This is a genomic window from Rhizobacter sp. Root1238, assembly GCF_001425825.1.
GTDB lineage: Bacteria > Pseudomonadota > Gammaproteobacteria > Burkholderiales > Burkholderiaceae_C > Rhizobacter.
On the sequence record NZ_LMDM01000015.1, the window covers coordinates 115,344 to 170,829 of the forward strand.

At 69.4% G+C, this 55,486-nt stretch carries 53 protein-coding genes and 2 tRNA genes (2 of these 55 only partly in view); 20 read left to right on the plus strand and 35 right to left on the minus strand.

Annotated features, from left to right (window positions below; all coding sequences use genetic code 11):
• On the plus strand, positions 1-284 hold the 3' end of the coding sequence (locus ASC98_RS13830) for a type I secretion system permease/ATPase (protein ID WP_056811860.1). The gene continues 1,891 nt to the left of window position 1, outside the view; only the last 284 of its 2,175 coding nucleotides appear in the window; its start codon lies beyond the left edge, outside the window; the stop codon is at positions 282-284.
• A gap of 22 nt (positions 285-306) precedes the next feature.
• A complete protein-coding gene (locus tag ASC98_RS13835) occupies positions 307-1,734 on the plus strand; it encodes an HlyD family type I secretion periplasmic adaptor subunit (protein WP_056820032.1) in 1,428 nt (475 codons plus the stop codon).
• Positions 1,735-2,512: 778 nt separating this feature from the next.
• On the opposite strand, the gene ASC98_RS13840 is transcribed toward ASC98_RS13835, so the two are convergent.
• The 3 genes from ASC98_RS13840 to ASC98_RS13850 are packed head-to-tail and all read right to left on the minus strand — an operon-like array spanning position 2,513 to position 7,882.
• On the minus strand, positions 2,513-3,739 hold the full coding sequence (locus tag ASC98_RS13840; protein ID WP_056811867.1) for an HlyD family type I secretion periplasmic adaptor subunit: 1,227 nt from the start codon (positions 3,737-3,739) through the stop codon (positions 2,513-2,515).
• Between the two features lie 2 nt (positions 3,740-3,741).
• Complete coding sequence (locus tag ASC98_RS13845; RefSeq protein ID WP_056811870.1) at positions 3,742-6,003, minus strand: type I secretion system permease/ATPase; 2,262 nt, start codon at positions 6,001-6,003, stop codon at positions 3,742-3,744.
• Between the two features lie 31 nt (positions 6,004-6,034).
• Entirely contained in the window at positions 6,035-7,882 is a 1,848-nt protein-coding gene (locus ASC98_RS13850; RefSeq protein ID WP_056811872.1) for an acetylglucosamine transferase, read from the minus strand.
• A gap of 252 nt (positions 7,883-8,134) precedes the next feature.
• Here ASC98_RS13850 and acnA point away from each other — a divergent pair, with 252 nt between their 5' ends.
• Positions 8,135-10,891, plus strand: coding sequence for an aconitate hydratase AcnA (gene acnA / locus ASC98_RS13855; protein WP_082541615.1), 2,757 nt, complete (start codon positions 8,135-8,137; stop codon positions 10,889-10,891).
• 88 nt (positions 10,892-10,979) lie between these two features.
• Here acnA and ASC98_RS13860 read toward each other — a convergent pair whose 3' ends face one another.
• The 6 genes from ASC98_RS13860 to ASC98_RS13885 all read right to left on the minus strand — a co-directional run bounded on the left by ASC98_RS13860 (position 10,980) and on the right by ASC98_RS13885 (position 14,540).
• A complete protein-coding gene (locus ASC98_RS13860) occupies positions 10,980-11,357 on the minus strand; it encodes an ArsC family reductase (RefSeq protein WP_056811875.1) in 378 nt (125 codons plus the stop codon).
• Positions 11,354-11,845 (minus strand): hypothetical protein, encoded by a 492-nt coding sequence (locus ASC98_RS13865; RefSeq protein ID WP_235581263.1) that lies wholly within the window; start codon positions 11,843-11,845, stop codon positions 11,354-11,356. Before ASC98_RS13865 ends, ASC98_RS13860 begins: the two co-directional genes overlap by 4 nt.
• Positions 11,846-11,858: 13 nt before the next feature.
• Positions 11,859-12,500, minus strand: a complete 642-nt coding sequence (locus tag ASC98_RS13870) for a hypothetical protein (RefSeq protein WP_056811883.1) — start codon at positions 12,498-12,500, stop codon at positions 11,859-11,861.
• Positions 12,501-12,714: 214 nt separating this feature from the next.
• Positions 12,715-13,086, minus strand: coding sequence for a hypothetical protein (locus ASC98_RS13875; RefSeq protein WP_056811887.1), 372 nt, complete (start codon positions 13,084-13,086; stop codon positions 12,715-12,717).
• A gap of 86 nt (positions 13,087-13,172) precedes the next feature.
• Positions 13,173-13,382, minus strand: coding sequence for a hypothetical protein (locus tag ASC98_RS13880; protein ID WP_056811890.1), 210 nt, complete (start codon positions 13,380-13,382; stop codon positions 13,173-13,175).
• A gap of 111 nt (positions 13,383-13,493) precedes the next feature.
• Positions 13,494-14,540 (minus strand): M14 family zinc carboxypeptidase, encoded by a 1,047-nt coding sequence (locus ASC98_RS13885; RefSeq protein ID WP_056811895.1) that lies wholly within the window; start codon positions 14,538-14,540, stop codon positions 13,494-13,496.
• Between the two features lie 115 nt (positions 14,541-14,655).
• Here ASC98_RS13885 and ASC98_RS30370 point away from each other — a divergent pair, with 115 nt between their 5' ends.
• Entirely contained in the window at positions 14,656-14,793 is a 138-nt protein-coding gene (locus ASC98_RS30370) for a hypothetical protein (protein WP_157597697.1), read from the plus strand.
• 12 nt (positions 14,794-14,805) lie between these two features.
• On the opposite strand, the gene ASC98_RS13890 is transcribed toward ASC98_RS30370, so the two are convergent.
• Positions 14,806-17,421, minus strand: coding sequence for an excinuclease ABC subunit UvrA (locus tag ASC98_RS13890; protein WP_056811898.1), 2,616 nt, complete (start codon positions 17,419-17,421; stop codon positions 14,806-14,808).
• A 205-nt stretch (positions 17,422-17,626) separates the two neighbouring features.
• Between ASC98_RS13890 and ASC98_RS13895 the strand changes: the two genes are divergently transcribed.
• Positions 17,627-17,920 (plus strand): hypothetical protein, encoded by a 294-nt coding sequence (locus tag ASC98_RS13895; RefSeq protein ID WP_056820037.1) that lies wholly within the window; start codon positions 17,627-17,629, stop codon positions 17,918-17,920.
• A gap of 82 nt (positions 17,921-18,002) precedes the next feature.
• Here the strand turns inward: ASC98_RS13895 and ASC98_RS13900 are convergent.
• The 7 genes from ASC98_RS13900 to ASC98_RS13930 form a co-directional block, all read right to left on the minus strand.
• A tRNA-Lys gene (locus tag ASC98_RS13900) sits at positions 18,003-18,078 on the minus strand.
• Between the two features lie 31 nt (positions 18,079-18,109).
• Positions 18,110-18,185, minus strand: a tRNA-Lys gene (locus ASC98_RS13905).
• 90 nt (positions 18,186-18,275) lie between these two features.
• Positions 18,276-19,103, minus strand: coding sequence for a ThiF family adenylyltransferase (locus ASC98_RS13910; RefSeq protein WP_235581264.1), 828 nt, complete (start codon positions 19,101-19,103; stop codon positions 18,276-18,278).
• A gap of 16 nt (positions 19,104-19,119) precedes the next feature.
• Complete coding sequence (gene ybgF, locus ASC98_RS13915; RefSeq protein WP_056811903.1) at positions 19,120-19,923, minus strand: tol-pal system protein YbgF; 804 nt, start codon at positions 19,921-19,923, stop codon at positions 19,120-19,122.
• A gap of 15 nt (positions 19,924-19,938) precedes the next feature.
• Positions 19,939-20,472, minus strand: coding sequence for a peptidoglycan-associated lipoprotein Pal (gene pal, locus ASC98_RS13920; protein ID WP_056811906.1), 534 nt, complete (start codon positions 20,470-20,472; stop codon positions 19,939-19,941).
• Positions 20,473-20,540: 68 nt separating this feature from the next.
• Positions 20,541-21,824 (minus strand): Tol-Pal system beta propeller repeat protein TolB, encoded by a 1,284-nt coding sequence (gene tolB / locus ASC98_RS13925; RefSeq protein WP_056811909.1) that lies wholly within the window; start codon positions 21,822-21,824, stop codon positions 20,541-20,543.
• A 14-nt stretch (positions 21,825-21,838) separates the two neighbouring features.
• Positions 21,839-22,624, minus strand: a complete 786-nt coding sequence (locus ASC98_RS13930; protein WP_056811912.1) for a glycosyltransferase family 2 protein — start codon at positions 22,622-22,624, stop codon at positions 21,839-21,841.
• A gap of 72 nt (positions 22,625-22,696) precedes the next feature.
• Here ASC98_RS13930 and msbA point away from each other — a divergent pair, with 72 nt between their 5' ends.
• From msbA to ASC98_RS13950, 4 genes are read left to right on the plus strand one after another with little or no spacing between them, the layout of a single operon-like run.
• The gene (gene msbA / locus ASC98_RS13935) at positions 22,697-24,496 is read left to right on the plus strand and encodes a lipid A export permease/ATP-binding protein MsbA (protein ID WP_056811915.1); all 1,800 of its coding nucleotides are present in this window, start codon (positions 22,697-22,699) and stop codon (positions 24,494-24,496) included.
• Entirely contained in the window at positions 24,493-25,314 is an 822-nt protein-coding gene (locus ASC98_RS13940; protein ID WP_056811918.1) for a glycosyltransferase family 2 protein, read from the plus strand. The genes msbA and ASC98_RS13940 overlap by 4 nt, the downstream gene beginning before the upstream one ends.
• Positions 25,311-26,192 carry a glycosyl transferase gene (locus ASC98_RS13945; RefSeq protein ID WP_056811921.1) on the plus strand — a complete coding sequence of 294 codons (882 nt, stop codon included), beginning with the start codon at positions 25,311-25,313 and terminating at the stop codon, positions 26,190-26,192. The genes ASC98_RS13940 and ASC98_RS13945 overlap by 4 nt, the downstream gene beginning before the upstream one ends.
• On the plus strand, positions 26,189-27,286 hold the full coding sequence (locus tag ASC98_RS13950) for a glycosyltransferase family 1 protein (protein ID WP_157597696.1): 1,098 nt from the start codon (positions 26,189-26,191) through the stop codon (positions 27,284-27,286). Before ASC98_RS13945 ends, ASC98_RS13950 begins: the two co-directional genes overlap by 4 nt.
• On the opposite strand, the gene ASC98_RS31080 is transcribed toward ASC98_RS13950, so the two are convergent.
• A complete protein-coding gene (locus ASC98_RS31080) occupies positions 27,267-28,370 on the minus strand; it encodes a glycosyltransferase family 9 protein (protein ID WP_056811927.1) in 1,104 nt (367 codons plus the stop codon). The two genes, ASC98_RS13950 and ASC98_RS31080, sit on opposite strands and share 20 nt — an antisense overlap.
• On the minus strand, positions 28,367-29,341 hold the full coding sequence (locus ASC98_RS31085; protein ID WP_162249225.1) for a DUF5672 family protein: 975 nt from the start codon (positions 29,339-29,341) through the stop codon (positions 28,367-28,369). The genes ASC98_RS31080 and ASC98_RS31085 overlap by 4 nt, the downstream gene beginning before the upstream one ends.
• A 181-nt stretch (positions 29,342-29,522) precedes the next feature.
• Here ASC98_RS31085 and ASC98_RS13965 point away from each other — a divergent pair, with 181 nt between their 5' ends.
• Positions 29,523-30,632, plus strand: a complete 1,110-nt coding sequence (locus tag ASC98_RS13965; RefSeq protein WP_056811933.1) for a glycoside hydrolase family 99-like domain-containing protein — start codon at positions 29,523-29,525, stop codon at positions 30,630-30,632.
• Positions 30,629-31,339, plus strand: coding sequence for a hypothetical protein (locus ASC98_RS13970; protein WP_056811936.1), 711 nt, complete (start codon positions 30,629-30,631; stop codon positions 31,337-31,339). Before ASC98_RS13965 ends, ASC98_RS13970 begins: the two co-directional genes overlap by 4 nt.
• 3 nt (positions 31,340-31,342) lie before the next feature.
• Here ASC98_RS13970 and rng read toward each other — a convergent pair whose 3' ends face one another.
• Genes rng through ASC98_RS14010 form a run of 8 tightly spaced genes read right to left on the minus strand, consistent with a single transcriptional unit; the run spans position 31,343 to position 38,283 of the window.
• Positions 31,343-32,848 (minus strand): ribonuclease G, encoded by a 1,506-nt coding sequence (rng, locus tag ASC98_RS13975; protein WP_056811939.1) that lies wholly within the window; start codon positions 32,846-32,848, stop codon positions 31,343-31,345.
• Positions 32,849-32,873: 25 nt separating this feature from the next.
• The gene (locus tag ASC98_RS13980; protein ID WP_056811941.1) at positions 32,874-33,476 is read right to left on the minus strand and encodes a nucleoside triphosphate pyrophosphatase; all 603 of its coding nucleotides are present in this window, start codon (positions 33,474-33,476) and stop codon (positions 32,874-32,876) included.
• Positions 33,477-33,488: 12 nt separating this feature from the next.
• Entirely contained in the window at positions 33,489-33,956 is a 468-nt protein-coding gene (gene rlmH / locus ASC98_RS13985) for a 23S rRNA (pseudouridine(1915)-N(3))-methyltransferase RlmH (protein WP_056811944.1), read from the minus strand.
• Positions 33,953-34,729, minus strand: coding sequence for a ribosome silencing factor (gene rsfS / locus ASC98_RS13990; RefSeq protein ID WP_056811950.1), 777 nt, complete (start codon positions 34,727-34,729; stop codon positions 33,953-33,955). The genes rlmH and rsfS overlap by 4 nt, the downstream gene beginning before the upstream one ends.
• Positions 34,730-35,323: a nicotinate-nucleotide adenylyltransferase gene (gene nadD / locus ASC98_RS13995; protein WP_235581265.1), complete on the minus strand. Its 594-nt coding sequence runs from the start codon at positions 35,321-35,323 to the stop codon at positions 34,730-34,732.
• On the minus strand, positions 35,320-36,246 hold the full coding sequence (gene hemF / locus ASC98_RS14000; protein ID WP_056811954.1) for an oxygen-dependent coproporphyrinogen oxidase: 927 nt from the start codon (positions 36,244-36,246) through the stop codon (positions 35,320-35,322). Before hemF ends, nadD begins: the two co-directional genes overlap by 4 nt.
• Complete coding sequence (gene purD / locus ASC98_RS14005) at positions 36,243-37,547, minus strand: phosphoribosylamine--glycine ligase (RefSeq protein WP_056811956.1); 1,305 nt, start codon at positions 37,545-37,547, stop codon at positions 36,243-36,245. The genes hemF and purD overlap by 4 nt, the downstream gene beginning before the upstream one ends.
• A 10-nt stretch (positions 37,548-37,557) precedes the next feature.
• A complete protein-coding gene (locus ASC98_RS14010; RefSeq protein WP_056811959.1) occupies positions 37,558-38,283 on the minus strand; it encodes a YebC/PmpR family DNA-binding transcriptional regulator in 726 nt (241 codons plus the stop codon).
• 91 nt (positions 38,284-38,374) lie between these two features.
• Here ASC98_RS14010 and ASC98_RS14015 point away from each other — a divergent pair, with 91 nt between their 5' ends.
• On the plus strand, positions 38,375-39,931 hold the full coding sequence (locus tag ASC98_RS14015) for a helicase HerA-like domain-containing protein (protein WP_056811962.1): 1,557 nt from the start codon (positions 38,375-38,377) through the stop codon (positions 39,929-39,931).
• 50 nt (positions 39,932-39,981) lie between these two features.
• Here the strand turns inward: ASC98_RS14015 and ASC98_RS14020 are convergent, their stop codons facing one another.
• Positions 39,982-41,703, minus strand: a complete 1,722-nt coding sequence (locus tag ASC98_RS14020) for a M14 family metallopeptidase (RefSeq protein WP_056811964.1) — start codon at positions 41,701-41,703, stop codon at positions 39,982-39,984.
• A 204-nt stretch (positions 41,704-41,907) separates the two neighbouring features.
• Between ASC98_RS14020 and ASC98_RS14025 the strand changes: the two genes are divergently transcribed.
• From ASC98_RS14025 to ASC98_RS14035, 3 genes are read left to right on the plus strand one after another with little or no spacing between them, the layout of a single operon-like run.
• On the plus strand, positions 41,908-42,417 hold the full coding sequence (locus ASC98_RS14025) for a DUF6622 family protein (protein ID WP_056811966.1): 510 nt from the start codon (positions 41,908-41,910) through the stop codon (positions 42,415-42,417).
• Positions 42,418-42,452: 35 nt separating this feature from the next.
• Complete coding sequence (locus ASC98_RS14030; RefSeq protein WP_056811969.1) at positions 42,453-43,517, plus strand: sensor histidine kinase; 1,065 nt, start codon at positions 42,453-42,455, stop codon at positions 43,515-43,517.
• Positions 43,517-44,341 carry a LytTR family DNA-binding domain-containing protein gene (locus tag ASC98_RS14035; RefSeq protein ID WP_056811972.1) on the plus strand — a complete coding sequence of 275 codons (825 nt, stop codon included), beginning with the start codon at positions 43,517-43,519 and terminating at the stop codon, positions 44,339-44,341. Before ASC98_RS14030 ends, ASC98_RS14035 begins: the two co-directional genes overlap by 1 nt.
• Here ASC98_RS14035 and ASC98_RS14040 read toward each other — a convergent pair whose 3' ends face one another.
• Together ASC98_RS14040 and ASC98_RS14045 are read right to left on the minus strand one after the other, a co-directional pair.
• Entirely contained in the window at positions 44,342-44,779 is a 438-nt protein-coding gene (locus ASC98_RS14040; RefSeq protein WP_082541686.1) for a hypothetical protein, read from the minus strand.
• A gap of 141 nt (positions 44,780-44,920) precedes the next feature.
• Positions 44,921-45,328, minus strand: a complete 408-nt coding sequence (locus ASC98_RS14045; RefSeq protein ID WP_056811981.1) for a hypothetical protein — start codon at positions 45,326-45,328, stop codon at positions 44,921-44,923.
• A gap of 207 nt (positions 45,329-45,535) precedes the next feature.
• On the opposite strand from ASC98_RS14045, the gene ASC98_RS14050 reads away from it, so the two are divergent.
• Complete coding sequence (locus ASC98_RS14050) at positions 45,536-47,353, plus strand: glutamine--tRNA ligase/YqeY domain fusion protein (RefSeq protein WP_056811983.1); 1,818 nt, start codon at positions 45,536-45,538, stop codon at positions 47,351-47,353.
• 102 nt (positions 47,354-47,455) lie between these two features.
• Here the strand turns inward: ASC98_RS14050 and ASC98_RS14055 are convergent, their stop codons facing one another.
• A complete protein-coding gene (locus ASC98_RS14055; RefSeq protein ID WP_056811987.1) occupies positions 47,456-48,928 on the minus strand; it encodes a M48 family metalloprotease in 1,473 nt (490 codons plus the stop codon).
• Between the two features lie 117 nt (positions 48,929-49,045).
• Between ASC98_RS14055 and ASC98_RS14060 the strand changes: the two genes are divergently transcribed.
• Positions 49,046-49,543, plus strand: a complete 498-nt coding sequence (locus ASC98_RS14060) for a DUF3016 domain-containing protein (RefSeq protein WP_056811989.1) — start codon at positions 49,046-49,048, stop codon at positions 49,541-49,543.
• Between the two features lie 21 nt (positions 49,544-49,564).
• Here the strand turns inward: ASC98_RS14060 and ASC98_RS14065 are convergent, their stop codons facing one another.
• Positions 49,565-50,668 carry a hypothetical protein gene (locus ASC98_RS14065; RefSeq protein ID WP_157597695.1) on the minus strand — a complete coding sequence of 368 codons (1,104 nt, stop codon included), beginning with the start codon at positions 50,666-50,668 and terminating at the stop codon, positions 49,565-49,567.
• A gap of 211 nt (positions 50,669-50,879) precedes the next feature.
• On the minus strand, positions 50,880-51,065 hold the full coding sequence (locus ASC98_RS30375) for a hypothetical protein (protein WP_157597694.1): 186 nt from the start codon (positions 51,063-51,065) through the stop codon (positions 50,880-50,882).
• Between the two features lie 229 nt (positions 51,066-51,294).
• Here ASC98_RS30375 and ASC98_RS14070 point away from each other — a divergent pair, with 229 nt between their 5' ends.
• Together ASC98_RS14070 and ASC98_RS14075 are read left to right on the plus strand one after the other, a co-directional pair.
• On the plus strand, positions 51,295-52,512 hold the full coding sequence (locus ASC98_RS14070; RefSeq protein ID WP_157597693.1) for a YHYH protein: 1,218 nt from the start codon (positions 51,295-51,297) through the stop codon (positions 52,510-52,512).
• A gap of 23 nt (positions 52,513-52,535) precedes the next feature.
• On the plus strand, positions 52,536-53,258 hold the full coding sequence (locus ASC98_RS14075; protein WP_056811997.1) for an SCO family protein: 723 nt from the start codon (positions 52,536-52,538) through the stop codon (positions 53,256-53,258).
• Here the strand turns inward: ASC98_RS14075 and ASC98_RS14080 are convergent.
• Both ASC98_RS14080 and ASC98_RS14085 read right to left on the minus strand, forming a co-directional pair.
• Entirely contained in the window at positions 53,204-54,178 is a 975-nt protein-coding gene (locus tag ASC98_RS14080; protein WP_162249224.1) for a winged helix-turn-helix domain-containing protein, read from the minus strand. The genes ASC98_RS14075 and ASC98_RS14080 overlap by 55 nt on opposite strands.
• Positions 54,142-54,585, minus strand: coding sequence for a type IV pilin protein (locus ASC98_RS14085; RefSeq protein WP_056812003.1), 444 nt, complete (start codon positions 54,583-54,585; stop codon positions 54,142-54,144). The genes ASC98_RS14080 and ASC98_RS14085 overlap by 37 nt, the downstream gene beginning before the upstream one ends.
• Before the next feature lie 252 nt (positions 54,586-54,837).
• Between ASC98_RS14085 and ASC98_RS14090 the strand changes: the two genes are divergently transcribed.
• A protein-coding gene (locus ASC98_RS14090; protein ID WP_056812007.1) for an ATP-binding protein crosses the window boundary here: on the plus strand, positions 54,838-55,486 show its 5' portion. 755 nt of this gene lie beyond the right edge of the window; the window shows 649 of its 1,404 coding nt (coding positions 1-649); the start codon lies at positions 54,838-54,840; its stop codon lies beyond the right edge, outside the window.

The window sequence follows — 55,486 nt, forward strand, 5'->3', positions numbered from 1 at the left end:
TGGCGATCGCGCGCGCGCTGATGGGCAACCCGCGCATCCTGGTGTTCGACGAAGCGACCAGCGCGCTGGACGTCGAATCGGAACGCATCGTGCACGACAACATGAAGGCGATCTGCCGCGGCCGCACCGTGATCATCATTGCGCACCGCTTGTCGGCGGTGCGCGATGCCCACCGCATCGTCGTGATGGACGAAGGCCGCATCGTCGAAGCCGGCCCGCACGCCGAGCTGCTGCAGCGCGAGGCCGGGCACTACGCACGGCTGCACCGGCTGCAGCGGGGATGAGAGGGACAAGGGTCTCCAGACCATGAAGACGCCCTTCAGCCTGCTCGCATTCGGTGACCTGCTGCGCCGCTACGGCCGCGCGCTGCGGCTCGCCTGGGGCGCCCGGGCCGAGCTGGCGCCGCCGCGCCGGCTGCCGCACGAGCTGCAGTTCCTGCCCGCCGCACAGTCGCTGCAGGAAACCCCGCTGTCGCCGGCGCCGCATGTCGCGATCGGCCTGCTGCTCGGCTTTGCGCTGCTGGCGGTGACCTGGGCCTGCTTCGGCCGGCTCGACATCGTCGCGGTCGCGTCCGGCAAGGTGGTGCCGGCCGAAGGCAGCAAGCTGGTGCAGTCGCTCGAGCCCGGCACGGTGCGTGCGATCCGCGTGACCGAAGGCCAGGCGGTGCGTGCCGGCGACCTGCTCATCGAGCTGGACCTGACGGCCACGCAGGCCGACCTCGACCGCACCGAAGGCGACCTGGCGGCCGCGCGCCTGCAGGTGGCGCGCGGGCAGGCGCTGCTCGACGCGCTGGCCGGCGGGCGCGACGCGCCGCTGCCGCGACCGCCGTCGGTCGGCGACGGCGCCTTCGACGAAGCCCGCCGCATGCTGGCCGGCCAGGTCGGCGAGCACCGCGCGCGGCTGGCCCGGCTCGACGCCGAGATGGCGCAGCGCGAGGCGAGTCGCCGCTCGACGCTCGAATCGGTGCACAAGCTGGAGCAGACGGTGCCGCTGGCGCGCCAGCGCGCGGCCGACCTGAAGGACCTGGTCGACAGGAACTTCGTCTCGCGGCACGGCTATCTCGACCGCGAGCAGGCGCGCATCGAGCAGGAAGCCGACCTGGCCGCGTTGACCAGCCGCGTGGCCGAGGTCGATGCCAGCCTGCTGCAATCGCGCCGGCAGCGCGAGCAGCTGGTGGCCGAGGCGCAGCGCGGCGCCCTCGACGCCATCACCGCGGCGCAGCAGAAGGTGGCGGCACTGGAGCAGGAGCTGCGCAAGGCGGCGTCGCGGCGCGATGCGCAGCGGCTGCTCGCGCCGGTCGACGGCACTGTGCAGCAGCTGGCGGTGCACACGGTCGGTGGGGTCGTGACGGCGGCGCAGCCGCTGATGCTGGTGGTGCCGCGCGACATGCCGCTGGAAGTCGAGGCGCTGATCGAGAACCGCGACGTCGGCTTCATTGCGCCGGGCCAGCCGGCCGAGGTGAAGGTGGAGACGTTTCCGTACACGCGCTACGGCGTGCTGCATGCGCGCGTCGCGTCGGTGTCGAGCGATGCGATCAACGACGACAAGCGCGGGTTGGTCTATTCGACGCGGGTGCGGCTCGACAGGGGCACGATCGTCGTCGACGGTCGCACGGTACCGTTGAGCGCCGGGATGGCGGTGACGGCCGAGGTGAAGATCGGCACGCGGCGCGTGATCGACTTCCTGCTGTCGCCTTTGATCGAACACGCGCTCGAGAGCATGCGGGAACGTTGATCGTTCGTCTGTGCCGTTGGGAAGGCGCGGGTGGGGAGGCTGCGGCGCGCCGTCGGGGGCGGTCTTCGGCCCCTGGGGGCCGAAGACTTCCCTCCGCTGACTGGCTTCATGGCCCGTCGCCGAAACTCCCTCCACTCACTTCGTTCGTTGTGGTCAAACAGTCGGCGACAGTCAGTCCACGAACCGCTGACTGGCTTCATGGCCCGTCGCCGAAACTCCCTCCACTCACTTCGTTCGTTGTGGTCAAACAGTCGGCGACAGTCAGTCCACGAAGCGTGCTGGCGCACGCGGGCCATGAAGCCAGCCAGCTCCGGCGCCCCCTCCTTATTGGCGCTCCACAGCCTCCCCACCCGCGCCTTCGACACCACCGTCTCACTAGGAAGGTGACAAGCGAACAAGTGGGTGTTGATTCCCGGGTTGGCACCCGGGCTACGTGGCTGTCGATGGTCCGAGGGCTTTCTCAACCTTCACTTGTTCGCTTGTCATCCCCAAAGGAGCAGGGCGGTGCGCAAAGGCGCGTGGGGGGAGGCCGTGGAGCGCCAATCAGGGCGGGTCGCCGGAGCTGGCTGGTTTGATGGCCCCGCGCGCAGCGCGTTCGTGAACTGACTGTCGTCGACTGTTTGACCACAGCGAACGAAGTGAGCGGAGGGAGTTTCGACGACGGGCCATCGAACCAGCCAGCGGAGGGAAGTCATCGGCCCCGCCAGGGGTCGATGACCGACCCGTCCGGCGCGCCACGGCCTCCCCCCACGCGCCTTTCGAACGCACAGGCGAACGATCAACGTTCCCGAAACGCCTCTTTCGACTTCAGCATCGGCCGCAACAAGAAGCTCAGCACCGAGCGTTCCCCGGTGCGCACCTCCACCGACCCGGTCATCCCCGGCAGCACCGTCAGCGGCTTGCCGCGCTCGCGCAGCGTCGAGCGGTCGGTGCGCAGCATCACGCGATAGTAGGTCTGGTCCGGCGCGGCGGCCTTCTCGGTGTCGCCGAGCGCGTCCGGGCTGATGTATTCGATCTTGCCCTTCAGCCCGCCGTAGGTCGTGTAGTCGTAGGCCGCGAGCTTGACCTCGGCCGTCTGCCCGACCCGCAGGAAGCCGATCTCCGACGGCTTCACGCGCGCCTCGATCAGCACGCGCGACGTGATCGGCACGATCTCCATCATCGCGGCGCCCGGGCTGACGACACCCCCCACCGTGACCGAGCGGATGTTCTTCACCAGCCCGCGCACCGGCGACTTCAGCACCGTGCGGCGCAGCACGTCCTGCCGGCCGGCGAGCTGCTCTTCGATCTGCGCCAGGTCGGTCTGCACCCGCACGAGCTCGGTGCTCGCATCCTGCCGGAAACGGTTCACGCGCTCCTGCGACTGCAGGTGCAGGTCGTTCACCTGGCGGCGCAAACGCATCACCTCGACTTCGGACATCAGCCCCTTGGCCGACATCGCCTCCGAGACACCCAGCTCCTTCATCACCAGCTCGATGCTGCGGCTGTTCGAACGCACCGCTTCATCGAGCGCCCGCTTGCGGGCGTTGTACGCATCGGTCTCCGATTCGACGACGCTCGACAGCGCCGACACGTCGGACGGGAATTGCAGCGCGCGGCCGTTCGCCTCGGCCGTCAGCCGCGCCACGGTGCCGCGCAGCGCGGCCCGCTTGACCTGGGCTTCGTTCTGTTGCGATTCGAAGCGCGTCGGGTCGAGCTGCGCCAGCTCCTGCCCCTCCTGCACCTGCATGCCCTCGCGCACGAACAGCTCGCGCAGGATGCCACCTTCGAGGCTCGCGATCACCTGCTCCTTGCCGTCGGGCACCACCCGGCCGTCGGCACGCGTGATCTCGTCGACGCGCGCGGTCGACGCCCAGGCGATCGCGACGATCACCGCAACGGCCATCAGGTACAGCGTCCAGGTCGCGCGCGACATGTCGTCCATCACCTGCGCGGCGCGGACCTCGCTCAGAAATTTGGCGTCGCCGGACTTCAGCTCGGCTTGTTGCTTCTTCTTGCCGAACATGGTCAGACCGCCGCCTCGCGTTGAACGGGCTGAGCGGCCGGGTGCAGGTGCAGGTTGCTCGGCCCGTTGCCCTCCGGCGTCGCAGTGGCAGCCGGCTTCGCACCCGACAGCGCGGCCAGCACCTGCGCCTTCGGACCGTCGAGCACGATCTTGCCGCCGTCGACCACGATCACCCGCTGCGCGAGCTCCAGCACCGCCGGGCGGTGCGTCACCATGATCAGCGTGCGCTTGCCCGCCGCTTCATTCAGCTGGCGCAGGAACATCACCTCCGACTGCGCATCCATCGAACTGGTCGGCTCGTCCATCAGCAGGATCTGCGGCTGCGTCGCCAGGCAGCGCGCCAGCGCGACCAGCTGCCGCTGCCCGCCCGACAGCAGCCCGCCCATCTCGCCGACCGACAGCTCCCAGCCCTGCGGGTGCGATGCGACCACGCGGTCGAGCCCGGTCACGCGGGCCACCTCGGCCAGCCGCGCCGGGTCGACCGTCGCGCGGCCGAGCATCACGTTCTCGCGCAGCGTGCCGTTGAACAGCCGCGGCTCCTGCGACACGAAGCCGACCTTCGCGCGGAAGTCGGCCGGATCGATCTGCCGCAGGTCGATGCCGTCGACCTCGACCATGCCTTCCGTCGGCTGGTACAGCCCGGCCAGCAGGCGCAGGATCGTCGACTTGCCGCTGCCGATGCGCCCGAGGATCACGACCCGCTCGCCCGGCTCGAATTTCAGGTTGATGCCCTTCAGCACCTTCGGCGCCACGCCGTCGCCGCCGGTCGCCGGGTATGCGAAGTTCAGCTCGTGCAGGCCGAGCTTGCCGGTGATGCGGTGGTTGGCGATGTAGCTCTTGCCGTTCTCGCGCTCCACCGGCAGCGCCATCATCTGGTCGAGCGCGGCCATCGCCGCACGCGCGCCCTGGTAGCGCGTCGCGAGGCTGACCACGCTGCCGAGCGGCGCGATCGCGCGGCCGGCGAACATCACCGCGCCGATCAGCGCGCCGCCGGTCACCGCACCCTCCTTGATCAGGTACACGCCCCACACCAGCATCACCAGCGTGATGGCCTGCTGCGCGGCGGCCGAGATGTTGTTGGTCAGGCCCGACAGCGCCCGCGCGCGCAGCGACGATTCGGCCGCGGCCGCGGTGGCGTCTTCATAGCGGCGCAGGAACTGGCCTTGCGCGCCGGCCGCCTTCAGGTCTTCCAGGCCTTCGACCGCCTCGACGAGCACGCCCTGCAGGTCGGCATGGAAATGCATGTTGGCCGCCATCGAGCGGCGCAGCGCGCCCTGGATCGCCCAGGCCATGCCGAGAATCAGCGGGATCGCCAGCACGATCACCCAGCCGAGCGGCCCGCCGACGATGAACACCATCGCGACGAACAGCGCGATGAACGGCAGGTCGCTGACGGCCGACAGCGTCGCGCCGGCGAAGAAATCGCGCACCAGCTCGATCTGCGCCAGGTGGTGGGCGTACGAGCCGGCCGAGGCCGGACGGTGTTCCATGCGCACGCCCAGCGTCTGGCGGAACAGCAGCGAGCCGATGATCAGGTCGGCCTTCTTGCCGGCCGCATCGATCAGGTGGGTGCGCAGCTGGCGCGCGACCAGGTCGAACACCAGCGCGAGCGCCGCGCCGGTGGCCAGCGCCCACAGCGTGACGAAGGCCTGGTGCGGGATCACCTTGTCGTAGACCACCGAGGTCACGATGCCGGTCACCATCATCAGCACGTTGCTGAGCATCGCGGCCAGCAGCGCCGAGCGGTAGTACGGGAGGAAGCGGCGCATCGTGCCCCACAGCCAGTGGCTGTTCGGGTCGCGCAGCGCCTCGTTGTGCTCGGCATTCGGCGCCTGCACCTTGGGCGACGCGACGAACGCGATGCCGGTGTATTCGCCCGCCAGCTCGGCCTCGCTCGCCTTGCAGGTGTGCGATTCCGGCCCCGGCATCACCACCTCGTAGGCGTCGGCCGACAAGCGCTTGACGACGATGCAGGCGTCGCCGTTGCGCAGCAGCAGCACGGCCGGCAGCAGCAGCGAATGGATGTCGGCGATCTTGCGCTGCACCAGCCCGGCGTTGAAGCCGGCCTCGCGCATTGCACGCACCGCCTGGTCGGGCCCGAGCGCGCCGGCCAGCGGCATGCCGGCCAGCAGCGACGCGGCCGAGCGCTCGCGGCCGTGGTGGCGGGTCAGCCAGACGATGGACTGCAGCAAGGCATCGTCCGGCGGCGCGGCGGCAGCAGCAGCGGCGGCTCCGGGTTCGATGAAGGGCTCGTGTCGGTCCATGGGTCAGGTGGGGCGCGCGGGTCCGGCTCGTTCAGCCGCGGTGCTGCAGCGCGAGCCGCTCGAACTCGGCCTCGATGTCGCGCACCAGGCCCGGCACGTCGAACAGCTTCGATTGCCGGCCGTGCTCGGCCAGGTAGCGCTTGTACGACGCGATGCGCGCCGGGTTGTGGCCCAGCTGCACGCCCAGCCGCTCGTAGTCGTCGATCGAGTTCGTGATCAGGTCGGGCAGGCCGACCGCCGTCAGCAGGCTGCCGGCCATGCGCGCGATGTAGGTGCGGCCGGCGCAGGTGAGGATCGGCAGGCCCATCCACAGCGCATCGCTCGCGGTCGTGCCGGCGTTGTACGGGAAGGTGTCGAGGAACAGGTCGGCCAGCGGGAAGCGCGCCAGGTAGTCGGCCGGCATCACCCGCGGCGCGAAGACCAGCCGCTCGCGCGCAATGCCGAACGCATCGGCCTGGCGCAGCATGTTCTCCTGCGCCCATTCGTTGTCGGCCAGCAGCCACAGCACGCTGCGCGGCACCTGCTGCAGCATGCGCATCCAGCTCGCGAACACCGGCTCGGTGAACTTGTGGTTGTTGTTGAACGAGCAGAACACGAAGGCGTCTTCGGGCAGCCCGTACTGGGCGCGCGTCGGCACCGCGCCGCTTTCGCGCTGGCGGTCGCTGACCTGGTAGCAGTGCGGCACGTACAGCGGCTTCTCGGTCATGTACGGCAGCAGCTCGGGCGGCATCACGAAGCGGTCGGCCAGGATCCAGTCGACGCCCGGCAGCCCCGAGGTGGCCGGCAGGCCGAGGTAGCTGACCTGCACCGGCGCCGGGCGGTGGCCGAGGATGGCCGGCCGCGCGCCGTTGGTGATGCCCTGCAGGTCGACCAGCACGTCGATGCCGTGCTGCGCGATCAGTTGCGCCGCGGTCGCGTCGTCGACGCCGGCCAGCGGCACGAAGACGTCCATCGACTTGCGCAGCCGCGCGCGCAGAGGCGTGCCGTCCTCGCGCGACCAGCAGAAACCGTGCACCTCGAAGCGGCTGCGGTCGTGCAGCTCCAGCAGTTCGGCGGTCAGCAGGCCGACCGCGTGCATGCACAGGTCGCCCGACAGGTAGCCGACCTTGATGCGGCCGGTGCGCGGCGGGCGGCCGGCGTGGGCCGGCACGGCCGGCGGCTTCGGCACGCGGGTGTGCACGAAGCGCTGCGCGGCCATCAGCTGCACGGCCGGGTCATCGCTCAGCCCCAGCGTCGCCAGCGGCGAAGTGCCGACCATCAGCTGGTTCGGCGTGACCTCGCCGACCGCCTGGTAGACCGGCCATTCGCATTGCTTCTGGCGGATGTGCACATAGTGCTGCAGCACGTCGGACTGGTCGGCCTTCAGTTCGAGGCTGAGCACCAGCGCGGCTTCGGATTCGGCAAAGCGGCGCTGCATTTCGAGCAATCGCGCCAGGTTGTTCAGCGCATGCAGCCGGATCTCTTTCAGGCCCTGCGGGTTCGATGCGGTGATGTCGACGACGGTGCGCCATTCGGCCAGCGCCTCTTCCGGGCGGCCCAGGTGCTCCAGCTGGTGGCCCAGGTTCAGGCGCGCCTGCGGGAAATCGGCATGGAAGACCAGCGCCCGGCGGTAGGCCTGCTCGGCCTCGGCATGGCGGTTCATCAGCCCGAGCACGGTGCCCCAGTTGAAGCACGCGACGTGGCGCCACGGCGATTCGGTGTGGGAGATCCAGTTTTCGTACAGCTGGGCCGACGCCTCGGCCAGCCCGCGCTGCGCGAGGCTCTGGGCGCGGTCGAGCAGCTCGTTGAGCTGCATCCCGCCGGAACGGGCATGCGCGATTTCGCGCTCCACCTCGGCGGGGGTCGCGGCGGCGGTGGGCGAAGCGGGGCGGGTGTCCATGCGTGGGGCGTCCGTGGGGCCGGAGGATATCGGTTCGCCCCATTGTGGGCAGGACCGCCTCCCGCCGGTCAGGGCAATAAGCGCAGGAATACCGCTCACTTCACACAGTGCCTCTGCCCGCCGGCCGGGCGCCGGTTTTCCCACCGGGGCCAGCGCATGGGGTTTTCGTGAGCCGTGTCACGGATCTTGCAGCGCCCGGGGGCACAATCGTTCGACACGCCCTTTGCGATGACCCCCCACGGAGAGCTGCCCATGGCCCAAGACGACAAGTCCACCAAGAAGTCCGCCCGCAAATCCGCCCCTGCCCCGGACCACGCCTTCGCGAACACGCTGAAGACGCTGAAGACCGGCTCGGGCAAGGCTGGGCAGTATTTCTCGCTGCCGGAACTCGCCAAGACCCACCCGAACGTCAGCCAGCTGCCGATCTCGATCCGCATCGTGCTCGAATCGGTGCTGCGCAACTGCGACGGCAAGAAGGTCACGCCGGAGCACGTGGCCCAGCTCGCCAACTGGCAGCCGACGGCCGATCGCGTCGACGAGATCCCGTTCGTCGTCGCCCGCGTCGTGCTGCAGGACTTCACCGGCGTGCCGCTGCTGGCCGACCTGGCCGCGATGCGCAGCGTGGCCGGCGCGATGGGCAAGAACCCGAAGACCATCGAGCCGCTGGTGCCGGTCGACCTTGTCGTCGACCATTCGGTGATGGTCGACTACTACGGCACCAAGAACGCCCTCGACCTGAACATGAAGCTGGAGTTCCAGCGCAACAACGAGCGCTACGAGTTCATGAAGTGGGGCATGCAGGCCTTCGACACCTTCGGCGTCGTGCCACCCGGCTTCGGCATCGTGCACCAGGTGAACCTCGAATACCTGGCGCGCGGCGTGCACCAGAAGGACGGCGTCTACTACCCCGATTCGCTGGTCGGCACCGACAGCCACACGACGATGATCAACGGCATCGGCGTGGTCGGCTGGGGCGTCGGCGGCATCGAGGCCGAAGCCGGCATGCTCGGCCAGCCGGTCTACTTCCTGACGCCCGACGTGGTCGGCCTCGAACTCACCGGCCAGCTGCGCGAAGGCGTGACCGCGACCGACCTGGTGCTCACCGTGACCGAGCTGCTGCGCCGCGAGAAGGTCGTCGGCAAGTTCGTCGAGTTCTTCGGCGAGGGCACCAGCACGCTGTCGCTGCCCGACCGCGCGACCATCGCGAACATGGCGCCCGAATACGGCGCGACGATGGGCTTCTTCCCGGTCGACGGCAAGACCATCGATTACTTCAAGGGCACCGGCCGCAGCAAGGCCGAGATCGATGCGTTCGAGAGCTACTTCAGGGCGCAGGGCATGTTCGGCGTGCCGAAGTCGGGCGACATCCACTTCTCGAAGGAAGTCTCGCTCGACCTGTCGACGGTGACGCCGTCGCTGGCCGGCCCGAAGCGCCCGCAGGACCGCATCGAGCTCGGCAAGATGAAGAGCGAGTTCACCGAGCTGTTCAGCAAGCCGGTCTCGGCCAACGGCTTCAACCAGCCGGCCGAAAAGCTGCACCAGGTGTTCACGACGAAGGACGGCCTGGAGGTGCGCAACGGCGACGTGCTGATCGCCGCGATCACCTCGTGCACCAACACCTCGAACCCGGCGGTGCTGCTGGCCGCCGGTCTGCTGGCCAAGAAGGCGGTGGAAGCCGGCCTGACCGTGGCCAAGCACATCAAGACCTCGCTCGCGCCCGGCTCGCGCATCGTCACCGAGTACCTCGAGAAGACCGGCCTCACGCCCTACCTCGACAAGCTTGGCTTCAACCTGGCCGGCTACGGCTGCACGACCTGCATCGGCAATGCCGGCGACCTGACGCCCGAGCTGAACGAGCTGATCACGAAGAACGACCTGGTGTGCGCCGCGGTGCTGTCGGGCAACCGCAACTTCGAGGCACGCATCCACCCGAACCTGAAGGCGAACTTCCTCGCATCGCCGCCGCTGGTGGTCGCCTACGCGATCGCCGGCAACGCAACGCGCGACCTGATGACCGAGCCGGTCGGCAAGGGCAAGGGCGGGCGAGACATCTACCTCGGCGACATCTGGCCGACCGCGGACGAGATCGCCAAGCTGATGAAGTTCGCGATGAATGCCGGGGCCTACCGCGACAACTACGAGAAGATCGACCGCAAGCCGGGCAAGCTGTGGGAGCAGATCAAGGGCGTGAAGGGCGAGACCTACACCTGGCCGCACAGCACCTACATCGCGAAGCCGCCGTTCTTCGACGACTTCCACATGACGCCGGCGCTGGTCGATGCGGGCGTCAAGGGCGCGCGCGCGATGGCGCTGTTCGGCGACTCGATCACCACCGACCACATCTCGCCGGCCGGCTCGATCAAGGAGGCCTCGCCGGCCGGCCTGTGGCTGAAGGAGAACGGCGTGCTGAAAGCCGACTTCAACAGCTACGGCTCGCGCCGCGGCAACCACGACGTGATGGTGCGCGGCACCTTCGCCAACGTGCGGATCAAGAACCTGATGATCCCGCCCGCGGCCGACGGCAGCCGCGAGGAAGGCGGCGTGACGCGCTTCCAGCCGGGCAACGAGAAGATGTTCATCTACGACGCGGCGATGAAGTACATGGCGCAGAACACGCCGACCATCGTGTTCGCCGGAGAGGAGTACGGCACCGGGTCGTCGCGCGACTGGGCGGCCAAGGGCACGCAGCTGCTGGGCATCAAGGCGGTGGTGGCGCGCAGCTACGAGCGCATCCACCGGTCCAACCTGGTCGGCATGGGCGTGCTGCCGCTGCAGTTCCGCGGCACGGATTCATGGCAGTCGCTGGGCATCACCGGTGACGAGACCTTCGACGTGCTGCTGGGCGCCGACCTGAAGCCGCAACAGGAAGCCACGCTGGTGATCAAGCGCGTGGACGGCACCACGCACGACGTGAAGCTGACGCTGCGCATCGACACGCCGATCGAGGTGGACTACTACAAGCACGGCGGGATTCTTCCGTTCGTGCTCCGCCAACTGCTGGCTGCCTGATGCCCCCTCCGCTCGCCCTGAGCCTGTCGAAGGGTCGGGCTGAGCCTGTCGAAGCCCTCGTCCCGTTCAAGCAGGCCCTTCGACAGGCTCAGGGCGAACGGGGGCGGAGGGCCTGAGCGAATTGGTCTTCCGAGAACCCGACGGTCACGCGACCGTCGGGCCATCGCACCACCGGCCGCTTGATCGTGCTGGGCTGCGCCTGCATCACCGCACGCGCCGAGGCCGCCTCGGTCACGCCCGCCTTGGTCGCGTCATCGAGCCCACGCCACGTGTTGCCCTTTCGATTGAGCAGCGTCTCCCAGTCGACCTGCTGCAGCCAGCCGTCGATCAGCGCATCGGGCACGCCCTCTTTCTTGAAGTCGTGGAACTGCACCTCGGCGCCCTGCCCGGCCAGCCACTGGCGGGCTTTCTTGACGGTGTCGCAGTTCGGGATGCCATACAGGGAAATCGAAGCAGGAGCGCTCATGGTCGGTCGTTGTCGTGGTCGTTGTAGTCGCAGATCGGGTCGATGCCATACCCGGTCTCGACCACCTTGCCATCATCGCCGACGCTGACCTGGAACCACTGGCAGAACGGCGTCTCGTAGCGGTACGACCACACCGTCAGGTGCTGCCGGCCGATGCGCTGCTGCTGCGCCGGACGGCCGAAGTCGAACAGGATCTGCTCGCCCGGCGTGCCGATCGTCACCGCATTGAAGCGCGCTTCGGTCAGCACCTGCTGCCAGCCGCTCAGCCGACCCTGTGCATCGACATCGAGCATGTAGGTGTGCTTGCCGAACGGGCCGCGCGCGTATTCGAGCCGCTTGCCACCATCCGGAAGCGGACGCTCCCCGGTGGGGGGCCCCATGCGCTCGGTAACCGCGCCGAGCGTGGCTCCGGGCATCAGCCCGCCGGGGTCATAGCCCGCGCAGCCGGCGAGCAGCGCCGCCAGCAGCCCTGCCGCAGCGCGCTTCATGCCGGGCATCCGCTCAGAACCAGCCGGCCTTCTGCGCGCCGGAGAGCAACGCGGTCGCCAGTTCGGCCATCTGCTTGTTGACCTCCTTCGACGGCGCGGTGGTCGCGCGGCCGGTCCACATCAGCTTGCCGCTGCGGACGTCGGTGATGCTGGTCTCGGCCGCATAGCCGACCGTCGCATTGCCGCCGCCGCCGACCGGTGTCGACATGCCGACGCCGAGCCCGACGCCGGAGCCGAAGGTGCCGAGTCCGAATCCGAGGCTCACGCCGCTGTCGGGGCGCGACAACGAGGGCATCGCGCGCGTGCGAAGCACCGCGGTGGCGCCGCGGTCGCGCGCGATGCCGACGTAGTCGGCGGTGGGTCGGGAGGCGCTGGCCGCGGTGCCGGCGATGTTGCGATCGGCGTCGTCGAAGGCCACCGCGGTGGCGCCGCGCGCGGTGACTTCGGCGCGCATCTGGTCCTGGCAGATCTGGCGCAGCGGCGCCTCATCGGCCTCGCACACCACCAGCACCTTGGCGCCTTGCAACGAGGTCGGCGCGGCGGCCGGATCGCTCCATTGCGAATCGAGGCGGGTGGTCGATGCGCATCCTGCTGCGGCCACCAGCGCCAGCGAGGCGCAGAGCCCGGCCGCTTGCTTGATCGTTCCCATCGCCATCGCATCGCTCCTGAAAATGAACCCACAACCCACAAGAGAAGAGGCGGTCAGTGCATTGCACTGACCGCCAAGGGACCGCCGAATTCGGAGGAGCATTACCAGCGGCCCAACCCCGAAGTCATGCTAAGGCGGGGGTCTGGGCCACGGTGTAGGACGAAGTCCCGATCTGTCCTAGGCGCCGCGGCCGGTTGCTCCGCGAGCCGCAGAGTATGGATCAGAGCCCGAAGCCAGGGCGGTGCGGGGTCGCGGGGACCGGCGTGCGCACCGGAACGTCGGCCTCGATGCCGACGTCGGCCAGGTTCTCGCGCGACGCCATCGGTGTCTCGACCGGCTCGCCGCGCAGGAACCATTCGGGCGCCCGCGCCAGCAACCAGGCGAGCGCCAGGAAGAGCCCGAAGCCGATCACCGCGAACGCCACCATCATCACCGCGTGCTCCCACGGGTCGGTCAGGAAGCCGAACCCGATGGCCGACGATGCGGCGACACCGGCTGCCCGCCAACGCCCGGTGGCGCCGAGCATCCCGCCCAGTGCCATGCCATAGCTGCACAGGAAGATCAGCGCCAGCAGCAGCTGGGGCAGTCCCATGTGGCGAAGGCTTTGGTGCAGGTCCGACATGGTTTTCAGCGTATTCGCGCCGTGTCGGTTTGCGTGTAGGAAGAAAGCTCGATATTTCAGGGCTGTAACTGACGTAGCTGCCGAGCAACAGGCGCTTTGCGCAACATCGCACGGCCGCGGTCGGTCAGCGTCAGCACGCCGTCGGTCTCGCTGAGCAGGCCTCGCACGCAGTAGGCCTGCACCAGGTCCTCGCTGATCGCATTGCCGTGCTTCTCGTACAGGAACTGCATCGCCTGGTCGAAGGCAGGAAGGTAGTTGGTGTCCATTCGGGGGGCCCGTCGTTGGCGGATGAACCCACTTTACGGACGCACACTTTGTTGCGACATCGCGCATTCGAGGGGGTTGATTTCCCCTTGCGCCGGCTTGTTGCCGTCGCGCTACGACGACGCGCCGGCGCCGTACCAGCGCTGCAGCGCGAGTTGCCCATGGCGCTCGCGCGATGCGGACGACGGCAGCCAGCGCTGCCAGCTCGCCGCGGCACGCGCGAGGAAATCGAGCAGTGCCATGTGCTGGCGCAGCACGCGCTGCTGGCGGTGCGCGATCAGCGGGTTGAAGATGCCGTGGCGCGAGAACAGCTGGCGCGGGTTCTTCTTGACCCACAGCCACGAGCCCATCTCCAGCGTCAGCGGCAGCAGCAGGCGCTGCGGCAGCGCCGACGCGCGCTGGTAGAGGTGATCCCACAGGTCGCCGTGCGCGAGGTACTGGCGGCTCTGCGGCTCGAACACATAGCGGTTGTTCGGATGCGACTGCTGGAAGATGCCGTGCAGCGCGTCCATCTCGGGCAGGTGGGCCATCGGCGCGCGGGTGTGCGCGTACGGAAACCACAGCCGGTCGCGCAGCCCGAAACCCGAGTGGCAGTCGACCGTCAGGCTGAACGGCCGCGCGAGCAGGTCTTCCTCGACCACCCGGCACAGCGCGGCGCTCTCGGGCTGCATCGGCGCGCCGGCCGGGCCGCGGTACCACGGCAACGACGCGCTGAGGCGCTGGCCGCCGAGCAGGAAGGGCACGCGGTCCCGCGCATCCACCGGCGCATTGCGCATCAGGTCGACGCCTTGCGGGTTGGCTCGCGTGCCGCGCGCGATGCCGCCCGGGTTGACGACCGGCATGAAGACCATGCGCACGCCGTCGAGCTGGCGGTGCAGCGACTCGTCCCAGCGCAGCCGCATCACCAGGCTGCGCAGGTGCGCCATCACGACCGCCGAGCCGATGCGCTCCAGCCCGTGCACGCCGCCGAAGAAACCGACCGCGGGGATGTCGGGCGCCGGGTTGCCGAGCGCCACCGCGATCACCGGCAGGCGCTGCGCCGCTGCGCCACCATCGGCACCGCCACCCGCATCGACCTCGCACAGCACGCGCGCGCTCAGGTGCGTGCCGCCCTCGTCGATCAGGCGCTGCAGTTCGATCAGTTCGGCCGGGGTTTGCAAGGCTGCGGGGGCGTCGGGGTGCGCGAGCAGGATAGCGCGCCTCGCACGCGCGGTCTGCCATCAAACCGTCATGAACGCTTGCTACGGTGCCGCATCGTCAATTCAGGAGACGCCGATGAGCGGCATCATCCGCCGGCTGCCGATGCGGCCGGGACACGCATGGCAGATCGGCGTCGCAGTCGCGAGCAGCCTGCTGTGGGGCGCGATCGAACTGGCCGCGCTGTGCCGGGCGCGCTGGAGGCGCCAGGGCTGAGCCTGCCGCGCGTCATGCACGGCCGTCGACATGGCGGGCCAGGTAGCGCGCCGTCGGGCCCGTCGATGAGCCAGCGACCTCCGAAGGCGTGCCCGTCGCGACGATGCGGCCGCCCTCCTCGCCGGCTCCGGGCCCCACGTCGATGACCCAGTCGCTCGCGGCGACGACCCGCATCTCGTGCTCGACCACCACCACGGTGTTGCCGGCATCGACCAGGCCCTGCAGTTGCGCCATCAGCCTGTCGACATCGGCGGGGTGCAGCCCGGTGGTCGGCTCGTCCAGCACATACAGCGTGTTGCCGCGCTGCGCGCGCTGCAGTTCGGTCGCGAGCTTGATGCGCTGTGCCTCGCCGCCCGACAGCTCGGTCGCCGGCTGGCCGAGCCGCAGGTAGCCGAGCCCGATGTCGCGCAACAGCTGCAGCGGCTTCAGCACCGCCGCATCGTCGGCGAAGAACGCGCACGCCTCGTCGACCGTCATCGCCAGCACCTGCGCAATGTGGCGGTCGCGCACGGTGATCTTCAGCGTGTCCGGGTTGTAGCGCGCGCCGTGGCAGGTCGGGCACGGCGCATAGACGCTCGGCATGAACAGCAGCTCGACGCTGACGAAGCCCTCGCCCTCGCAGGTGTCGCAGCGGCCCTTCGCCACGTTGAACGAGAAGCGGCCGGCGTCGTAGCGCTTCTTCTTCGCGGCCGGGCTGGCGGCGAACATCTTGCGCACGTTGTCGAACAGGCCGGTGTAGGTGGCCAGGTTGGAGCGCGGCGTGCGGCCGATCGGCCGCTGGTCGACGACGACCAGGCGCTTCAGCGCGTCGGCGCCGGCCTGCAGGCGGCCACCGGACGGCCGCAACGGGCCCTGCGGCATCGACGGGTCGGCCTCCTCTTCGACCACCGGCTCGTGGCCGAGGTGCGCGCTCACCAGCTCGACCAGCGCCTGGCTGACGAGGCTGGACTTGCCGGAGCCGGAGACGCCTGTCACCGCGGTGAAGCAGCCAAGCGGGAATTCCGCATCGACGCCGTGCAGGTTGTTGCGCGTGATGCCGCGCAGCGCCAGCCAGCCACTGGGCGAGCGCACGGTGCGGCTCGCATGGCTGGAAGACGCGGCGAACAGGTAGCGCGCCGTCTGCGACGCGGCCACCTGCCGCAGCCCGTCGGGCGGCCCGCTGTACAGCACCTCGCCACCGCGCTCGCCGGCCTCCGGCCCGACATCGATCAGCCAGTCGGCACGGCGCATCATCTCCAGGTCGTGCTCGACGACGAACAGCGTGTTGCCGGCCTGCTTCAGCTGGTCGAGCGCGCGCATCAAGGCCTCGCTGTCCGCCGGGTGCAGTCCGGCCGACGGCTCGTCGAGCACGTAGACGACACCGAACAGGTTGGAGCGGATCTGCGTCGCCAGCCGCAAGCGCTGCAACTCGCCGGGCGACAGCGTGGGCGTCGCGCGGTCGAGCGAGAGGTAGCCCAGCCCGAGTTGCTGCAGCGTGGCGATGCGCTCGCACAGGTCGTGCGCGATGCGCTGCGCGGCAATGCGCTTCTCTTCCGACAGCTCCGGCGTGCGCCGCACATCGGGCGACGCAGCATGCGCCGAGCCGCCGGCCGCAACGCGCCGCCGCGTGTCGCGACGGCCTGCATCGCGGCTGCGCGTCGCGGCATCGGCGGGCGCATCGAAGCGCCCCTGGGCGGCCGGCGCCAGCCACTGGGCCACGCGGTTCAGCGGCCATTCGCACATCGTCCCGATGTCGACGCCGGCGAAGGTCACCGACAGCGCCTGCGGCTTCAGCCGCTTGCCGTGGCAGACCGGGCAGACGGTGCCGCTCATGAAGCGCGCGACACGCTTCTTCATCAGCGCACTCTGCGTGGAGGCGAAGGTGTGCAGCACGTAGTTGCGCGCACTGGTGAAGGTGCCCTGGTAGCTCGGTTCGAGCTTGCGGCGCAACGCGGCGCGCGTCTCGGCGGGCGTGAAACCGGCGTAGACCGGCACGGTCGGCTGCTCGTCGGTGTACAGGATCCAGTCGCGCGTCTTGCGCGGCAGGTCGCGCCACGGCACGTCCACGTCGTGCCCGAGCGTGACCAGGATGTCGCGCAGGTTCTGCCCGTGCCAGGCGGGCGGCCAGGCGGCGATCGCGCGCTCGCGGATCGTCAGCGACGGGTCCGGCACCATCGCGCGCTCGGTCACATCGAAGAGATGGCCGAGCCCATGGCAATGCGGGCAGGCGCCTTGCGGCGTGTTCGGCGAGAAGTCTTCGGCATACAGCATCGGCTGCTCTGGCGGGTAGTGGCCGGCGCGCGAATACAGCAGGCGCACCAGGCTCGACAGCGTCGTCACGCTGCCCACCGACGAACGGGCGCTCGGCGTGCCGCGCTGCTGCTGCAGCGCGACCGCGGGCGGCAGGCCGTCGATCGAATCGACGTCGGGCACGCCGGCCTGGTCGATCAGCCGTCGCGCATACGGCGCCACCGATTCGAGATACCGGCGCTGCGCCTCGGCATACAGCGTGCCGAACGCGAGCGAGGACTTGCCGGATCCCGAGACGCCGGAGAACACCACCAGCGCATCGCGCGGGAGGTCGACGTCGACGTCTTTCAAGTTGTGTTCGCGCGCCCCCCGCACGCGGACCTGGCCATCGCGCTGCATCGAGTCTCCTGGAAAGGGTGGATCGGATGGTGCGGCCGCGGGCCGGCGGCACCCGTAGGACGCCGACGCAACAGTGTGTGGGCCTGCGGCGGGGCGCACGGCCTGGAAACCGTCCTACGTCCGCTTCAGGCGTTTGCCGATTCTCATCGGGTCGGCGGTCCGCCACCATCTCGCGCATCGCCCGACCGCTCACGACGCAGGCCCCATGCAGACACGCCTCTTCACTGACAACGCCGACTTCGCCGAGGCCGGCGACGGCGCCAGGTTCGTTCGCGAGTTGATGGAAAGCATTCGACGGCGAGGCCCGGACGGTGTCCGGCTGTCGTTCGGCGTGGAGGGACGGGACCGGCAGCTCTACTGCATCATCGACACCCGGAACATGGTCGAGGCGGTCGACATCCTGAGCGCGGCACGACAGCTGGGCATGGGCATCATGCCCGGGCGCAAGGAACGCGGTGTCTGGCTGCACCGCATCATCCGCTGCGCCGAGGCTGCATAAGACGAAAGCACGGAAAAGGAAATCACAGAAAAGGAAAACCCCGGAGAGTCGCATTGCTGCTGACTGTCCGGGGTTTCTGTGTTGGTGGGCCCCGACAGATTCGAACTGTCGACCAACGGATTAAGAGTCCGCTGCTCTACCAACTGAGCTAGGAGCCCTTGCTCGGGAAACCTCCCGATCAATAAAACCTGGTGGGTTGTGCAGGACTTGAACCTGCGACCAACGGATTAAAAGTCCGCTGCTCTACCGACTGAGCTAACAACCCAGCAAGCCCATGACTATAGCATCACTTGCAGGGTTATCCGTGAATGATGCTCGTGCGATGTTTGAACATCTTTGCGAGCACCGCTTCAACTCAGCGGAGCGCAGATTGTAGCCCGATTTCGATCGCTTCAGACGCCAGCACCAGTCCGAATGTTGCCGTGACGACCACGGTCGAGCCGTAGCCGTGGCAATTCAGGCTGCCGTCGCCCGGGGTGGCCGCCAGGTCGCAGGCCTCGCCGTCGGCGACCGGCATCGCGACGGCCTCGCGCGAGAACACGCAGCGCACGCCGATCGTGGCGCTGCGCGGCGCGCCATGGTGCTTGCGCAGGCGCTGCCTCAGCGAGGCAAGCAACGGGTCGTGCGTGACGTTCGCGAGGTCGTCGACCTCGACCGCCTGCGGCCGGCGCTTGCCGCCGGCGGCGCCCGCCATCACGAGCGGTGTGCGCGTCGCGATCGCCCACTGCGCCATCGCGAGCTTGGCCTGCACCTGGTCGCAGGCGTCGATCACCGCATCGACCGGGCCGGGCAGCAGCGCCGGCCAGTTGTCGGCGGCGACGAAGTCGTCGACCAGCAGCACCTCGCAGCCGGGGTGGATGTCGGCGATGCGCTCGCGCAGGGCCTCGCCCTTGGACTTGCCGAGCGTGGTGCCGGTGGCCTGCACCTGCCGGTTGATGTTCGACTCGGACACGTGGTCCATGTCGATCAGCACCAGCGTGGCAACCCCGCTGCGTGCCAGGGCCTCGGCCGTCCAGGAGCCGACGCCGCCGAGCCCGACGACCGCGACCCGCAAGGCGCGCAGCCGCCGGTAGCCGGCGTCGCCGTACAGGCGGCGCAGGCCGCCGAAACGGCGCTCCAGGTCGGGCACATCCAGATCGGCCAGAGGCAGACCGGAGACAGGCAGGTCGTTGACGGCGTTCACGGCAGCGCGCCTGTCATCACTTCATCGACGCCAACCGCTCCTTGGCCGCCTCGGCGGCTTCGGACTTCGGGTAGGTCTTCAGCAGGTCGTCCAGCGTGCGCTTCGCGCCCTTCGCGTCCTTCAGTTCGAGCTGGCAGTTGGCGATCGACAGCAGCGCCTCGGGCGCGCGCGGGCTCGCCGGCGCAACCTTCAGCAATTCGCGGAACGACGCGGTGGCTTCGCGGTATTCACGCTTGCCGTACTGCGCATTGCCGAGCCAGAACAGCGCCACGTCGTTGTAGCCGCTGGCCGGGTAGCGCTGGCGGAAGGCGACGAAGGCCGACGCCGCGCCGGGGAAGTCGCCCTTGCGCATCACCGCCATCGCATCGTCGAACTGCTTCTTCTCTTCGGGATCGACCAGGAACTCCTTGTCGTCCATCGTGACCTTCTGCGGTTCGAGCTTGCGGATGCGGTCGTCCACGCCCTGTGCGATGTCCTTCTGCCGGCGTTGCAGGTCGGACACGTCGCGCGTCAGCTGCTCGTTCTGGCCGACCAGCTTCGCCGCATCGCTGCGCATCAGCTCGATCTGCGTGTTGAGATCGAGCAGGCTGCGCTTGAGCTTGCCGATCTCTTCGAGCAGTTGCGCGTTCATCTCGGCCTGGCGCTGCGCCTGCAGCTTGTTGTTCTCCTCGAGCTTGCCGCGCAAGTCGAGGATGGCCCGGCGCGCCTCGTCGTCGTCGAACAGCCCGGCGTGCGCGGCCGGCGCCGTCACCAGGGCGAAGGCCGCCAGCAGCGGCGCCCACCACGCGCCGCCGGACCGTCCGCGAAGAATCGATTGCATTGCCAGGCCTCCGGCTTACTTGGCGTTGAATTCAGCGCGGCGGTTCTTCGCCCAGGCCGCTTCGTCGCTGCCCTGCACGGCCGGACGCTCCTTGCCGAAGCTGACGGCTTCTACCTGCGACTGCGACACGCCCAGCAGCTCCAGCGACTTCACGACCGCCTCGGCACGCTTCTGGCCGAGCGCCAGGTTGTACTCGCGGCCGCCGCGCTCGTCGGTGTGGCCTTCGACCGAGACCTTCTTCGACTTGTTGGCCGACAGGCTCTTGGCCTGCGCTTCGACCGTCGGGCGGAACTCGTCCTTCACGACGTAGCTGTCGTAGTCGAAGTAGATGACGCTGCTGGCGGGCGCCGGCGCGTTCTTCGTCAGGTCGACGCTCGCGACCTGCGACTGCGAGGTACCGGCGTTGTTGGCGCCGCTGTTCGACGCGGTGCCGCCGGTCGAACGGTTTTCGACCGGGGCCGGCTTGTCGTCGAGCTTGACGCCGGAGGCGCAGCCGGCCAGCAGGGCCGAGGTCAGAGCAGCGAGAAGGGCGAGATGTGTTGATTTCATGATGTTGAACTCCTGGTCGTGTTGTCGTCGAAAAAAATGTCGTCGGGAAAAATGCGCCGGCCGTTTTTTCAGCGGCCGTACGGGCCCCACATGGGCTCACGGACATCGGCGGCTGTCGACACCAGCTTCGCCTTGATCTTGCCGTCCAGCGTGGTGGTCATCAGCACGTCGCGCCCTTGCGCGCGCGATGCGTAGATGATCAGCCGGCCGTTCGGCGCGAAACTCGGGCTCTCGTCGTCGCTGGTGTCGCTCAGTGCCAGCGGCGTCGCGCCCGGGTTGGTCAGGTCCATCAGGTACAGCCGGAAGGCGTTGCCCTGGCGGGAAATGTAGGCGAGGTTGCGGCCGTCCGGGCTGAGCGACGGGCTGATGTTGTAGCTGCCCGAGAAGGTGACGCGCTCGACCGCGCCGCCGCCGAGCGGCGTGCGGTACACCTGCGGGCCGCCGCCGCGGTCGCTGACGAAGTACAGCGTGCGGCCGTCCGGCGTGAACACCGGTTCGGTGTCGATCGCCTGGCTGGTCGTGATGCGCTTCGGCTCGCCGCCGTTGCGTGGCATCAGGTAGAGCTGCGAGATGCCGTCGCGGCTCAGCGTGAGGGCCAGCGACTGGGAGTCGGGCGACCAGGCCGGCGCGCTGTTCGAGCCGCGGAAGTTGGCGATCACGCGGCGCTCGCCGGTGGCGACGCTCTGCACGTAGACGATGGCCTTCTGCTTCTCGAACGACACGTAGGCCAGTTCCTGGCCGTTCGGCGCCCAGGCCGGCGAGATGATCGGCTCGGGGCTGTTCAGCGCGACCTGGCCACCCTCGCCATCGGCGTCGGCGATGCGCAGCGCATAGCGGCTGCCGGTGCGGGTGACGTAGGCGATGCGGGTCGAGAACACGCCCTTGTCGCCGGTCAGCTTCTCGTAGACGTAGTCGGCGATGCGGTGGGCGGCCAGGCGCAGGTCGGCCGGCTGCACCGCATTGCTCTGGCCGCCGAGCTCCTGGCCCTTGACGATGTCCCAGAGCTTGAAACGCACGTCGAAGCGGCCGTCGGCCAGCCGGGTGACCGAGCCGGCGACCAGCGCGTCGGCGCCGCGGGTGCGCCATTCGCCCATCACCGGCTGCGCGGTCTCGTCGATCGCGACGCTGGTGTCGATGCCGCGGAACACGCCGGCGCGCTCCAGGTCGGCGCGGATGATGGCCGACAGCGCCTGCGTGGTCTTGTCTTCGTCGCGGAACTTCGCGATCGCGATCGGCACCTGCGTGGCGCCGACCCCGGCGATCTCCACGCGGAACTGCGCCAGCGCAGGGGTGAAGGCCGGCGCGCACAAGGCCAGTCCGGAGGCAGCGGAGAAATGACGTCGGTTCAGCATCCAGTGTCCTGATCTCAAATTGTGGTCTTGGTTCCGGCGGCGTCCACGAACGCCATTTTCAGGTATCGGTAATAGGTGCCTTCGGCGTTGTAGACCGCCAGCACGAACCCCAGCCGCCCGTCCAGGAAGCCCCGCCGCAGCAGGTAGGCCCTGAAGAACGCCCAGGCACCATGGGCAAGCGCCGTACCCAGGCCGCCGGCGCGGCCGGCCCGCACCTTGTCGACGGCGCGCCCGCTGCTGTAGCGGTTCATCTTGTCCAGCGCGTCGTGCAGCGTCGGCATGGTCTCGTGCAGCAGGTCGCCGGGAAGGCGCCCCACCGGCCCCTGCACGTCGAGCCGCTCGTGCACCAGGTCGTCGGTGAAGCGGGCACGTCCGCGCAGGAAGAGCCGGGTGACCCGGTCAGGGTACCAGTCGCCATGGCGCATCCACTGTCCGCAGAAACGAGAAAGGCGTGACAACTGGTAGCCGGCGGGGCTGCCGGCGTCGCCGGCGCCGGGCGCCACCGCCGCCCGGATCGCTGCCGCCAGCGGCTCGCTGACCCGCTCGTCGGCGTCCAGGCTCAGCACCCAGCGACCTTGCGCCAGGTCGAGCGCCCGGTTCTTCTGCCGGCCGAAGCCGGGCCAGTCGTCGCTGCGGGTCACGCGGGCGCCGAGCGCGGCGGCCTGCTCGCGGGTGTCGTCGGTGCTGCCGGAGTCGACGACGATCCACTCGTCGGCGAACGCGACGCTCTTCAGGCAGTCCGCGATCTGGTGGCCTTCGTTGTGCGTGATGACGATGACCGACAGGTTCGGAGCGGACATGGAAGGCGAAAGGTGCGTGCAGCGGAGGTGCGCGGATTGTAGGCAGTGCCGGCGAACGATAATGCGCCCGGAATGAGCACCCCCACCCTGCCCCCGGCCCTGCCACTGCGATCCCGCCTGAAGCGCCTGGCGCCCTATTTCGCCGACAGCGGCAAGGGCTTCGTCCTGATGATCGTCGGCTCGATCATCGGCGCGCTGACCGAACCGGTGATCCCGGCGCTGATGAAGCCGCTGCTCGACAAGGGCTTCACCGCCGACGGCATTCCGCTGTGGACGGTGCCGGTGGCGATCATCGGGCTGTTCTTCATCCGCGGCGTCGCCGGGCTGGTCGCCCAGTACGGGCTCGCCTGGTCGGCCAACCGCGGCACGCTGGCGCTGCGCACCGCGATGTTCCAGCGCCTGATGACGGTGCAGCCGACCCTCTTCAGCCACAGCACCGCCAGCAGCCTGACCAACACGCTCACCTACGAGGTGCAGGGCGGCGCCGGCCTGCTGGTCGGCTCGGTGATGACGCTGGTGCGCGATTCGGCCACGCTGGTCGCGCTGCTGGCCTACCTGCTGTGGGTGAACTGGCAGCTGACGCTGTTCGTCGGCGTGCTGGTGCCGGCGGTCGCCTTCGTGATGCGCGTCCTCAGCAAGCGGCTGCACCGCCTGACGGTCGAGGGCCAGCAGGCCACCGACCAGCTCGCCTACGTGGTCGAGGAAAACGTGCTGGCCTGGCGCATCGTGCGCCTGCACGGCGCCGAGGCCGGCCAGGCCGGGCGCTTCCGCGCGCTCAGCGACACGCTGCGCCGGCTGTCGATCAAGTCGACGATGGCCGCCGCGACGATGACGCCGGTGACCCAGATGATCGCCGCCTGCGGCCTGTCGGCGGTGATCGTCGCGGCGCTGTGGCAGAGCACCCACTCCGGCAGCACCGCGGGCAGCTTCGCGGCCTTCATCACCAGCATGCTGATGCTGCTGGCGCCGATCAAGCACCTGTCGGAGGTGGCCGGGCCGATCACGCGCGGGCTGGCGGCGCTGGAGCGCGGCGTCGCGCTGATCACCGACGCACCGGTCGAGCAAGGCGGCAGCCACGACCCGGGACGCGCCCAGGGCCGCATCGAGATGCGCCACGTCGGCCTGCGCTACAAGACCGACCAGGCGCCGGCGCTGGTCGACGTGAACCTGCGGCTGGACATCGGCGAGACGGTCGCGCTGGTCGGGCCGTCGGGCGCCGGCAAGACGACGCTGGTGAACCTGCTGCCGCGCTTCCTGGAGCCGAGCGACGGCGAGCTGCTGCTCGACGACCGGCCGCTGCGCGAGTGGGACATGGTCGCGCTGCGGCGCCAGTTCGCGCTGGTGAGCCAGGACGTGGTGCTGTTCAACGACACCGTCGCGGCCAACGTCGCGCTCGGCGACACCGGCCCCGACGAAGCGCGCACCATCGACACCGCCCGCGTGCGCGAAGCCCTGCGCGGGGCCAACCTGCTGAAGTTCGTCGACGAGATGCCGCAGGGGCTGGACACGATGATCGGCCACAACGGCAACCAGCTGTCGGGCGGCCAGCGGCAGCGCCTCGCGATCGCCCGCGCGATCTACAAGGACGCGCCGATCCTGATCCTCGACGAAGCCACCTCGGCGCTCGATTCCGAATCCGAGCGCCTGGTGCAGGAGGCCCTCGACCGGCTGATGAAGGGCCGCACCAGCCTCGTGATCGCGCACCGGCTGTCGACCATCAAGGCCGCCGACCGCGTGCTGGTGCTCGAGGGCGGCCGCGTCGTCGAGCAAGGCACGCACGCCGAGCTGATCGCCCAGGGCGGGCTGTTCGCGCACCTGCATTCGCTGCAATTCCGGACCCCCCACGCCGCGCCACCGGAGACCCGAGGATGACCCGACTGAGCATCATCACCGCCGTGCACAACCAGCTGGAGATGAACCGCTGGTTCGTCGAGCACCTGCAGCGCTGCACGCGGCTGCCGTCGGAGCTGATCATCATCGACAACGCGTCGACCGACGGCTCGGCCGAGTTCTTCGAATCGGTCGGCGCCAAGGTGATCCGCAATGCGCAGAACTTCTCCTACCCGTACACGCAGAACCAGGGGATCGCGGCGGCGCAGGGCGACTGGCTCGCGTTCCTGAACAACGACATCGTCGTGCCGCCGGCCTGGGACAGCCGCCTCATCGCCAACGCCGAACTGCACGGGCTGGACGCGCTGACGGTCTGCGGCATCGAGCGCATCGAGACGCCCGAGGCGACGCACGCGCTGCGCCGGCGCTGGAAGCGCGCGTCGCTGCCGGTGCGTTTCTTCGGCGCGAAGCAGCCGTGGCTCGGCCTGTCGCACCGCTGGATGTATGGCGACTGGGAGCGCTTCTGCCGCGAGCGCGCCGAGCAGTTCGAAGGCCTGGTGATCGAAGGCTACGTCGGCAATTCGGTGCTGATGAACCGGCGCGCGATCGACCGCATCGGGCTGTGGGACGAGCGCATCCAGGCCGCCGATGCCGACCTGTTCCTGCGCGCCAAGAAGCGCGCGGTCGAGGTCGGCGACATCCGCCCGCTGCACATCGCGCTCGACGTGTTCGTGCACCACTACATCCGCGTGACCTTGCGGTCCCGCCCGCCGGCCTTCGCGGACGCCACGCGCCTGATCCCGATCGACAGGAAGTGGAGTGCGGCCGAACTGGCACGCCTGTCGGCGGACGCTTCATGACGGCTGCTGCGGTGGCATCCATCAGCGGCTTCACCTTCCTGCGCAACGGCGTCAGGCTGGGCTTTCCGTTCGAGGCCTCGGTGCGCTCGCTGCTGCCGCTGGTCGACGAGTTCGTGATCGCGGTCGGCCGCGGCGAGGACGACACCCGCGAGCGGCTGCTGGCGATCGGCGACCCGAAGATCCGGCTGATCGACACCGTGTGGAACGAGCGCATGGAGTCGCGCGGCTTCGTCTACGCGCAGCAGAAGATGATCGCGCAGTACGCCTGCACCGGCGACTGGGCCTTCTACCTCGAGGGCGACGAGGTGCTGCACGAGGCCGAGCTGGCGGCGATCCGCGCGTCGGTCGAGCGCCACCATGCCGACCGGCGCATCGAGGCGCTGGTGTTCGACTACCTGCACTTCTACGGCTCGCCGCACTGGCTGGCGACCAGCCCCGCCTGGTACCGGCGCGAATGCCGGCTGATCCGCAACACGATCCGCAGCTATGCGCCCGACGGCCAGTTCTGGGTCGTGATGGACAAGCACCGCCGCGGCCGCCACCCGAACGCGGCGCTGGCCAACGCGCACATCTACCACTACGGCCATGTGCGGCGCACCGACTACATGCAGGCCAAGCTCGACCAGGTGAGCAAGTACTGGTCGCACGGCGCGCCGAAGGTGCACTACGGCAACATCGATCCGCAGTCGCTGGTGCCGTACACCGGCACGCACCCGGCGCTGATGGCCGACTGGCTGCGCGACGAGGCCGAGCAGCACTTCGCGCCCGACCCGGCGCACGTGCTGACGGGCCGCGAGCGCAAGCACCGGTGGTCGATGCGCGTCGAGCGGCTGCTGGGGGTCGACCTGAGCCGCAAGCACTACCGACTGGTGGCATGACGCCCCCTCGACACCGCATCGGCATCAGCCTCGGCATGATCGATTCGCTGAGCGACGGGCTCGGCGAGTTCTCGACCCAGGTCTGCGAGCACGTTGCGCGCGTGGCACCCGCATGGCGCGAGCAGCACGGCGTGCAGTTCCACCTGCACATGCCGGCGCGCTGGCACGGCCGCTTCGGCGACCAGGTCGGCTACCTGTCCACCCGCAAGCTGCAGGGCTACTGGCACTGGCAGGGACTGAAGCGCTTCGACGTCTGGCACGGGCTGAACCAGCTCGGCCGCATCGTCCCGCCGCTCGGCACGCGGCAGGCGCTGCTGACCATCCACGACCTGAACCCGGTCTACCACGACGCCGAACCGGCCGCCCGCAAGGCGCTCGACAAGCTGCGCCGCCGGCTGCGCCATTTCGACGAGGTGACGACGCTGACGCACCATGTCGAGGGCGACATCCGCCGCCACCTCGGCTGGACCGGCCCGATCAGCGTGATCCCGAACGGCGCGCGCGACCTGAACGCCCATGCGCAGGACGCGGTACCCGGCATCGTGCCGGGCCGCTACCTGCTGCACCTGAGCCGCATGGCGAAGTCGAAGAACCCGCAGAGCCTGGTCGACATGGCCGCGCTGTGGCCGCAGCAGGCGCTGGTGCTCGCCGGGCCGCGCACCGGCGACTCCGACCGGCTCGCGGCGCAGGTGCGCGAGCGCGGGCTCGCGAACGTGACGGTGGTGCAGGAGGTCAGCGACGCGCAGAAGACCTGGCTGTACGCGCACTGCCAGGCCTTCGTGTTCCCGTCGCTGACCGAAGGCTTCGGGCTGCCGCCGCTCGAGGCGATGCACTTCGGCAAGCCGGTGTTCCTGTCGCGGCTGACCAGCCTGCCGGAGGTCGGCGGCCCGCATGCCGGCTACTTCGACAGTTTCGAGCCGGCGGCGATGCGCCGCACCATCGAGACCGAAACACCGCGCCTGCTGCGCGAGGGGCTGGCGATCCGCGCCCATGCGGCGCAGTTCCGCTGGGACCGCGCGGCCGAGGCCTATCTCGCGATCTACCGCCGCCTGCTGGGGCCCGTCGACACGGCCGTCAGCGCGGCGCCGCGTTGAGGCAGGCCAGCGCCGCGGCGAGCACCGCGTCGGGATCGATGTCGTCGACCTGCCGCGCACCGTGCAGCGAGGTCGTCCGGTTGGCCGACGTGACCCGGTAGGCCGGCAGGATCTCGCCGGCGAACAGCGCGACCACCGGCGTGTCGGTGGTGTGGGCCACATGCAGCAGGCCACCGTCGGCGCACAGCGCGAGCGCGCAGCGGCCGATCAGCTCGTGCACCTCGGGGAGGCTGTGGCGGCCGACGCGGTCGATCAGCGGCAGGCCGATCTCGGCGGCGACGATCGCGTCGCGCATCGCGAGGCCGTTGTCGGCACCGACCAGCACCACGCGCGGCACCCGGCCGGTCGCGGCCAGCCCGCGCAGCACGTCGATCCAGCGGGTGTAGGTGCGCCAGTCGCGCACGCCGCCGAGCGCGACCGCGATCGCGCCCGGCGGGATCGCCAGCGCGGCGATCGCGGCATGCGCGGCGTGCGACGCCTGCATCGTCGGGCGAGCCACCGCCTCGAGCGCCGCGCCCGGCAAGCCCATCAACTGGGCCAGCCGGTAGAAGCCGAACAGCGTGCGGTTGAATTCCGGGCCGGTGTAGCAGCCTTGCACGTGCACGAACGGCACGCGGCGGAAGTGCCGCAGCTTGTCGCGCACCGAGCGCGACGACATGCTGTGCAGCATCACCAGGTCGTAGCCGTCGGCGGGCAGCTCGCGGGCCGACGAGGCCACCGTCGAGAACACCGCATCGCTGCGGTACAGCGGCAGCAGGTGGGCATCGGTCAGCAGGTCGAGCCGCGCGACGCGCCCTTGCAGCAGCACCCGCGCCGCCAGGTCCATCAGCGAATCGCCGACCTGCGGCGTGCCCTGGTGGATCCACAGGATGCGGCGGTGCTGCGCCGGGTCGATGTGCTGCCGCAGCAGCGCGCCTTGCCCGCGCAGCGCGAGGTTCAGCTCGCGCAGCGCACGGCGGCGGGCCACCTGCCAGGGCGACGCGCGCGCCGCGTAGTCCGTCGCATTGGAGGGCAGCGCCTGCGGGAACGGCGGCGTCCATGTCGCGCCCGCATAGCGCGCGAGCAGGCCCGGCGCGGCCGTCATCGGGCCTGCACTGCCGCGCGCAGTGCGTTGAATTGCAGGCGCAGCCACAGCTTCGGCTCGCCGAAGCGCCGGCCCGAGGCCGCGCGCCGGCGCGCCAGCAGCCGGGCGGCGGCCGCATGCGGGCCGTGGCGGATCAGCGCCTTCAGCATGCCGAGCGCCTGCGGCGACAGGCTGGCCGGGTCGTCGAACTCGTCGATCGCCCGCAGCACCAGCCGCTCGAAGGCCGCCAGCGCCGGCTGCATCGCCGGATCGCGCCGTGCGCCGCGCACCAGTTCGCGCAGCAGGCTGCCGAAGTAGTGCGCCCGCAGCGCGCGGGTCGGCAGCGATTCGACGAAGGCCAGCACCTCGCCGGGCGGCAGCAGGGCCGGCAGGTGGTACGGCCCGTGGAAGCCGAACACCCCGGCCGACAGCGCGCCGTCCTCGACCGCGAAGCGTTCGGCCATCTCGAGCGGCGCGAAGCGCAGCCCGCGGGCCTCGAGCGCCGCCCGCTGCGTCTTGCAGATGTAGATGTCTTCCGGATGGGCCGGCACGAACGCCGGATCCTGCAGCGCCTGCAGCAGGCGCGCGGAGCGCAGCGAGAAGCCGCCGTTGCCGACCTTCCACGGCTGCGGGATGTGGTTCCACGGCGCGCCGATGTAGTCGACCGACAGGAACTCGTCGCGCCAGGCCGACGGGTTCAGCACGTAGCCGTCCCACTGCACGACCAGCAGGTGGCTGGTGCGCAGGTGCGGCGCGAGGCCCTTGATCATGAAATCGGAGTAGGCCTCGATGCCGTCCAGCGGCGCGATCTCGACCCAGCGCAGGCCGTCGGGCAGCGGCTGGCCGGCCAACGAAGCGCGGTCCGTGCACACGAAGGCATCGCCGAACGACACCTGGGCCAGGCAATGCCGCAAGGCTTTCAACGACCAGTCGAGTCGCGGGGTGGAGTCGACGCAGCAGAGGGTCACCTGCGGGAGGCTCAAGGAGGTCATGTCGGCGCCGTCGTGGAAGACTCGGTGAAATCAGGGGCTGCAACGGATTGTCAGCGGATTGTCGTGCAGCGGCACCGCCGAGCTGATCGCAAGAATCGGTACGGCTGCATGTAAGAAGCGGTACGGCGCAGGCCCTAGACTTCGACATTCGAAGAAACAAAGCCGATTCCGCTGTCATCCGATGACCGACCCGAAGATCATTGCCTTCCACCTGCCGCAATTCCACGAGATCGAAGAGAACAACCGCTGGTGGGGCCAGGGCTTCACCGAATGGACCAACGTCAGGCGGGCGACGCCGCTGTACCGCGGCCACCGGCAGCCGCGGGTGCCCGCCGGCGACCGCTACTACGACCTGATGCAGCGCGAGACGCGCGATTGGCAGGCCGACCTGGCGCGCCGCCACGGGGTCCACGGCTTCTGCTACTACCACTACTGGTTCAACGGCAAGCAGCTGCTGGAACGCCCGATCGAGGCCTTGCTCGACGACCGCGCGCCGGATTTTCCGTTCTGCCTCGCCTGGGCCAACGAGCCGTGGACGCGGGCCTGGGACGGCGGCGAGCGCGACGTGCTGATGCCGCAGTCTTATGGCGACGAGGCCGACTGGGACCTGCATTTCGCCAGCCTGCTGCGCAGCTTCCGCGACCCGCGCTACATCCGCGTCGACGGCCGGCCGATGCTGCTGATCTACCGCTGCGAGAGCATCCCGACCTTCGAACCGATGCTGGCGCGCTGGCGTGCGCTGGCGGCCGAGGCCGGCTTGCCGGGATTGCACATCGTCGCGATGCAGACGGCCTACGTGGCCGGCGCCCGGAGCCGGCTGGCCGATGCCCGGGTCCAGTTCGAACCGATGTACACGCTGAAGCACGACCAGCCGCGCTGGTACCGCATGCGCCAGCGCATCTCGCGGCAGGTCGCGAAGCTGGGCCACTGGCTGTCGCCCGATGCGCGCTCGCACCGCCTCGACAGCCACGACTACGGCCGCCTGTGGCAGCTGATCCGGCGCCGTCCGCTGGCCGCAGGCACCTACCCGGGCGCGTTCGCCGACTGGGACAACAGCGCCCGGCGCGGCGCGAACGGCCTGGTGCTGCGCAACTTCAGCCTGCGCACCTTCCGCCGCGGCCTGGCCACGCAACTGAAGAAGGCGCGCACCCACGGTGCACCGTTCGTGTTCTTCAATGCGTGGAACGAATGGGCCGAGGGCACCTACCTCGAGCCCGATACTCAGCACGGCATGCAGTTGCTCGACATCGTTGCCGAACTCACCCACACGCCACCCGGGAACACGCCATGACGAATGCCACCGCCGCCCTGCCGACCCTGCCCGGCGGCCTGCCGGACACGCACCTCGACCTGGGTTGCGGCAAGTTCCCGCGCAATCCCTACCGACAGCAACGGCTGTTCGGCGTCGACATCCGGCCGCTGCCGCCGACGCCCGGTTTCGAATCGCGGGTCGCGAACCTGGCGCTCGACCCGATTCCGTACCCCGATGGCATGTTCGGCTCGGTCTCGGCCTTCGACTTCATCGAGCACATTCCGCGCGTGCTGGCCGTGCCCGACGAGCGCCGCACCGTCCTGCCGTTCATCGCGCTGATGAACGAGATCTGGCGCGTGACCGCGCCGGGCGGGCGGCTGTATGCGGTGACGCCGGCCTACCCGCAGCCCGAGGCCTTCCAGGACCCGACGCACGTCAACATCATCACCGACCGCACGCACGAGTACTTCTGCGGCGAGACGCCGTTCGGCCGCATCTACGGCTTCGAGGGGCGCTTCCGGCTGCTGCGTGCGCACTGGGTGCGGCACCACAACCTGGACTTCACCGGGCCGGAGAAAGCCGCCGAGCGCGAGGCGCTGGAGCGCCAGCGCCGCAAGCGCCGCGAGCCGCTGCGCTGGATCGCCTACACGCTGCGCGACACCGTGCGGCTGCTGCGCGGCAAGGACCACGGGATCAATGAGCACCGCAAGGCCCACCTGCTGTGGGAGTTCGAGGCGGTGAAGTAGACCTTACATCAGCACGATGTCGTAGGCCTCCGGCGAGCCCGCCGCCTCGGCCTGCAGCGAGATCGGCTTGCCGATGAAATCGCTCAGGCCGGCCAGGTGCTGGCTCTCTTCGTCGAGCAGCATCTCGACCACCGCCGGCGCCGCGATCACGCGGAACTCCTTCGGGTCGAACTGCCGCGCCTCGCGCAGGATCTCGCGCAGGATGTCGTAGCAGACGCTGCGCGGCGTCTTCACCTGGCCCTTGCCGCCGCAGGTGGGGCACGGCTCGCACAGCATGTGCGCGAGCGATTCGCGGGTGCGCTTGCGCGTCATTTCCACCAGACCGAGCTGCGTGAAGCCGCTCACCGTGATCTTGGTGCGGTCGCGCGCCAGCTGCTTGCGCAGCTCGCCGAGCACCGTGCCCTGGTGCTCGTCGCGCGCCATGTCGATGAAGTCGATGATGATGATGCCGCCGAGGTTGCGCAGCCGCAGCTGGCGCGCAATGGCCTGCGCGGCCTCGAGGTTGGTCTTGAAGATCGTGTCGTCGAAGTTGCGCGCGCCGACATAGCCGCCGGTGTTCACGTCGATCGTCGTCAGCGCCTCGGTCTGGTCGATGATCAGGTAGCCGCCCGACTTCAGGTCGACGCGCCGCGCCAGCGCCCGCGCGATCTCCTCGTCGATGTTGTACAGGTCGAAGATCGGCCGTTCGCCCTTGTAGTGCTGCAGCTTGCCGACCGAGCCCGGCGTGTACTCGCCGCCGAACGCGAGCAGTTGCTCGAACTGCATCAGCGAATCGATGCGGATGGACTGCGTCGCGTCGTTCACCAGGTCGCGCAGCACGCGCTCGACCAGGCTCAGGTCCTGGTGCAGCAGCGTGCCGGGCGGCGACTTGAAACTGCGTTCGCGGATCGCGCCCCAGGTCTTGCGCAGGTAGGCGATGTCGTCGGCCAGTTCGACGTCGGTCGCGTCCTCGGCGTTGGTGCGCAGGATGAAGCCGCCGCCGGCATACGGCGTGGCCGGCGGCTGCCCGCCTTCGGTCTTGCCGGTCAGCTCGTTCATCCGCGTGCGCAGCTGGTCTCGCAGCTCGTGCGAGCCGATCTTCTGCGAGATGCCGAGGTGATCGTCCTGCGGCAGGAACACCAGCATGCGCCCGGCAATGCTGATCTGCGTGGACAGCCGCGCGCCCTTGGTGCCGATCGGGTCCTTGATGACCTGCACGGTCAGCGTCTGGCCTTCGAACACCAGCCGCTCGATCGGCAGCGGCGGCGCGGCACCCGGCGCGTGGTCGTTGCGCGGGCTGCCGCCGGCCACGTGCACGTCGGCCACGTGCAGGAAGGCCGCGCGTTCGAGGCCGATGTCGATGAAGGCCGACTGCATGCCGGGCAGCACGCGGGCGACGCGGCCGGCGTAGATGTTGCCGACGAGGCCGCGTTCGAGCGTGCGTTCGAGGTGGAGTTCCTGCACCGCGCCGTTCTCGACGACCGCGACACGGGTCTCCTGGGGTGCCCAGTTGATGAGGATGTCTTGCATGGGCGCTCTTGTTGCGGCGGCGGCGTCAGAACCTGACGCGCGCTTGTCTCAGCAGTTGGGCCGTTTCGTACAGGGGCAAACCCATGATACCGGAGTGACTGCCGGCGATGCGGCGGATCCAGCCGGCCATCGCGCTCTGGATCGCGTACGAGCCGGCCTTGCCGAACGGCTCGCCGCTCGCGACGTAGGCGTCGATCCATGCCGCCGGCAGCGGCGCCACGTCGACGCGCGAGACGTTGACCAGCAGCTCGCGCCGCCGGCCACTGGCCACCGCCACCGCGGTCAGCACGCGGTGCGTGCGGCCCGACAGCCGTTCGAGCACGCGGCGCGCGTCGTCGGCATCGGCCGGCTTGCCGAGGATGCGCCGGCCCACCGCGACCGTGGTGTCGGAGCACAGGATCGGCGCGGCCGGCAGCCCGCGCGCCGCATGGCGCTTGCGCGCGGCGGCCAGCTTGGCCAGCGTCACCCGCTCGACGTAGTCGGCCGGCAGCTCGCCGGGCCGCTCGGCCTCGAGCGCTTCGGCGTCTTCGTCGGCACCGGGCAGCAGCAGTTCGTGCCGCACGCCGATCTGGTCGAGCAGCTGGCGGCGGCGCGGGCTCTGCGACGCGAGGTAGATGAAGTCGTGCATTCCGGACGGCGGCTACTCGCGGTGGTAGGGGTGGTTCACGGTCAGCGTCCAGGCGCGGTACAGCGCCTCGGCCAGCAGCACGCGGGCGAAGGCATGCGGCAGCGTCAGGTCGGACAGGCGCATCGTCTCGTCGGCACTGCGTTTCAGGTCGGCAGCCAGCCCGTCCGGGCCGCCGATCAGGAAGGCGACGTCGCGCCCGTCGGGCAGCCAGGCCTTCATGCGGGCCGCCAGCTGCACGCTGGTCAGCCGGTCGCCGCGCTCGTCGAGCACGACGCGGCGCACGCCTTTCGGCAGCGCCGCCTCGATGCGCGCGGCTTCGGCCGCCATCATCTGCTCGGCGGTGCGCGAGCCGCGCGTCTCGGCCTTGACCGCCTTCAGCTCGAGGCGCATCTCGGGTGGAAAGCGCTTCGCGAAGTCGTCATAGGCCGTCTCGGCCCACGACGGCTGGCGCTGGCCGACCGCGACCAGCAGCAGCTTCACGCGCGCGAGGTCTTCTTTGCCGGCGCTTTCCTGGCGGGAGCCTTCTTCGCAGGCGCAGCCTTGGCAGGCGCCGCCTTGGCCGGGGCCTTGCGGGCCGCGACCGGCTTGGCGACGACCTTCTTGACCGCCGCCTTGGCTGGTGCCGATTTGGCCGGTGCCGACTTGGCCGCCGCCTTCTTCGCGGGTGCCGCGCTCTTGACACCGACCGTGCGCGTCACGCCGCCCGTCCTGGCCGGTGCGGCCTTGCGCGCCGGTGCCTTGGCCGGGGCCGCCTTCGCGGCGACCTTCCGGGCGGGCGCCTTGGCGGCTTCCGTCCTGGCCGGGGCCTTGGCGGGTGCCTTGCCGGCCGCGGCCTTCTTCGCCGGTGCCTTCTTCGCGGCTGCCTTCTTCGCGACAGGCTCTTCGGCCTTCACGAGTTTCGCCGGCGCGGTGTCGACCTTCAGCTTGATCGGCTTGTCGCCCCAGATTTCCTCGAGGTGGTAGTACTCGCGGATCGACGGTTGCATCACGTGGACGACGGCGGCGCCGCAGTCGACGATGATCCATTCGCCGTTGTCCTCGCCCTCGGTGCGCAACACCGGGAAGCCGCCCGATTTCACCGCATCACGCACGCTGGCTGCGAGGGCCTTGGTCTGGCGGTTCGAGGTGCCCGACGCGATGATCACGCGCTCGAAGAGCGGTGAAAGATGCTCGGTGTTGAAGACCAGGATGTTCTGTGCCTTCACGTCTTCCAGACCATCGACGATGGCGCGCTGCAGTTTTCGGATGTCCATTCAACTCCTGAGATCGCCTCTGTATAGGGCGTGTTGGGCAATATAGCGCGCCACGGGGGCGGGCACCAGATCGTCGACCGCAACTCCCCGGGCCACGCGGGCACGGATCTCGGTCGACGACACGTTCATCATCGGCAGCGGCACCGCACGGTGCGGCATCGCCTGCACCTCGGCGCTCGCTGCCATCGTCACGCCGGGCCGGTTCGCGACCGCGAGCGTGACACGCTGCAGCAGGTCCTGCCAGCGCACCCAGCTGTGCAGCCCGGCGTACTGGTCCTGGCCGATCACCAGGAACCACTCGACGCCCGGCTCCGCGGCCTGCAATGCGCGCACGGTGTCGAAGGTGTAGCTGGCGCCGCTTCGGCGCAGCTCGCAGTCTTCGAGCGTGAAGCGCGGCTCGTCGGCGATCGCCAGCCGCACCATCGCTTCACGGTGCACGGCGGACGTCAGGTCGCGGTGCTTCTGCCATTGGCGACCCGCCGGCACCCAGCGCAATTCGTCGAGGCCGAGTTGCGACAACGCCACACGCGCCAGCGCCACATGCGCCGCGTGCACCGGATCGAAGCTGCCGCCGAACAGCGCAATGCGCTTCAAGCGGGGTTCTCGTCGGCCCACGCACGCGGGCGCAGGAAGTCGCTGTACAGCCGCGCCTCGGGCGTGCCGGCCTCGGGCGACCAGTTGTAGCGCCACTTCACGAGCGGCGGCATCGACATCAGGATCGATTCGGTGCGCCCGCCCGACTGCAGCCCGAACAGCGTGCCGCGGTCGAACACCAGGTTGAACTCGACGTAGCGGCCGCGCCGGTAGGCCTGGAAATCGCGCTCGCGCTCGCCGAACGCCGTCGCGTTGCGGCGCTGCACGATCGGCAGGTAGGCCGGCACGAAGGCGTCGCCGACCGCACGCAGCATCTCGAAGCTGCGCTCGAAGCCGAGTTCGGAGAAATCGTCGAAGAACACGCCGCCGACGCCGCGCGGCTCGTTGCGGTGCTTCAGGAAGAAATACTCGTCGCACCACTGCTTGAAGCGCGGGTACTTGTCGTCGCCGTAGGGCGCGAGCGCCTCGCGGTTGACGCGGTGGAAGTGCTGCGCGTCTTCCTCGAAGCCGTAGTACGGCGTCAGGTCCATCCCGCCGCCGAACCAGGTGACCGGTTCGCCGCCGGCCGGCAGCGCGGCCAGCATCCGCACGTTCATGTGCACCGTCGGCACATACGGGTTGCGCGGGTGGAAGACCAGCGAGACGCCCATCGCCTCGAACGGCGCCCCGGCCAGCTCCGGCCGGTGCTGCGTGGCCGACGGCGGCAGCACCTTGCCCTTCACGTGCGAGAAGCTGCAGCCGCCGCGCTCGAGCAGCGGCCCCTCTTCGACCAGCCGCGACAGCCCTTCGCCTTCGAGCTTGCCGCCGGGCTCGCGCACCCAGTGGTCGGTGACGAACGAATCGCCGCCCTCGGCCTCCATCGCGCCGATGATGCGCGACTGCAGGCCCAGCAGGTACGCGCGGACCGCGCCGGTGTCGCTCATCGCTTGATGGCCCGATGGCCGATGTCGCGGCGAAACTGCATGCCGTCGAAGTGGATGCCCTGCAGCGCCTCGTAGGCGCGCTGCTGCGCCATCTTGGTCGAATCTCCGAGCGCGGTGACGCACAGCACGCGCCCGCCCGAGGTCACGACGCCACCCTGCGCCGGCGCAGTGCCGGCATGGAACACCATCGCATCCGGCTGCTCGGCCGGCAGCCCGGTGATGGCATCGCCCTTGCGCGGGTCCAGCGGGTAGCCACCGGCCGCCATCACGACGCCCAGCGCGACGCGCCGGTCCCATTGCAGCTCGACCTGGTCGAGCGTGCCATCGGTCGCGGCCATCATCACGTCGAACAGGTCGCTCTTGAGCCGCATCATGATCGGCTGCGTCTCCGGATCGCCCAGCCGGGTGTTGAACTCGATCGTCTTCGGCGCGCCGTCGTCGTCGATCATCAGCCCGGCGTACAGGAAGCCGGTGAACGGCGTGCCGTCGCGCGCCATGCCGGCGATGGTCGGCAGGATGATCTCGTGCATCACCTTCGCATGCACGTTCGGCGTGACGACCGGTGCCGGCGAGTACGCGCCCATGCCGCCGGTGTTCGGGCCGACGTCGGCATCCTGAAGCCGCTTGTGGTCCTGGCTGGTCGCGAGCGGCAGCACGTTCTTGCCGTCGCACATCACGATGAAGCTGGCTTCCTCGCCCTGCAGGAATTCCTCGATCACGACGCGCGCGACACCCGCGTTGTGCTGCACGCCCAGGCGGTTGCCGGACTCGCCGCTTTTGCCGCCACTGCCGAGGATCCAGTCGATCGCCTCGTGGGCCTCGGCCAGCGTCATCGCGACCACCACGCCCTTGCCGGCCGCGAGGCCGTCGGCCTTGATCACGATCGGTGCGCCGTGCTTGTCGACGTGCGCATGCGCCGCCTTCGGATCATCGAAGGTGGCGTACAGCGCGGTCGGGATGCCGTGGCGCTGCATGAAATCCTTCGCGAACGCCTTCGAGCTTTCGAGCTGCGCGGCGGCCTGGGTCGGGCCGAACACGCGCAGCCCGCGGGCGCGGAATTCGTCGACCACGCCGGCCGCGAGCTGCCCCTCGGGGCCGACCACCGTCAGCGCGACCTTCTCGGCCACCGCGAAGTCGGCCAGCGCCTTCACGTCGGTGATCGCCACATTCTTCAGCCGCGCGTCGAGCGCGGTGCCGCCGTTGCCGGGCGCGACGTAGACCACCTGCACCTTCGACGACTGCGCGAGCTTCCAGGCCATCGCGTGTTCGCGTCCGCCGGAGCCGATCACCAATACTTTCATGCGTTCACTCTCATTCGCCCAGAACGGCGTTGTGGAAGACATCCTGCGTGTCGTCCAGGTCCTCGATCACGTCGAGCAGCTTCTGCATGCGCTGCGCGTCTTCACCGGCCAGGTCGATGGTGTTCTCGGCGCGCATCGTGACCTCGGCCACCTCGGCCTTCAGCCCCGCGCCTTCGAGCGCCGCCTTGACCGCCTCGAAATCGACCGGCGAGCACAGCACCTCGATCGCGCCGTCGTCGTCGGTCACCACATCCTCGGCACCGGCTTCGAGCGCGACTTCCATCACCTTGTCTTCATCCGTGCCCGGCGCGAACACGAACTGGCCGCAGTGCTTGAACTGGAAGGCCACCGAGCCTTCGGTGCCGAGGTTGCCGCCGTACTTGCTGAACGCATGGCGGATCTCGGCGACGGTGCGCACCCGGTTGTCGGTCATGCAGTCGACGATCACCGCGGCGCCGCCGATGCCGTAGCCTTCGTACCGGATTTCCTCGTAGCTGACGCCTTCGAGGTTGCCGGTGGCCTTGTCGATGTTCTTCTTGATGGTGTCGGCCGGCATGTTGGCGGCCTTGGCCTTCTCGACCGCCAGCCGCAGCCGCGGATTTTCCTTGACGTCGCCGCCGCCCTGGCGTGCCGCGACCATGATCTCGCGGATCACGCGGGTCCAGATCTTGCCGCGCTTTTCATCCTGGCGCCCCTTGCGGTGCTGGATGTTGGCCCATTTCGAATGTCCGGCCATGAAGGCTCCTCTGAGGGCCCACGCCGGCAGCCGGGTGGGCAATGTTCTTGGATAGACTGCAATTTTACTTGTCTGCCCACCGGAGATCCCCATGGCCGAGCCGATCCTGATCGCGAAGCACGACACGGCGGCGTGTTTCCTGCTGCCGGCACTGGCCAATCGCCATGGGCTGATCACCGGCGCCACCGGCACCGGCAAGACGATCACGCTGCAGACGCTGGCCGAAAACTTCAGCAAACTGGGCGTGCCGGTGTTCATGGCCGACGTGAAGGGCGACCTGACCGGCATCACGCAGGCCGGCAAGGTGGGCGACAAGCTGGCCGCGGTGCTGAAGGAACGCGGGCTCGACGCGCCGGCCTCGGCCGCCTGCCCGGCGACGCTGTGGGACGTGTTCGGCGAGCTGGGCCATCCGGTGCGCGCCACCGTCAGCGACATGGGCCCGCTGCTGCTGGCCCGCATGCTGGCGCTCAACGAGACGCAGGCCGGCGTGCTGAACCTGGTGTTCAAGATCGCCGACGACAACGGCCTGCTGCTGCTCGACCTGAAAGACCTGCGCGCGATGCTGCAGCACGTCGGCGAGAACGCGAGCCAGTTCACCACCGAATACGGCAACGTCAGCGCCGCCAGCGTCGGCGCGATCCAGCGCGGGCTGCTGCAGATCGACGAACAGGGCGGCGACAGGTTCTTCGGCGAGCCGATGCTGAACATCAGCGACTTCATGCAGACGGTGGACGGCCGGGGCGTGGTCAATGTGCTGTCGGCCGACAAGCTGATGAACGCGCCGCGCCTGTACGCCACCTTCCTGCTGTGGATGCTGTCCGAGCTGTTCGAGCAACTGCCCGAGGTCGGCGACCTCGACCAGCCGAAGCTGGTGTTCTTCTTCGACGAGGCGCACCTGCTGTTCAAGGACGCGCCGGCCGCGCTGGTCGAGCGCATCGAGCTCGTCGTGCGGCTGGTGCGCAGCAAGGGCGTCGGCGTCTACTTCGTGACGCAGAACCCGCTGGACATCCCGGACACCGTGCTGGCCCAGCTCGGCAACCGGGTGCAGCATGCGCTGCGCGCGTTCACGCCGCGCGACCAGAAGGCGGTCAAGTCGGCCGCGAGCACGATGCGCGCGAACCCGGGGCTCGACATCGAGACGGCGATCACCGAGCTGGCGGTCGGCGAGGCGCTGGTCAGCCTGCTCGACGAGAAAGGCCGGCCGAGCGTCACGCAGCGCGTGTTCGTGCTGCCGCCGGGCAGCCAGATCGGGCCGATCACGGCCGACCAGCGCAAGGCGCTGATCGCGGGTTCGCTGGTGGCCGGCGTCTACGAGAAGGCGATCGACCGGGAATCGGCCTACGAGAAGCTGAAGGGCCGCGGAGTGGCGAGTGCCGACGCGGCGCGGCCGGCCCCGCCGTCAACGCCGTCGGCGACGCCTTCCCCGCTGCCGACGCCAACCGCCGGCCAGCCGGCCGAGGCCGGTGGCGGCTGGGGCGGCATGCTCAATGACGTGCTGTTCGGCACCACCGGGCCGCGCGGCGGCAAGCACGACGGGCTCGCGCAGACGATGGCGAAGTCGGCGGTGCGCACGATCGGCACCAGCGTCGGCCGCGAGTTGATTCGCGGCGTGCTCGGCAGCTTGATGGGCGGCTCGAAGCGACGCTGACCTGGCCTGTCCGGGATTCGTGACCGTGGGAACCCGGATTGGCTTCCCGGCTACGGGAGCACGTTCAGCTTGACGCCCGGCACCGCGGTGACGCGCGCCTCGCTGGTCACGTTGGCGATGATGCCGTTCGCGAAGAAGCTGTTCTGCGTGTCGGGCTCCAGCGCGGCGATCACCAGGTTGGCCAGCGGCTGGCTCAGCGGCACGTAGTAGCTGCCGACCGGCACGTCCATCAGCGCCTGCGTCAGCAGCACCTGCGCGTGCACGACCGCGCCGCCGTCGGCGATGGTGCCGCGCACGTCCTGCCGCGTGCCGGTCTGGCGCGCGGTCTCGGCATACACCTCGCCCTGCATCACCCCCATCGCGGCCACCTGCTCGACCCGCACGCCCAGCGTGCGCAGCCGCATCACCGCGTCGCTCTGGTCGGCGGCCAGCCAGTAGCCGCAGGCGCGCGGCCGGGTCTTCAGCGGCTGCAGCTCGAGCGCCGAATCCCAGTTGACCACCAGCGCCTTGTCGGCCCCGGTCGCCGGGTCGAGCATCTGCAGCGTGTACTCGCTGGGCGTCGGGCCAGCCTCGACCACCGCATCGCCCTGGCAGGCCTTCGCGGCCACGTCGGCGTCGACATACTGGCGCAGCTTCACCAGGTCGGCCGAGCGGTCGGCCGCGCTGCGCAGGAAGCTGCCGAGCGCGACCACGTGCGTCTGCACGCGCCGCTTCAGGTGCAGGCGGCCGATGCCGACGCCGCGCGTCTCGATCAGGATGCTGACCGCGTTCTTCAGGCCGTTCACGTTGCGACCGGTGTCGGGCTGCGTGCCGCCCATCGAGATCTTCTTGTCGTTCACGTCGACCGAGGTGGTGTAGTACCACTCGGCGCTCAGGCCCTGCTGCTTCAGGCTGGCGAGCATCGGCTGGCGGAACCATTCTTCCGCGGCCTTGGTGATGAACTCCGGCAGGTTGGCGGTGGTGGCGTACTGCACCAGCGCATCGAAGCGCTGCACCGCGCCGAACTTCTCGAGGAAGCGGCCGACCACCGTGTACTCGTGCGAATCGACCACCAGCACCGGCTGGAAGTCGCGCACCAGCCGGGCCTGTGCCTGCGCCTCGGGGGTGCGCAGCAGCAGGTGGTCCCGGTTGGCGTCGATGCCGCTGGCGGTGACGCGGCGCTGCGCCTGCGCGCCGTCCGGGTTGGCGCGCGGCAGGATCACGACGTTGATGCGGTCCAGCAGGTCCTGCAGGCTGCCGCCGGCGAGTTCGCGCGCGAGCACGATCAGCGCTTCGCTGCCGGCCGGTTCGTCGCCATGCTGCTGGCCGACCAGCAGCACCGTCGGCCGGCCGCTCTTCAGCACCGCGGCGGGCGACATGTCGGGGTTGCGGGTGAACAGCACCGCCTCCAGCGGCACGCCGGCCTGCGAACTGCCCAGCGGCAGCAGTGTCGCGTTGCGGCCGCCGTGCACGATCTCGCGCAGCACTGCCTGCAGCTCGGCATTGGTCGTGAAGCCGGCATGGCCGGGCTGGAAGGCCGGCGTGCGGAAATCGACCGCCGGCTCCGGGAAGCGGGCGGCGACCAGGTCGTTGTACGGGACGGGTAGCGCGGCATCGGCCGACGCAGCGGGCGCGGGGGCCGGGGCGGTCGGGGTCGGCCGTCTGGCCGGCGGCATCTGCGGCCCGCCGGCGGGCGTCCACTCGGGCATCGGCGAACTGCATCCGAGCAGCGCGGTCACGGCCAGCAGCGACAGGCCGGCAGCGGCGCGCGACAGCAGGGTGGAAGAGGACATGCGGGTCTCCGTGGGACGCAAAAGCGGCGGCGCCGACTATACGACCACGGCGCGACCGCACCGGGCGACCCCAAGCCGGCCGGCTCGCGCCGCAGCGCGCACCGCTCGCGCCGCCCGCACGCGTTCCGTCGCATGCGGCTCGCCTGTCCGCGTCCGCGACGCGACAGTGCGGCCATCGAGACACCACCGCTTCAGGAAACCGCCATGTTCACCGCCATCCTTCACCACACGCCGTCCTGGGTCTGGTTGCTGCTCGCCGGCCTCGTCGTCCTGGGCTGGTCGCAGTCGCGCGACCGCCTGCTGACGCTGCAACGCGCGACGCTGCTGCCGCTGGCGATGGTCGGGCTGTCGCTGTACGGGCTCGGCTCGGCCTTCGGCTGGACCGCCGAGCCGCTGACCGCCTGGCTGGCCGGCGCGGCTGCCGCGCTGGCCACGGTCCATGCCGCCGGGGGCTGGCGCGGCATCGAATGGCAGGCGGCGGCGCGGCGCGTGTTCGTGCCGGGCAGCTGGGCGCCGATGGTCGCGATCCTCGGGGTCTTCTGCGTCAAGTTCGCGGTGGGCGTCATGCTGGCGATGCAGCCGGCGCTGCGCACGCAGGCGACGTTCATCGGCGCGGTCGCCCTGCTCTACGGCGGCTTCAGCGGGCTGTTCTTCAGCCGCGGCATCGCGAGCTGGCAGGCCGGCCGCCATGCGCTGCGGGCGAGCCGCGCCTGATGCCCGTGCCCACCGACCTGCCCCACAATCCCGCGATGCCTGACGCCGCGCCTGTCCACGAGTCCTTCACTGCCGGCGGCTTCGCCCGCCACGGGCTGATCGTGCTGGGCTTCAACACCTTCATCGGCATCGCGCTGGCGATCGGACGCGGCGGCGACTGGCGCATCCAGATGGTCTACGCGCAGTGCATCGGCCTGAGCATCTGGGCGCTGATGGATTTCGGCCGGATGGCTTTCCATCCCGATCCCGAGACCGGCTGGCCCAGGGGCTGGCGGCGTGCCGTGCTGCAACTGGGGGCGGTGCTCGGCGGCTACCTGCTCGGCAGCACGCTGGGCGACGCGCTGTTCGGCCGGCCGCTGCTCGACATGTGGCGCGGCTCGCCGCGCATGCTGCTGAGCTACCTGCTGATGTGCCTGGCGGTCAGCGCCGGCATCTCGTTCTACTTCCATGCCCGCAACCAGGACCAGTTGCGCCTGCGCCAGCTCGCCGCCGCCCAGCGCGACATCGCCGAGCACCGGCTGAAGCTGCTCGAATCGCAGCTCGAGCCGCACATGCTGTTCAACACGCTGGCCAACCTGCGCGTGCTGATCGCGCTCGACCCGCCGCGCGCGCAGCAGATGCTCGACCAGCTGATCGCCTTCCTGCGGGCGACGCTGTCCGGTTCGCGGGCTGCGCTGCACCCGCTGTCGGCCGAATTCGCGCGCGTCGGCGACTACCTCGAGCTGATGAAGGTCCGCATGGGCGACCGGCTGCAGACCGAACTCGACCTGCCCGCCGAACTGGGCACGCAGGCGGTGCCGCCGCTGCTGCTGCAGCCGCTGGTCGAGAACGCGATCAAGCACGGGCTGGAGCCGCACGTCGACGGCGGCCGGCTGGTCGTCAGCGCGCGGCGCGACGGCGACGCGCTGGTCCTGAGCGTGCGCGACACCGGTGCCGGCCTGTCCGCGGCGCCGGCCGACGGCACGCATTTCGGGCTGTCGCAGGTGCGCCAGCGGCTGGCGACGCTGCATGGCGAGGCCGCGTCGCTGAGCCTGCAGGCCGCGACCGATGCCGACGGCGGCACGCTGGCCACCGTTCGACTGCCCTGGAGCCCGACCTGATGAATGCCTCCGAAACGCCGGCCACCGCGCTGATCGCCGAAGACGAGCCGCTGCTCGCCGCCAACCTGAAAGCCGAGCTGCAGGCGCTGTGGCCCGGGTTGCAGGTCGTCGCGAGCGTCGCGCATGGCGAGGCCGCGGTGCAGCAGGCGCTGGCGTTGCGGCCGCAGCTGCTGTTCCTCGACATCCGGATGCCCGGCATGAGCGGGCTGGAGGCGGCGCAGGCCATCGCCGAAGACTGGCCGGACGACGGCTCGCCGCTGCCGGCGCTGGTGTTCGTGACGGCCTACGACGAGTACGCGCTGCAGGCCTTCGAGCAGGCCGCGGTCGACTATGTGCTGAAGCCGGTGCAACCGGCGCGCCTCGCGCAGACCTGCGCGCGGGTGCAGGCGGTCCTGAAGCAGCGCGCGTCGGCGGGCGGCGGCGCCATCGATGCCGCGCTCGGGCAGCTGCGACTGTTGCTCGGCAGCGGTGCGCCGGCGGCGCCCGCGCCGGCCGTGGCGCCGCTGACGGTGATCCAGGCCGCCGTCGGCAGCGCGATCCACCTGGTGCCGGTGGCCGAGGTGGTGTACTTCGAGGCGGCCGACAAGTACGTGCGGGTCGTCACGCTGGAGCGCGAGTACCTGGTGCGCATCTCGCTGCGCGAGCTGTTGCCGCAGATCGACCTGCAGCGCTTCTGGCAGGTGCACCGCGGCACGGTGGTGCGGTCGGACGCCATTGCCACCGCGTTGCGCGACGAGGCCGGCAAGGTCACGCTGACCCTGCGCGGCCACGCCGACCGGCTCGCGGTGAGCCGGCTCTACGCGAACCTCTTCAAGCCGATGTGATCAACGGCGGTGGCCGTCGTGGCCATCGCGGTAGCCTCCGTGACCGTCACGGTAGCCGTCGTGGTCGTGATGGTCGTGGTAGCCGCCGCGGCCCGGCACGATCACCGGCACCGGACGCCCCGCCGGGTAGCCGTGATAGCGATAGGCGGGATACGGACGGTAGACGACCGGGTACGGCCGATAGACCGGCCGTGGGCGGTAGACCACCACCGGTGCAGGCTGCACGTAGACGGGTGCCGGTTCGTAGTAGGCCGGCTGCACGTAGACCGGCTCGGCATAGACCGGCTGGCCATAGACCGGCCCGCTCGACACGACGGTGGTCACCGGCGGCAGGTTGACGCCGATCGACCATTGGACATTGGCGGCATGCGCGCCGGCGGTGGACAGCGCACCCAGCAGGGCCAGCGCAGCGATGAACGGGGTCTTGCGATTCAGCATCGTGAACTCCTTGTAATCCTGACGCTGCGATCGCAGCGTCACGGGTCTACAACGTCACAACACCTGCCTTCGAAGACCGGTTTCCGTGTCGATTGGTAAGCCGCAGGTTTCTGGAAGGTTAAGTTGGCCGGCGTCGTGGGCTTACTGACGTGCGCGGTGCATCGCCAGTTCAAGCAAGGAGCGCAGGTCGCCGAGCTCGGTCAGCACCTCGAACGTGAAGCCGGCACGCCCGGGGCGGTCGCTCAGCAGCAGTTCGTCGAAGTAGGCCGGCAGATGGAGTGGCCGCTCCCACAGCGCGGCCAGCCGGTTGACGACGTGCGGATGGCGTTGCGCGGTCGTCAGCGGCTGGTAACGCGGTGGCAGCGACGCGAGCCATTCTTCGGCAATGCCGCTGAGTCCGCCGAGCTGCACCGCGCGTTTCGGCGGCGGCGGCCGGTGCTGCAGGCGGTGCGGCCCGTCCATCAGCGCCGAGGGTGCGGTGGCCATCCAGCCGGTCTGGCTGGGCGAGAAATCGAACCCGAAGTTCGACGAACGCGGCGGTCTGTTCATGGGGGCCGATTGTTCGACCGCAGCCCCAGCCTGAACAGCCCGCGGCGCCCCTTCGCTCGCGGGGGTGGATACAAATAGTCACATGCGATCGTGAGAAAAATCACGGCCCAGCAATCGGCACAGCGCATCGAGGGGCGCGAACTACAATGAATTCACGTTTCGCAGCCCTGCGCAACCTCTCCAACTCCTTGATTCCAAGCGCATTTCATGAGCGATCCCCACAGCAAGGCACCCCATGGCGAGTCCGCCGCCTCCGACGTTCGGCCGACCAATTTCCTGCGGCAGATCATCGAGCGCGACCTCGACCAGGGACGCTACGCGGGTCGCCATTTCGCCGGATCCCCCGGTGACGCCGCCCACCACGCCGGCGGGCCGCTCGACGCGGCGCGGGTGCGCACCCGCTTCCCGCCCGAGCCCAACGGCTACCTGCACATCGGCCACGCGAAGAGCATCTGGCTGAACTTCGGCCTCGCGCGCGACTTCGGCGGCGTGTGCCACCTGCGCTTCGACGACACCAACCCCGAGAAGGAAGAGCAGGAGTACGTCGACGCGATCATCGAACTCGTCACCTGGCTGGGCTTCGACTGGCGCAGCGACGTCAACGGCGCGCCGGTGGAGCACCTCTTCTACGCGAGCAACTACTTCGACTTCATGTACCGCGCGGCCGAGGCGCTGATCGGCGCCGGCCACGCGTATGTCGACGAGCAGAGCGCCGACGCGATGAAGGCCACCCGCGGCGACTTCAACACCCCCGGCACCGACAGCCCGTTCCGCAGCCGCACGCCGGCCGAGAACCTGGCGCGCTTTCGCGAGATGCGCGACGGCCAGCTGGCCGACGGCGCCGCGGTGCTGCGCGCGAAGATCGACATGGCGTCGCCCAACATCAACCTGCGCGACCCGGCGCTCTACCGCATCAAGCGCGCGACGCACCACAACACCGGCGACACCTGGTGCATCTACCCGATGTACACCTACGCGCACCCGATCGAAGACGCGCTCGAGCAGATCACGCACAGCATCTGCACGCTGGAATTCGAAGACCAGCGCCCGTTCTACGACTGGCTGCTCGACACGCTGTGCGGCCTGGGCCTGCTCGCGCAGCCGCGCCCGCACCAGCATGAGTTCGCGCGGCTGAACCTGACCTACGTGATCACCAGCAAGCGCAAGCTGAAGCAACTGGTCGACGAGAAGCATGTCGACGGCTGGGACGACCCGCGCATGCCCACCCTGGCCGGCCTGCGCCGCCGCGGCTACACGCCGGCGGCGATCCAGCTGTTCTGCGAGCGCATCGGCGTGACGCGCGATTACAGCTGGATCGACTACGGCACGCTCGAAGGCGCGTTGCGCGACGACCTGGAAGGCAAGGCCGCGCGCGCGATGACGGTGATCGACCCGGTGAAGCTGAAGCTCGTCAACTGGGCCGAGGTATTCGGCAGCGACACCCACATCGAGCCCTGCCATGCGCCGGCGCATCCGCACCGACCCGAGCTCGGGCAGCGCGACTTCGGCCTCGGTCCCGAACTGTGGATCGAGCGCGACGACTACGCCGAGACGCCGCCGAAGGGCTTCTTCCGGCTGTTCCCGGGCAACAAGGTGCGGCTGAAGTACGGCGTCGTCGTCGAATGCATTGGCAGCGAAACCGGCGCGAACGGCGAGCCGGTGGTGCTGGCGAAGGTGATCCCCGACACGAAGAGCGGCACGCCGGGCGCCGACGCGGTGAAGGTCAAGGGCACGATCACCTGGATTGGCGTGCACGACGGCGTGCCGGCGGAGCTGCGGATCTACGACCGGCTGTTCACCGAGGCGCAACCCGACGCGGGTGGGCGCGACTACCTGACGGTGCTGAACTCGGGCAGCAAGAAGGTGGTGCAGGGCTTCGTCGAGCCGTCGCTCGCGAAGGCGCGGCCGGACGACAAGTTCCAGTTCGAGCGGCATGGCTACTTCGTGGCGGACCGCATCGACTCCGCGCCTGGAAAGCTCGTGTTCAACCGCATCACCAGCCTGAAGGACAGCTGGGGTAAGTAGACATCCGTTCGCGTTGAGCCTGTCGAAACGCTCGTGCCAGGGGCAGGGCTTCGACAGGCCCAGCCAAGCCCTTCGACAAGCTCAGGGCGAACGGGATTCTTTTCACTCGACGACCTTGACCCGCTGCCCCACCGCAGGGTCCTTGCCGCCGCCGTAGACGCCGTTGATCAGCTTCAGCTGGGCCTCGGCCTGCGGCAGCGGCGACTGCTTCGCCAGCTCGGCGAATCCGCCGCGCGGGAACGGCACCGACTTCAGCGTCCACGGCTTCGCGGCGGCACGGTCGGCCGCGGACAGCGCGCGGAACGAAGCCTCGGCCTCCTTCAACCCGGCCGCGTTGCGCTGCAGCGCGGCGGCATCCTTCGACGCCTGCAGCAGCACGAAGTGGTTGTTCTGCGGACCGTCCACCACCGTCGCGACGACCGCGCGCGCCTGGCCCTGCTTCGTCGTCGCGGTGCCGGTGAAGCGGCTCGCCTTCAGGCCGTTCAGTTCGATCTTGTCGAACCGGCCCTGCGTCGGCTTGAACACGCTGCGCACGATCTCCTCGTGCGTGCTGCCGGCCTTGGCCGGCGCCAGCATCACCACCAGCCCGGCATCGCCCGCCGCATTGACCAGCGTGATGTCTTCGGCCGAGTTCTGCACCTTCCAGCCCTCGGGCGCCTTCAGCGCGATGCCCAGTGGCTCGTGGTAGAAGCTGCGCCCGCGCGTCACGCCCTGCGCGCGGCTCTCGCCGAACGCCATCCCGGCGATCGCCTGCAGGTAGCGGTCGCGGCCTTCGTCGGCATAGGAAGCGTCCTTCGCGTAGGTGTCGGCAATCGCCGTGATGTCGCGCAGTCGCTGGTCGTTGCTCGGGTGGGACGCCAGCCAGTCGTTGCCGCCCGACGCGCTGCGACCCTCGGCCTTCGCGGTGTCGGCCGCGAACTGCTCCTGCCGTTTCAGCACCTGGATCACCTCGACCATGTTCTTCGGGTCGTAGTGGTTGCGCACCAGGTACTCGGCGCCGAGCTGGTCGGCCTGCAATTCCTGGTCGCGGCTGTACGACGCTATGTAGCCGGCCGCAACGCTCTGCGACACCTGGCTGGCCACGTCGCCGATGCCCAGCACCGCGCCGAGCACCGTGGCCGCGACCACGCCGATGCCGGCGGTCTGCTGGCGTGTCGCACGCTGCGCGCCGTGGCGCGCGGTGACGTGGCCGATCTCGTGGCCCATCACGCCGGCCAGGTCGGCTTCGCTCTCCATGTAGGCCATGATGCCGCGCGTCACGTAGACATACCCGCCCGGCAGCGCGAACGCGTTGACCTCGGGGCTGTCGAGCACGGTGAAGGTCCATTGCAACTGCGCCCGGTGCGACTGCTTCGCCAGGCGCTGGCCGAGGTCGTTCACATAGGCCTGTACCGCCGCGTTGTCGAGCACCGCGTATTCCTTCAGCACCTCCTGGTGGGCCTTCTTGCCTTCGGCGATCTCGGTCGGCTCGTCCATCACCGAGCGCTCGCTGCGGCCCGTCACCGGGTTGACGACGGAGGCGCAGGCGCCCAGCAGCGACGCGGCCAGCAACAAGGGGATCAGCAGACGACGCATGGCAGAGACCTTTCCGGAAGTGCGGCCGGATGGTAGCCGCTGGGCGGCGTCGTCCCCACGCTTGCAGGGCCGCGGGCGGTGGCGTACTGTCACGGACCAGTCTCCAGGAGTCTCACCATGCGCTTCGGATCGATCATCGGGTGGGCCGCCTTCGCGGCGTGCGTTGCAGGGCCGGCCGCCGCGGCGGGCTCGGCCGACGTGCAGTTCAAGCAGCCGGAACGTTTCGTCGATGCCGGTGAAACGCCCCACGAACGCGACATCAACCTGCGCCTGCTGGCCGACCAGTTGCAGTCGCTCGCGGCGCAGCACCTGCCGGCCGGCCAGTCGCTGCAGGTCGAGGTGCTCGACGTCGACCTCGCCGGCTACCTGCGGCACACCCGGCGCGGTGATTTGCGGGTGGTGCGCGACGACCACGACAGCGCGCGCATCTGGCTGCACTACGCGCTGGTGTCCGATGGGCGCACGCTGCGCTCGGGCGACGTCGCCCTCAGCGACCTGTCCTCGCGCAAGGCCCCGGGGTTCGGCACCGATCGCAGCGCGCTCGGTCGCGAGAAGGCCTTGCTGGCGAACTGGTTCACCCAGGAATTCGGCGCGGCGCGGGCCGCCGCGAACTGACCCGCAGCAGGCCGGCAGAGCTTACAGCCGCGGCTGCGTGGTCGGCCAGTCGTCGTGGCGGTCGGACTGGCCATCGCCGGCCACCAGCGTGTTGCCCATGCCGAGCAGTTCGCGGGCCTGCTGCAGGCTGATCAGCTCGTCGCGCGACATCCGCGCATGGCTGCGGTGGCGCTCGATCTCCCACACCAGCTCGATCAGGTGGCGCTGGGTCTGCGCCGAGCGCACCTTGCCGTGCGTCAGCGCGGCGAACAGCGGCGCATCGATGCGCAAGGTGTCGATCAGCAGTTCGCGCACCTGGGCGATCAGCTGCTGTTCGGACGACGGCCTCTCGATCCGCGGCGTCATCGGTGGCAGGTCTTGGGCCGGCTTGGCGCGCCCGCGACCCAGCGCCTTGTTCAGCACCGCCGTCATGCCACCGGCCGCGGCGCGGGCACCTGACTTCCGGGACGGCTTCGACGCCGCGACCAGGGCTGGCTCGGGCGGAGACCACACCGCTTCGCGAGGCTCTTGCGACAGCGGGATCGTGTCGGACCATGCCACCACGTCCACCAGCTGCACCTCGTGCGCCGGCTCGGGCTCGGGAGGACGGCGTGCCAGCGGCTGCGCCGGCTGAAGCGCCATCGGCTCGTCGACCGCGGCGTGCGGCGATGGCGGCGCCACCGGTTGCGGCGGCAGCATCGAGGTGGTCGACAGGCGGGCGGGATCGATCGGCGCGACGTCGGTGTGCTCGTCGAGGGCGAGCGGCGCGATCTCGGCAGCGGCCTCGGGCGCGATCCACATCGCCGGTGCGGCAGGCTCGCGTGCCACGGGCTGAAGCACCTGCGGCGTCGGCACGTCGAGCGCGACGCTGGTGAGCGTCGGGGCGTCGAGCGCGCCCGAGCCGCTGTCGATCGCCTCCGCCGCTTCCGGTTCCGGTTCGTCGGGCAGCTCGACCAGGCCGAGCCGCACCAGTTCCTCGAAATGCCCGGTCTGCGCGCCGGCCTGGTGGGCCAGGCTCAGCACCTCGGCCAGCGTGCGGCGGCCGTCCACCAGGAACAGCACCGTGCGGTGCCGCTGACCGAGCCGCTGCGTGCGGGTGCGCAGCTCGTCATGGCCGCGCGAGGTCTTGGTGGGAACGGTGGGCACGGGCATCTGGATCACGGGGTCGAAGGCACCATTGTGGCGCGAGATCTGGTAACCGTCAGTGGTCACTTCGCTCGCTCGCACAAGCGGGTTGAAGGCCGCATCGGGCGGCACTCGTCCCTGTCATCGGCCCCCCGGCGCCGGCCTGTAGGGCCAGGCGGCGCCGGTACACACCCGGTTTCAATCGGCACGTTTCGGCGCGTGCCTCGGAAGCTCAGAAACGGCTGCGCGCCTTGCGCTTGTCGAGTTCGAGCAGCTGGTTCTTGATCAGCGACTGCAGCACGCGCAGGTTCGCCTCGGTCAGGCTGATCACGCTGGAGGGGTCGTCGTCGTGGTTGGTCACCGTCTGCACCAGTGCATCGACCTTCAGGTGCACCATGCCGTGAATGTCGTGGGACATGGATCTCACGCGCTGGATTTCGATGTTGTGGGTCTTCATGAACGCTCTCCGCAGGCCCGCTTGCCGGGCCGAGGGCGGCAGCGTACCGCAGGCAAGGCGCAAGCCGCGGGGCGTGGCTACAAAGATGCAGAAACTGTGCAGACAACCCGCTGCGTTGCTCCACAAAGGATCTCTACCGTCCAGGGTGCGTTTCATCCGACGTTCCTGCAACCGTTCTCTGGAGCCCCCCGTGACCCAAACCCCCTCGCGCGCAGTTCAACTCATCCGATCGCTGATGCAGATCGGTCCGCTGCTGATGGTCGCCGCGTGCGGCGGCAACGGTTCGTCGTCCAGCGTGACGGCCCCCGGCTCGCCGACGCTGAATTCGGCAACGGCCGGCGACCGCCAGGCGGTGTTGACGTTCACGGCATCGACCAGCGGCGGGGCCGCGACGACCTACAACGGCGACTGCACGGCCACCGGGGTCACGACTCGGTCGGTCACGGGCTCCAGCAGCCCGATCACCGTGACCGGGATGACGAACGGGACCACGTACACCTGCGGGGTGACAGCGGTCAATTCGGCCGGGTCGGCGTCGTCGGCGAGCAAGAGCGTGACGCCGGTGGCGGCGTCTTCGGGCGGATCGAGCGGCGGATCGACTTCGGAGCTGGACACGACCAAATTGCCCCTGGGCGACTACCTCATGACGACAACGACGCCGCAGGTCGGGTACCTGTATCTCTGCAGCTCAAACGCTGGCAAGTTTCAGAAGGGCGATGCAGGTCCCTGGTTCAACGGCACCAACAGCGGATCGACCACCACCGCCACCACCTGGGATCTGACCAAGAAGCTCTACGTCGCAGTCACCAAGGCGGCCACAGGAACGTTGAGTTCCACCTTCTCCGTCAGCTGGCCAAGCATCGGCGGCAACGGCCTGCCCGGCCACAACACCGGTGACTTCCCCATCACCGACACCACCCTCAAGCAATACGATGGCAACCCCAATTCGATCAAATCGAAGACCATCGCCTGGGGCTTGCCGAGCACGCCGACCTACCACGACACACCAAGCTGCGTGGGCTACGGCGCGATCGGTGTGTTCCTGACCGGCGCACGGCTCTTTGCCGCAACAGACGCCGTGTCGCGAGACGCTCGTGCGTGGGAGATCACCGATGCCTGCGGCGGGCATCCCTCGACGGACGCGTACCACTACCACAGCCTCCCGGCCTGCGGCCTCACCGCGGATGTGGCGGGCCAGCACTCGGCGCTGGTCGGCTATGCCAGCGACGGTTTCGGCATCTACGGCAATCTTGGTGAGGGCGGCACGGCACTGAAGAGTTCCGACCTGGACAAGTGTCATGGCCACATCCACGCCGGAGCGCCATCGTCGGAGTACCACTACCACACGACCGACGACTTCCCCTACACCGTCGGGTGCTTCCGCGGCACGGCTGCCACGACGGACTGAGCGGCAAGCCCAGGCCGTAGACCATGAAAAGGCGGCTCTCGAAGATCGTGCTGGCTTCCGGCTTCTTGCTGGCGGCCGGCGCCGCCTGGTCGCTGTGGGCCGACTGGCGAAATCCGGGCTCGGCCCTCGCGCACGACACCTTGCCCTTCTACGCGTCGTCCGACCTTCGTCCGCGCTGGGGTCGCATCTCGTCGATGCTGCGGGTCGATGGCTTCGAGTTCACCGACCACCGCGAGACAGCTGTCGACGATCGCTTGCTTGACGGCGGCCCGACCGTCGTCAACCTGTTCTTCGCCGGTTGCGTGTCGGTGTGTCCGGTGTCGATGGACTTGTTGCGAACCCTGCAGGCGAGCCTGGGTGCGCAGGCGCCGCGCTTCGTGTCGCTGACGGTGTCGCCGCTGACCGACGACGCGCGTGCGCTGGCCAACTACAGCAGCAAGTTCGGACTGCCCAAGGAGTGGGTGCTGCTGACGGGCCATCCGCAAGCCGTCGAAGCCTGGGCGCGCCGCAGCCTCTACTCCGACATCACGACGCTCGGCGCGGACGGCCTGCCGCCCCACACCGAGCGCGCGTTCCTGATCGACCGGGGCCATCGCATCCGCGGCCTCTACGACGCGCGCTCGCCGCACGAGATGGTGCGGCTGCGCTACGACATCGCCCGGCTGAAGCAGGAGGAGGCTCCCGCCGGCGATCAGTCGATCTCGAGTTCTTCGCCGTCCGAGGCCACGGCGGTCGTCAGCCGATAGCCCTTGCCACGAATGGCCACGATTCGCACCGCATCGGCACCGACCTCGCGCAGCCGCTGGCGCAGCCGCGACACATGCGCATCGACGACACGCGTGCCACCGATGCGGCCTGCCTTCGTGGCCGGAATCACGGCTTCGATGTCGGCCCGGCTGACCGGATGCGGTGCCCGGTCGAGCAACAGCTTCAGCGTGTACAGCGACGAGATGCCCAGCGAGAACGGCACGCCCCGCACCGTGCAGGTCAGGCTCGCGGTGTCGACCGTCAGCCCGGTGTCGCCGATCGAATCGTCGACGCGAGCCACGCGACTCTTCTGGATCCGTTGCCCGGCATGCCGGATCAGCACGGCCAGTGCATCTTCATGGGCCAGGTCGCCCCAGACGTGATCGAAACCAAGTTCCAGCGCGAGCAGATGCACCAGGCTGCCGAACGCCGGGCCGTACAAGGCCACCGACGACACGCCCGCATCGCGCAAGGCATCGAGCACGGCGCCGAGCGGGACGTCGAGGCCGTTGGCTGCAACGATCGCCAGCCGGGCCGGTCCGGTGCGAGGCGCCTGCACGATGACTTCAGACACCGAGGCCACCACGCACGGCCGGCCGAGGTTGGCACAGACCCGGCGGAACCTTGCACGGTGCCGCTCGTCCTGTGCCACGACGAACACGGTGTCTTCCGGCAACGCCGTCGGCATGTCCATCGGCGTCTCGGTGAACGTGTCGGTCGCGCGTTCCGTTGCATCGACATCCTCGATGCGGGTCGAGGCGTCGGACGCGGCACCCGCCGGGTCCGCGCGGGCGAGACTCAACAGGAGAGGCTGCTCATCGGCGCGCGGACGCGAGGTATCCAAGGTATTGGTCATGAAAAGCTCGATCGATAGCGGCAATCTCACGCCCCGCAGGCACGACCATCCGGCGACCAGCAAGGCAACGCTGCCTGGGTTGCGTTGCCCGCCTGGGGCAGGGAGATCGTCTGTTGGCGGCCCTTTTCGTCGGTGCGGTACTGGTAGCCCGCCATCGGCCCATGGCCGATGGCATCGAGCGTGTAACCGCCTCCGTCGTCCCTGAGTGAGCAATGCACCGAGAAATGTTCCACCTCGGTATCCAGAACCGCACATTTCCCGCCGGTTCCGTAGCGCTGGTTGCGCTGGAAGGCCTTTTCCATCTTGATGCCGGCCACTGACAGTTCCATCAGCGCAGGCATGGCGCGCGACTTCCGGACCTGGGCGCTGTACCCGGGGAGCGCCACCGCCACGGTCACCAGCGCGACGGCGAGGACGACGCTCAGTTCGACAAGGGTGAAGCCGCGGGAGATCGAATGGGTAGAAGCCATGGTTGCAATTTGTTGCGAGTGGGCAGGCCCGAATGATCGGGGTAACAGAATGCGAATGCCACCCACAAGTGCCCGTTTCGAGGGCAGCAAATGTCAACGATTGCGAACCCTCGTTGCCAAGTCGAGGCCTCTGCACCGAGCATGCACAGACCTGCGCTTTGGACCCTGTCATCGCGCCGGCACACGCCGACAACACCGACATCACCCCACGATCAGAAGATCCCTGCGATGCGCTTGCGAATGGTCCATCAATTGGCGCTGCTGCTGCTGGCGACAGTCGGTCTGTCGGTGCTCTGCGTCGTCGTCGGCGCACTGCTCAGCCTGAGTGGCGGCGCATCCGACTATGTCCACGATCGCGAGTCGCGCCGGCTGAATCGATTCGCGGTCTACGTCGGCGAGCAGGCGAGCGACCGGGGCGGCCTGGCCGCGGTGGCCTCCGACTTCGACGGCATGCGCAAGCTGATCGACGGCTTTCTCGCCCGCGAGGGCGATCCGCGGGAGCCGGCCCCCGGTGCCCAGGGCAGCCGCGTCCGGCCACCCGGCTTCGCGGGCCGCATCCGGATCCTCGACACGAGCGGCGTGCGGATCGCAGGCAGTCCGGCCGAACCGAGCGGCCGCACGCTGCGCCGCGAGATTCTCGTCAACGGTCGTGCGGTGGGCACCGCCCTGCTGGATCTCGGCGGCCGCACCGGCGAATCGGACATCGATTTCCTGCAAAGCCAGTACCAGGGCGTCGCAGTCGCCGCCTTCGTGTCGCTGGTCGTCTCGATGGCCCTGGCGGTGCGCGTCGCCCGCCGATGGAGCCGGCCGCTCGGCGCACTTCAGGAGGTCACGCGCAAGCTCGCTGCCGGCCATTTCGAGTCGGCCGAGCCGTCGTTCGACGGCCCGCAGGAGATCGCGC

What these genes read in the sequence shown, in the direction of transcription:
- ASC98_RS14085 (WP_056812003.1), bottom strand. Translation starts at nt 54,585, where the DNA reads ATGGCTTCTACCCATTCGATCTCCCGCGGCTTCACCCTTGTCGAACTG.
- ASC98_RS13970 (WP_056811936.1), top strand. Translation starts at nt 30,629, where the DNA reads ATGACGAATGCCACCGCCGCCCTGCCGACCCTGCCCGGCGGCCTGCCG.
- rsfS (WP_056811950.1), bottom strand. Translation starts at nt 34,729, where the DNA reads ATGGACATCCGAAAACTGCAGCGCGCCATCGTCGATGGTCTGGAAGAC.
- ASC98_RS31080 (WP_056811927.1), bottom strand. Translation starts at nt 28,370, where the DNA reads ATGACGGCCGCGCCGGGCCTGCTCGCGCGCTATGCGGGCGCGACATGG.
- ASC98_RS13845 (WP_056811870.1), bottom strand. Translation starts at nt 6,003, where the DNA reads ATGGACCGACACGAGCCCTTCATCGAACCCGGAGCCGCCGCTGCTGCT.
- ASC98_RS13860 (WP_056811875.1), bottom strand. Translation starts at nt 11,357, where the DNA reads ATGAGCGCTCCTGCTTCGATTTCCCTGTATGGCATCCCGAACTGCGAC.
- ASC98_RS30370 (WP_157597697.1), top strand. Translation starts at nt 14,656, where the DNA reads ATGAGCGGCATCATCCGCCGGCTGCCGATGCGGCCGGGACACGCATGG.
- ASC98_RS13945 (WP_056811921.1), top strand. Translation starts at nt 25,311, where the DNA reads ATGACGGCTGCTGCGGTGGCATCCATCAGCGGCTTCACCTTCCTGCGC.
- ASC98_RS14075 (WP_056811997.1), top strand. Translation starts at nt 52,536, where the DNA reads ATGAAAAGGCGGCTCTCGAAGATCGTGCTGGCTTCCGGCTTCTTGCTG.
- ASC98_RS13980 (WP_056811941.1), bottom strand. Translation starts at nt 33,476, where the DNA reads ATGCACGACTTCATCTACCTCGCGTCGCAGAGCCCGCGCCGCCGCCAG.
- ASC98_RS14060 (WP_056811989.1), top strand. Translation starts at nt 49,046, where the DNA reads ATGCGCTTCGGATCGATCATCGGGTGGGCCGCCTTCGCGGCGTGCGTT.
- ASC98_RS14015 (WP_056811962.1), top strand. Translation starts at nt 38,375, where the DNA reads ATGGCCGAGCCGATCCTGATCGCGAAGCACGACACGGCGGCGTGTTTC.
- ASC98_RS13940 (WP_056811918.1), top strand. Translation starts at nt 24,493, where the DNA reads ATGACCCGACTGAGCATCATCACCGCCGTGCACAACCAGCTGGAGATG.
- tolB (WP_056811909.1), bottom strand. Translation starts at nt 21,824, where the DNA reads ATGCTGAACCGACGTCATTTCTCCGCTGCCTCCGGACTGGCCTTGTGC.
- ASC98_RS14030 (WP_056811969.1), top strand. Translation starts at nt 42,453, where the DNA reads ATGCCTGACGCCGCGCCTGTCCACGAGTCCTTCACTGCCGGCGGCTTC.
- ASC98_RS13875 (WP_056811887.1), bottom strand. Translation starts at nt 13,086, where the DNA reads ATGGGACTGCCCCAGCTGCTGCTGGCGCTGATCTTCCTGTGCAGCTAT.
- ASC98_RS13895 (WP_056820037.1), top strand. Translation starts at nt 17,627, where the DNA reads ATGCAGACACGCCTCTTCACTGACAACGCCGACTTCGCCGAGGCCGGC.
- ASC98_RS13865 (WP_235581263.1), bottom strand. Translation starts at nt 11,845, where the DNA reads ATGAAGCGCGCTGCGGCAGGGCTGCTGGCGGCGCTGCTCGCCGGCTGC.
- ASC98_RS13835 (WP_056820032.1), top strand. Translation starts at nt 307, where the DNA reads ATGAAGACGCCCTTCAGCCTGCTCGCATTCGGTGACCTGCTGCGCCGC.
- ASC98_RS14010 (WP_056811959.1), bottom strand. Translation starts at nt 38,283, where the DNA reads ATGGCCGGACATTCGAAATGGGCCAACATCCAGCACCGCAAGGGGCGC.
- purD (WP_056811956.1), bottom strand. Translation starts at nt 37,547, where the DNA reads ATGAAAGTATTGGTGATCGGCTCCGGCGGACGCGAACACGCGATGGCC.
- ASC98_RS13965 (WP_056811933.1), top strand. Translation starts at nt 29,523, where the DNA reads ATGACCGACCCGAAGATCATTGCCTTCCACCTGCCGCAATTCCACGAG.
- ybgF (WP_056811903.1), bottom strand. Translation starts at nt 19,923, where the DNA reads ATGCAATCGATTCTTCGCGGACGGTCCGGCGGCGCGTGGTGGGCGCCG.
- ASC98_RS14020 (WP_056811964.1), bottom strand. Translation starts at nt 41,703, where the DNA reads ATGTCCTCTTCCACCCTGCTGTCGCGCGCCGCTGCCGGCCTGTCGCTG.
- ASC98_RS14045 (WP_056811981.1), bottom strand. Translation starts at nt 45,328, where the DNA reads ATGAACAGACCGCCGCGTTCGTCGAACTTCGGGTTCGATTTCTCGCCC.
- ASC98_RS13930 (WP_056811912.1), bottom strand. Translation starts at nt 22,624, where the DNA reads ATGTCCGCTCCGAACCTGTCGGTCATCGTCATCACGCACAACGAAGGC.
- acnA (WP_082541615.1), top strand. Translation starts at nt 8,135, where the DNA reads ATGGCCCAAGACGACAAGTCCACCAAGAAGTCCGCCCGCAAATCCGCC.
- ASC98_RS14035 (WP_056811972.1), top strand. Translation starts at nt 43,517, where the DNA reads ATGAATGCCTCCGAAACGCCGGCCACCGCGCTGATCGCCGAAGACGAG.
- ASC98_RS14050 (WP_056811983.1), top strand. Translation starts at nt 45,536, where the DNA reads ATGAGCGATCCCCACAGCAAGGCACCCCATGGCGAGTCCGCCGCCTCC.
- ASC98_RS14040 (WP_082541686.1), bottom strand. Translation starts at nt 44,779, where the DNA reads ATGCTGAATCGCAAGACCCCGTTCATCGCTGCGCTGGCCCTGCTGGGT.
- rng (WP_056811939.1), bottom strand. Translation starts at nt 32,848, where the DNA reads ATGCAAGACATCCTCATCAACTGGGCACCCCAGGAGACCCGTGTCGCG.
- ASC98_RS13890 (WP_056811898.1), bottom strand. Translation starts at nt 17,421, where the DNA reads ATGCAGCGCGATGGCCAGGTCCGCGTGCGGGGGGCGCGCGAACACAAC.
- ASC98_RS31085 (WP_162249225.1), bottom strand. Translation starts at nt 29,341, where the DNA reads ATGACCTCCTTGAGCCTCCCGCAGGTGACCCTCTGCTGCGTCGACTCC.
- ASC98_RS13870 (WP_056811883.1), bottom strand. Translation starts at nt 12,500, where the DNA reads ATGGCGATGGGAACGATCAAGCAAGCGGCCGGGCTCTGCGCCTCGCTG.
- ASC98_RS13840 (WP_056811867.1), bottom strand. Translation starts at nt 3,739, where the DNA reads ATGTTCGGCAAGAAGAAGCAACAAGCCGAGCTGAAGTCCGGCGACGCC.
- hemF (WP_056811954.1), bottom strand. Translation starts at nt 36,246, where the DNA reads ATGAGCGACACCGGCGCGGTCCGCGCGTACCTGCTGGGCCTGCAGTCG.
- ASC98_RS14055 (WP_056811987.1), bottom strand. Translation starts at nt 48,928, where the DNA reads ATGCGTCGTCTGCTGATCCCCTTGTTGCTGGCCGCGTCGCTGCTGGGC.
- ASC98_RS13880 (WP_056811890.1), bottom strand. Translation starts at nt 13,382, where the DNA reads ATGGACACCAACTACCTTCCTGCCTTCGACCAGGCGATGCAGTTCCTG.
- ASC98_RS13950 (WP_157597696.1), top strand. Translation starts at nt 26,189, where the DNA reads ATGACGCCCCCTCGACACCGCATCGGCATCAGCCTCGGCATGATCGAT.
- pal (WP_056811906.1), bottom strand. Translation starts at nt 20,472, where the DNA reads ATGAAATCAACACATCTCGCCCTTCTCGCTGCTCTGACCTCGGCCCTG.
- msbA (WP_056811915.1), top strand. Translation starts at nt 22,697, where the DNA reads ATGAGCACCCCCACCCTGCCCCCGGCCCTGCCACTGCGATCCCGCCTG.
- ASC98_RS14025 (WP_056811966.1), top strand. Translation starts at nt 41,908, where the DNA reads ATGTTCACCGCCATCCTTCACCACACGCCGTCCTGGGTCTGGTTGCTG.
- ASC98_RS13850 (WP_056811872.1), bottom strand. Translation starts at nt 7,882, where the DNA reads ATGGACACCCGCCCCGCTTCGCCCACCGCCGCCGCGACCCCCGCCGAG.
- ASC98_RS30375 (WP_157597694.1), bottom strand. Translation starts at nt 51,065, where the DNA reads ATGTCCCACGACATTCACGGCATGGTGCACCTGAAGGTCGATGCACTG.